46 protein-coding genes, 1 tRNA gene and 1 rRNA gene (1 of these 48 only partly in view) are annotated in these 56,883 nt (G+C 72.3%); 23 read left to right on the forward strand and 25 right to left on the reverse strand.

Translation table 11 applies throughout. The features are described from left to right. Together rrf and ACZ4XX_RS28990 are read left to right on the forward strand one after the other, a co-directional pair. Positions 1–94: ribosomal RNA gene (gene rrf, locus ACZ4XX_RS28985) — 5S ribosomal RNA — on the forward strand; the annotation flags it as partial. A gap of 4 nt (positions 95–98) precedes the next feature. Next, positions 99–171, forward strand: a tRNA-Thr gene (locus tag ACZ4XX_RS28990). 98 nt (positions 172–269) lie between these two features. On the opposite strand, the gene ACZ4XX_RS28995 is transcribed toward ACZ4XX_RS28990, so the two are convergent. Continuing rightward, positions 270–2,915, reverse strand: coding sequence for a SpoIIE family protein phosphatase (locus ACZ4XX_RS28995; RefSeq protein ID WP_468510816.1), 2,646 nt, complete (start codon positions 2,913–2,915; stop codon positions 270–272). Between the two features lie 270 nt (positions 2,916–3,185). On the opposite strand from ACZ4XX_RS28995, the gene ACZ4XX_RS29000 reads away from it, so the two are divergent. The 9 genes from ACZ4XX_RS29000 (at position 3,186) to ACZ4XX_RS29040 (ending at position 17,720) form a co-directional block, all read left to right on the forward strand. Beyond that, positions 3,186–8,663, forward strand: a complete 5,478-nt coding sequence (locus tag ACZ4XX_RS29000; protein WP_468510817.1) for a HAMP domain-containing protein — start codon at positions 3,186–3,188, stop codon at positions 8,661–8,663. 448 nt (positions 8,664–9,111) lie between these two features. Further along, positions 9,112–9,786 carry a response regulator gene (locus tag ACZ4XX_RS29005; RefSeq protein WP_017237733.1) on the forward strand — a complete coding sequence of 225 codons (675 nt, stop codon included), beginning with the start codon at positions 9,112–9,114 and terminating at the stop codon, positions 9,784–9,786. 126 nt (positions 9,787–9,912) lie between these two features. Beyond that, complete coding sequence (locus ACZ4XX_RS29010; RefSeq protein ID WP_468510818.1) at positions 9,913–12,762, forward strand: DNA translocase FtsK; 2,850 nt, start codon at positions 9,913–9,915, stop codon at positions 12,760–12,762. Between the two features lie 321 nt (positions 12,763–13,083). After that, a complete protein-coding gene (locus ACZ4XX_RS29015; protein ID WP_468510819.1) occupies positions 13,084–13,911 on the forward strand; it encodes a helix-turn-helix domain-containing protein in 828 nt (275 codons plus the stop codon). 90 nt (positions 13,912–14,001) lie between these two features. Next, on the forward strand, positions 14,002–15,522 hold the full coding sequence (gene rimO, locus ACZ4XX_RS29020) for a 30S ribosomal protein S12 methylthiotransferase RimO (protein WP_468510820.1): 1,521 nt from the start codon (positions 14,002–14,004) through the stop codon (positions 15,520–15,522). Next, entirely contained in the window at positions 15,519–16,193 is a 675-nt protein-coding gene (gene pgsA, locus ACZ4XX_RS29025) for a CDP-diacylglycerol--glycerol-3-phosphate 3-phosphatidyltransferase (protein ID WP_468510821.1), read from the forward strand. Before rimO ends, pgsA begins: the two co-directional genes overlap by 4 nt. Further along, positions 16,190–16,711 carry a CinA family protein gene (locus ACZ4XX_RS29030; protein ID WP_468510822.1) on the forward strand — a complete coding sequence of 174 codons (522 nt, stop codon included), beginning with the start codon at positions 16,190–16,192 and terminating at the stop codon, positions 16,709–16,711. Before pgsA ends, ACZ4XX_RS29030 begins: the two co-directional genes overlap by 4 nt. A 109-nt stretch (positions 16,712–16,820) precedes the next feature. After that, positions 16,821–17,204: a helix-turn-helix domain-containing protein gene (locus tag ACZ4XX_RS29035; RefSeq protein WP_030326330.1), complete on the forward strand. Its 384-nt coding sequence runs from the start codon at positions 16,821–16,823 to the stop codon at positions 17,202–17,204. Positions 17,205–17,450: 246 nt separating this feature from the next. Then, positions 17,451–17,720: a hypothetical protein gene (locus ACZ4XX_RS29040; RefSeq protein WP_468510823.1), complete on the forward strand. Its 270-nt coding sequence runs from the start codon at positions 17,451–17,453 to the stop codon at positions 17,718–17,720. On the opposite strand, the gene ACZ4XX_RS29045 is transcribed toward ACZ4XX_RS29040, so the two are convergent. The 3 genes from ACZ4XX_RS29045 to ACZ4XX_RS29055 all read right to left on the reverse strand — a co-directional run bounded on the left by ACZ4XX_RS29045 (position 17,668) and on the right by ACZ4XX_RS29055 (position 24,151). Then, positions 17,668–18,432: an SDR family NAD(P)-dependent oxidoreductase gene (locus tag ACZ4XX_RS29045; protein ID WP_468510861.1), complete on the reverse strand. Its 765-nt coding sequence runs from the start codon at positions 18,430–18,432 to the stop codon at positions 17,668–17,670. The two genes, ACZ4XX_RS29040 and ACZ4XX_RS29045, sit on opposite strands and share 53 nt — an antisense overlap. 215 nt (positions 18,433–18,647) lie before the next feature. Next, positions 18,648–19,463, reverse strand: coding sequence for a DNA-formamidopyrimidine glycosylase family protein (locus ACZ4XX_RS29050; RefSeq protein WP_468510824.1), 816 nt, complete (start codon positions 19,461–19,463; stop codon positions 18,648–18,650). A 38-nt stretch (positions 19,464–19,501) separates the two neighbouring features. Next, positions 19,502–24,151, reverse strand: a complete 4,650-nt coding sequence (locus tag ACZ4XX_RS29055; protein ID WP_468510825.1) for an Lhr family ATP-dependent helicase — start codon at positions 24,149–24,151, stop codon at positions 19,502–19,504. Between the two features lie 112 nt (positions 24,152–24,263). Here ACZ4XX_RS29055 and ACZ4XX_RS29060 point away from each other — a divergent pair, with 112 nt between their 5' ends. Genes ACZ4XX_RS29060 through ACZ4XX_RS29070 form a run of 3 tightly spaced genes read left to right on the forward strand, consistent with a single transcriptional unit; the run spans position 24,264 to position 26,189 of the window. Further along, positions 24,264–25,133: an AraC family transcriptional regulator gene (locus ACZ4XX_RS29060; protein WP_468510826.1), complete on the forward strand. Its 870-nt coding sequence runs from the start codon at positions 24,264–24,266 to the stop codon at positions 25,131–25,133. A 10-nt stretch (positions 25,134–25,143) separates the two neighbouring features. Further along, entirely contained in the window at positions 25,144–25,884 is a 741-nt protein-coding gene (locus ACZ4XX_RS29065) for an AzlC family ABC transporter permease (protein WP_468510827.1), read from the forward strand. Then, a complete protein-coding gene (locus ACZ4XX_RS29070) occupies positions 25,881–26,189 on the forward strand; it encodes an AzlD domain-containing protein (protein WP_383583208.1) in 309 nt (102 codons plus the stop codon). Before ACZ4XX_RS29065 ends, ACZ4XX_RS29070 begins: the two co-directional genes overlap by 4 nt. Positions 26,190–26,388: 199 nt before the next feature. On the opposite strand, the gene ACZ4XX_RS29075 is transcribed toward ACZ4XX_RS29070, so the two are convergent. Continuing rightward, complete coding sequence (locus tag ACZ4XX_RS29075) at positions 26,389–27,318, reverse strand: hypothetical protein (RefSeq protein ID WP_468510828.1); 930 nt, start codon at positions 27,316–27,318, stop codon at positions 26,389–26,391. A 79-nt stretch (positions 27,319–27,397) separates the two neighbouring features. On the opposite strand from ACZ4XX_RS29075, the gene ACZ4XX_RS29080 reads away from it, so the two are divergent. Beyond that, the gene (locus tag ACZ4XX_RS29080; protein WP_229314520.1) at positions 27,398–27,592 is read left to right on the forward strand and encodes a DUF3046 domain-containing protein; all 195 of its coding nucleotides are present in this window, start codon (positions 27,398–27,400) and stop codon (positions 27,590–27,592) included. Positions 27,593–28,046: 454 nt separating this feature from the next. Continuing rightward, a complete protein-coding gene (locus ACZ4XX_RS29085) occupies positions 28,047–29,270 on the forward strand; it encodes an AI-2E family transporter (RefSeq protein ID WP_468510862.1) in 1,224 nt (407 codons plus the stop codon). Between the two features lie 83 nt (positions 29,271–29,353). Here the strand turns inward: ACZ4XX_RS29085 and ACZ4XX_RS29090 are convergent, their stop codons facing one another. The 4 genes from ACZ4XX_RS29090 to ACZ4XX_RS29105 form a co-directional block, all read right to left on the reverse strand. Then, positions 29,354–30,133: a cytochrome d ubiquinol oxidase subunit II gene (locus ACZ4XX_RS29090; protein WP_468510829.1), complete on the reverse strand. Its 780-nt coding sequence runs from the start codon at positions 30,131–30,133 to the stop codon at positions 29,354–29,356. Positions 30,134–30,220: 87 nt separating this feature from the next. Then, positions 30,221–31,564, reverse strand: a complete 1,344-nt coding sequence (locus ACZ4XX_RS29095) for a cytochrome ubiquinol oxidase subunit I (protein WP_468510830.1) — start codon at positions 31,562–31,564, stop codon at positions 30,221–30,223. A 142-nt stretch (positions 31,565–31,706) separates the two neighbouring features. After that, positions 31,707–32,375 carry a response regulator gene (locus ACZ4XX_RS29100; protein WP_055604269.1) on the reverse strand — a complete coding sequence of 223 codons (669 nt, stop codon included), beginning with the start codon at positions 32,373–32,375 and terminating at the stop codon, positions 31,707–31,709. Next, positions 32,372–33,730, reverse strand: coding sequence for a sensor histidine kinase (locus tag ACZ4XX_RS29105; RefSeq protein ID WP_468510831.1), 1,359 nt, complete (start codon positions 33,728–33,730; stop codon positions 32,372–32,374). Before ACZ4XX_RS29105 ends, ACZ4XX_RS29100 begins: the two co-directional genes overlap by 4 nt. Positions 33,731–33,799: 69 nt before the next feature. Here ACZ4XX_RS29105 and ACZ4XX_RS29110 point away from each other — a divergent pair, with 69 nt between their 5' ends. Further along, a complete protein-coding gene (locus ACZ4XX_RS29110) occupies positions 33,800–34,252 on the forward strand; it encodes a hypothetical protein (protein ID WP_468510832.1) in 453 nt (150 codons plus the stop codon). Here the strand turns inward: ACZ4XX_RS29110 and ACZ4XX_RS29115 are convergent. Then, positions 34,249–35,952, reverse strand: coding sequence for an IucA/IucC family protein (locus ACZ4XX_RS29115; protein ID WP_468510833.1), 1,704 nt, complete (start codon positions 35,950–35,952; stop codon positions 34,249–34,251). The genes ACZ4XX_RS29110 and ACZ4XX_RS29115 overlap by 4 nt on opposite strands. Before the next feature lie 47 nt (positions 35,953–35,999). Here ACZ4XX_RS29115 and ACZ4XX_RS29120 point away from each other — a divergent pair, with 47 nt between their 5' ends. Beyond that, positions 36,000–37,574 (forward strand): IucA/IucC family protein, encoded by a 1,575-nt coding sequence (locus ACZ4XX_RS29120; RefSeq protein WP_468510834.1) that lies wholly within the window; start codon positions 36,000–36,002, stop codon positions 37,572–37,574. A gap of 5 nt (positions 37,575–37,579) precedes the next feature. Here ACZ4XX_RS29120 and ACZ4XX_RS29125 read toward each other — a convergent pair whose 3' ends face one another. The 3 genes from ACZ4XX_RS29125 to ACZ4XX_RS29135 form a co-directional block, all read right to left on the reverse strand. Beyond that, a complete protein-coding gene (locus ACZ4XX_RS29125) occupies positions 37,580–38,146 on the reverse strand; it encodes a DUF3291 domain-containing protein (protein ID WP_468510835.1) in 567 nt (188 codons plus the stop codon). A gap of 32 nt (positions 38,147–38,178) precedes the next feature. Beyond that, entirely contained in the window at positions 38,179–38,877 is a 699-nt protein-coding gene (locus ACZ4XX_RS29130) for a helix-turn-helix transcriptional regulator (protein ID WP_468510836.1), read from the reverse strand. A gap of 320 nt (positions 38,878–39,197) precedes the next feature. After that, a complete protein-coding gene (locus ACZ4XX_RS29135; protein WP_468510837.1) occupies positions 39,198–39,821 on the reverse strand; it encodes a GOLPH3/VPS74 family protein in 624 nt (207 codons plus the stop codon). Positions 39,822–40,311: 490 nt separating this feature from the next. On the opposite strand from ACZ4XX_RS29135, the gene recA reads away from it, so the two are divergent. Together recA and recX are read left to right on the forward strand one after the other, a co-directional pair. Continuing rightward, positions 40,312–41,448, forward strand: coding sequence for a recombinase RecA (recA, locus tag ACZ4XX_RS29140; RefSeq protein WP_468510838.1), 1,137 nt, complete (start codon positions 40,312–40,314; stop codon positions 41,446–41,448). Positions 41,449–41,452: 4 nt separating this feature from the next. Next, positions 41,453–42,019 (forward strand): recombination regulator RecX, encoded by a 567-nt coding sequence (recX, locus tag ACZ4XX_RS29145; RefSeq protein WP_468510839.1) that lies wholly within the window; start codon positions 41,453–41,455, stop codon positions 42,017–42,019. 75 nt (positions 42,020–42,094) lie between these two features. Here the strand turns inward: recX and ACZ4XX_RS29150 are convergent, their stop codons facing one another. The 8 genes from ACZ4XX_RS29150 to ACZ4XX_RS29185 all read right to left on the reverse strand — a co-directional run bounded on the left by ACZ4XX_RS29150 (position 42,095) and on the right by ACZ4XX_RS29185 (position 48,684). Further along, positions 42,095–42,505, reverse strand: a complete 411-nt coding sequence (locus ACZ4XX_RS29150) for a rhodanese-like domain-containing protein (protein WP_468510840.1) — start codon at positions 42,503–42,505, stop codon at positions 42,095–42,097. Continuing rightward, a complete protein-coding gene (locus ACZ4XX_RS29155) occupies positions 42,502–43,143 on the reverse strand; it encodes a cupin domain-containing protein (protein ID WP_468510841.1) in 642 nt (213 codons plus the stop codon). Before ACZ4XX_RS29155 ends, ACZ4XX_RS29150 begins: the two co-directional genes overlap by 4 nt. A 103-nt stretch (positions 43,144–43,246) precedes the next feature. Next, positions 43,247–43,333 (reverse strand): putative leader peptide, encoded by an 87-nt coding sequence (locus tag ACZ4XX_RS29160; protein WP_311605579.1) that lies wholly within the window; start codon positions 43,331–43,333, stop codon positions 43,247–43,249. 32 nt (positions 43,334–43,365) lie between these two features. Then, on the reverse strand, positions 43,366–45,135 hold the full coding sequence (locus ACZ4XX_RS29165) for an FAD-dependent monooxygenase (protein ID WP_468510842.1): 1,770 nt from the start codon (positions 45,133–45,135) through the stop codon (positions 43,366–43,368). Between the two features lie 193 nt (positions 45,136–45,328). Continuing rightward, positions 45,329–46,219, reverse strand: a complete 891-nt coding sequence (locus ACZ4XX_RS29170) for an amino acid ABC transporter permease (protein ID WP_468510843.1) — start codon at positions 46,217–46,219, stop codon at positions 45,329–45,331. After that, positions 46,216–46,890 (reverse strand): amino acid ABC transporter permease, encoded by a 675-nt coding sequence (locus ACZ4XX_RS29175; RefSeq protein ID WP_468510844.1) that lies wholly within the window; start codon positions 46,888–46,890, stop codon positions 46,216–46,218. Before ACZ4XX_RS29175 ends, ACZ4XX_RS29170 begins: the two co-directional genes overlap by 4 nt. A 120-nt stretch (positions 46,891–47,010) precedes the next feature. Then, positions 47,011–47,832, reverse strand: coding sequence for a glutamate ABC transporter substrate-binding protein (locus tag ACZ4XX_RS29180; protein ID WP_468510845.1), 822 nt, complete (start codon positions 47,830–47,832; stop codon positions 47,011–47,013). A 54-nt stretch (positions 47,833–47,886) separates the two neighbouring features. Further along, positions 47,887–48,684 carry an amino acid ABC transporter ATP-binding protein gene (locus ACZ4XX_RS29185; protein ID WP_468510846.1) on the reverse strand — a complete coding sequence of 266 codons (798 nt, stop codon included), beginning with the start codon at positions 48,682–48,684 and terminating at the stop codon, positions 47,887–47,889. Between the two features lie 296 nt (positions 48,685–48,980). Between ACZ4XX_RS29185 and ACZ4XX_RS29190 the strand changes: the two genes are divergently transcribed. Both ACZ4XX_RS29190 and ACZ4XX_RS29195 read left to right on the forward strand, forming a co-directional pair. Further along, on the forward strand, positions 48,981–49,688 hold the full coding sequence (locus ACZ4XX_RS29190) for a response regulator transcription factor (RefSeq protein ID WP_468510863.1): 708 nt from the start codon (positions 48,981–48,983) through the stop codon (positions 49,686–49,688). Between the two features lie 18 nt (positions 49,689–49,706). Beyond that, positions 49,707–51,158, forward strand: coding sequence for a sensor histidine kinase (locus ACZ4XX_RS29195; RefSeq protein WP_468510847.1), 1,452 nt, complete (start codon positions 49,707–49,709; stop codon positions 51,156–51,158). Between the two features lie 214 nt (positions 51,159–51,372). On the opposite strand, the gene ACZ4XX_RS29200 is transcribed toward ACZ4XX_RS29195, so the two are convergent. The 4 genes from ACZ4XX_RS29200 to ACZ4XX_RS29215 form a co-directional block, all read right to left on the reverse strand. After that, positions 51,373–52,371 (reverse strand): TAXI family TRAP transporter solute-binding subunit, encoded by a 999-nt coding sequence (locus ACZ4XX_RS29200; protein WP_468510848.1) that lies wholly within the window; start codon positions 52,369–52,371, stop codon positions 51,373–51,375. Positions 52,372–52,518: 147 nt separating this feature from the next. After that, the gene (locus tag ACZ4XX_RS29205) at positions 52,519–53,700 is read right to left on the reverse strand and encodes an RCC1 domain-containing protein (RefSeq protein WP_468510849.1); all 1,182 of its coding nucleotides are present in this window, start codon (positions 53,698–53,700) and stop codon (positions 52,519–52,521) included. 53 nt (positions 53,701–53,753) lie between these two features. Further along, entirely contained in the window at positions 53,754–54,950 is a 1,197-nt protein-coding gene (locus ACZ4XX_RS29210; RefSeq protein WP_468510864.1) for an RCC1 domain-containing protein, read from the reverse strand. A gap of 14 nt (positions 54,951–54,964) precedes the next feature. Next, on the reverse strand, positions 54,965–56,191 hold the full coding sequence (locus tag ACZ4XX_RS29215) for an RCC1-like domain-containing protein (protein ID WP_468510850.1): 1,227 nt from the start codon (positions 56,189–56,191) through the stop codon (positions 54,965–54,967). Positions 56,192–56,855: 664 nt separating this feature from the next. On the opposite strand from ACZ4XX_RS29215, the gene ACZ4XX_RS29220 reads away from it, so the two are divergent. Continuing rightward, positions 56,856–56,883: the beginning of a hypothetical protein gene (locus ACZ4XX_RS29220; RefSeq protein ID WP_468510851.1), read on the forward strand. It continues 455 nt past the right edge of the window; only the first 28 of its 483 coding nucleotides appear in the window; the start codon lies at positions 56,856–56,858; the stop codon falls past the right edge of the window.

Raw genomic sequence — 56,883 nt, forward strand, 5'->3', positions numbered from 1 at the left:
AACGCCCGGTTACATTCCGAACCCGGAAGCTAAGCCTTTCAGCGCCGATGGTACTGCAGGGGGGACCCTGTGGGAGAGTAGGACGCCGCCGAACACCCGCCCTTTTAGCTCAGTCGGTAGAGCGTCTCCATGGTAAGGAGAAGGTCAACGGTTCGATTCCGTTAAAGGGCTCAGAGTAAGAAGGCCCCCGCCTTGTGGCGGGGGCCTTTTTTCGTTCCCGGGGTGGGACGGACCTGCCGGCGATCCCCGTGCGGGGATCGCCGGCAGCGTCAGCGGTCGTCCGGCTCGCGGAGTCGCATGGCCAGGATGGCCATGTCGTCGGAGGCCGGGGCCTGGGCGAAGCGTTCCACCGCGCGGAGCACTCGGGAGGCGACCGCACCGGCCGTCAGGCCCGTGCAGGTCTTGAGGACTTCGGCGAGGCCGTCGTCGCCCAGCATGCGGGTGCCCTCGCGGCGTTCCGTCACGCCGTCCGTCACGCAGAGGAGGACGTCGCCCGGGTCGAGCGTGATGGTCTCCTCGTACAGCTCGAGGTCTTCCATCACACCCAGGAGCGGCTGGGGCTCGGCCGCGGACGTCACCGTGCCGTCCGGGCGGAGGCGCAGGGGGAGCGGGTGGCCGGCGCAGACGACCTTGAGGATCGCGGAGCCGTCCTCCTGAGGGCGCATCTCGCCGTACAGGAGCGTGAGGAAGCGGCTGCGGGCGCCCTCGTCGAGGATCGCCGCGTTCAGGCGCTCCAGGACGGCCGGACCGCCGAAGCCCTCACGGGCCAGCAGACGGAGAGCGTGGCGGGCCAGGCCGGTGACGGCGGCCGCCTCGGGGCCCGTACCGCAGACGTCGCCGATGGCGAAGCCGTAGGCGCCGTCGCGGATCGGGAAGAGGTCGTAGAAGTCGCCACCGACCTCGTTGCCCTCGCCGGCCGCGCGGTAGATGACGTCGACCTCGACACCCGGAATCTCGGGGAGGCCGGGCGGAAGGAGACTGCGCTGGAGGGACTGGCTGATCGCCACGCGCTCCGAGTACAGGCGGGCGTTGTCCAGGGCCAGGGCGGCCCGGCGCGAGAGGTCCTCGGCGAGCTCCAGGATCTCCTGGCGGAAGTGGTCCTCCGAGGGCCGGCCCAGGGTCAGCATGCCGATGACCCGGTTGCGGGCGACCAGCGGCAGGACGACCGTCTCGCCGGCGACCGCGCTCGCGGTGGCCAGGGTGGTGTCGATGCCGGAGGAGAGCGGGCTCGTGGGGTGGTCGAGGGCGCGGACCGAGGCGGTGAGGGCCGCACGGTGGGCGGCGTCGCCCGGTGCGGTCCAGACGCGGGCGCCGGGGGTCGGCACCGGGTCGGGCGGGGAGATCGAGGAGAGCAGCTCCTTGAGGCCGTCGATGCGGTCCTCGTCCTCGTGGAGCACGTACGAGAGGTACGGGTCCGAGGACTGGTCGGCGATCGTGTAGACCGCACACCAGGTCGCGAGGGTCGGGACCGTCATCTGGGCCATCAGGGCCAGGGTCTGGTCCCGGTCGAGCGTGCCCGCCAGGAGGTCGGAGGCCTCGACGAGGAAGCTGAGGGAGCCGCGGCGGAGGCGTTCCAACTCGCCGAGGCGGGCGGATTCGACGGCCAGGGCGATGCGGTCGGCGGCGAACTGGAGGCGGAGGGCCTCTTCGTTGGAGTAGCGGTTCGCGGTCTCGGCGGCCACGCCGAGGGAGCCGGTGAGCCGGCCCTCGACCTTCAGGGGCACGGTGACGACCGAGCGCATGCCGGTGCCCTCGAGGAGCGGGACGGCGCCGGGGACGGCGGCCAGGTCCTCGTGCACGGCGGGCATGCGGGCGGAGCCGTACCGGCTGGCGCCGGTCTCCACGGGGACGCGGGCGAAGCGCTGGCGGGCGGCCGGGAGGCCGGTGGTCGCCCGTACCTCGAGTTCCGTCTCGTCGTCGGTGGCGAGGAGCAGGAAGGCGGCGTCGCCGTCGAGCATGTCGCGGGCGCGTTCGACCGTGCGCTGGAGCAGGCCGTCGAGGTCGTCGGGGGCCGGGGAGCCGATGAAGACCTCGAAGGGGTCCGCGGTGCGGCTCTCGGAGCCCGGCTCGGCGGCGGGGCGCTGCGGGGTCTGGAGGATCGCCCGCTCGTGCTCGCGCACCAGGAGGCAGACGGTGGAGGGGTCGCCCTCGGCGTCGCGGACGCGGAGGTGGGCGGCGTAGACGGGGATGACGCGGCCGTCGGCGCAGCGGATGCCGTAGCTGCCCTCCCAGCGGGAGAGGCGGAGTGCCTCGGCGAGGCCGGTGCCGATGCCGGGGGTGTGGGGCCAGGCCGCGAGGTCGCCCAGGGGTTTGCCGGTCACCTGCTCGGAGGCGTATCCGAAGAGTTCCCCGGCGTCCTCGTTCCAGGCGGCGATGGCACCGCCGCGGTCGATCTGGACGACGGCGACGCGGGCGCGGCTGTCGGTGACCGGGAGGAGCGCGTCGGGGAGGACGGGGCCCGCGGAGCGGGTGCCGACCGGGCGCTGGGCGAGGTCGAGGTGGAACCAGACGTGCTTGCGGGTGGGGGTGTAGTCGACGCCCCAGCGGTGGGCGAGGGCGGCGCAGAGCAGCAGGCCGCGGCCGTTCTCGCGGTCGGGGCTGCCGAGGGTGCGGCCGCTCTGGACGGGGATCTCGCGCTCGGGGTAGCGGTCGGCGACCTCGACGCGGATGCTGTCGTCGGAGCGGAGGCAGAGGACCTCGGCGGAGGTGCCGGCGTGGATGACGGCGTTGGTGACGAGCTCGCTGGTGAGCACGACGGCGTCGTCGACGAGTTCGGGGTGGCCCCAGCCCTGGAGGGTGTCCCGGACGAAGGCGCGGGCGGCCGCGACGGACCGCCCGACGGGCTCGAAGCTGGCAGTCGCCCGCGCGGTGATCACAGCACTCCTCGTACGCGTCTCGACGCCCGGCTCTGCCATGCTCGGTCTGTCCCTCCCGCTGCCCGGTGGTCGTACGCGCGCCACACCGCCCCCGCCGGGCGGACCGGGGCGGTTGGACAGTCGGAAGCCAGGTTACTTACCTTCACCGTCCGAGCGGATGCCGGTCATCGCTGAAACCGTCCCCAGGGGGTAGGGACGGATGTGCGAAGCTGCCGAACTGTTATCGCCTGGTTCGGTGGCGGTGAAACACTGGGCAGGCTACCGGCGAAAGCCGGAGCGGTACGGTCGACCCCTTTCGGGAGGGACACGGTGGAACCTGGCACGGCGGCGCGACGCGGCGGAGGCAGCGGTACGCGCGCGAGGGGCGGGCGTTCCCGTGGGGGGACGGTCCAGGTGGACGCGGCGGCGCTGGAGCGGCTGCTGGCCGCGCTGGTGTCCATGCGGGACGGAAACCTCCGCAGGCGGCTCACGGTGTCCGGCGACGGGGTCATGGCGGAGATCTCCGCGGTGTTCAACGAGGTCGCGGACCGGCAGATGCATGTGACGGGGGAGCTGTCGCGGGTCCGCCGGGTGGTGGGGCGCGAGGGCAAGCTGTCCGAGCGTCTCGAGGCGGGGGCCGGCGAGGGGGCGTGGGCGGCGGCGATCGAGGCCGCGAACGCGCTCGTCGACGATCTTGCCCGGCCGGTGTCCGAGGTGGGTCGGGTGCTCTCGGCGGTGGCCGAGGGTGATCTGGACCAGCGGATGGACCTGCGTTCGGAGGGTGCCGACGGGGCGGTCCGGCCGCTGCGCGGGGAGTTCCTCAAGGTCGCCCGTACCGCGAACAACCTCGTCGACCAGCTGTCGGTGTTCGCCTCCGAGGTGACCAGGGTGGCCGTCGAGGTGGGTACGGACGGCAAGCTGGGCGGGCAGGCGCAGGTGCGGGGGGTGTCCGGTTCGTGGAAGGACCTCACGGACTCGGTCAACACGATGGCGAACCGGCTGACGGCCCAGGTGCGTGACATCGCGCTGGTGACGACGGCGGTCGCGGACGGTGATCTGTCACAGAAGGTCACGGCGAACGTGGCCGGCGAGATGCTCGAGCTGAAGAACACGGTCAACCGGATGGTGGACCAGCTGTCGTCGTTCTCCTCCGAGGTGACCCGGGTCGCCCGCGAGGTGGGAACGGAGGGCGAGCTCGGCGGTCAGGCCGAGGTGGCCGGGGTCGCCGGTGTGTGGAAGGACCTCACGGACTCCGTCAACACGATGGCGGGCAACCTGACCAACCAGGTGCGGGGCATCGCCGAGGTCACCACGGCGGTCGCGAACGGCGATCTGTCGCAGAAGGTGCGGGTGTCGGCGCGCGGTGAGATCGCGCAGCTGGCGGACACCATCAACCAGATGACGAAGACGCTGCGGATCTTCGCCGACGAGGTGACCCGGGTGTCGGGCGAGGTCGGCGCCGAGGGCCTGCTCGGTGGTCAGGCGCAGGTGCCGGGGGCGGCGGGGACCTGGAAGGACCTCACCGACTCGGTCAACACCGTCTTCCGGAACATCACCACGCAGGTGCGTGACATCGCGCAGGTGACGACGGCGGTCGCCAACGGCGACCTGTCGCAGAAGGTCACCGTGGACGTGGCCGGCGAGATGCTGGAGCTGAAGAACACCGTCAACACGATGGTGGACCAGCTGTCGGCCTTCGGTTCCGAGGTGACCCGGGTGGCCCGCGAGGTCGGTGTCGAGGGTCTGCTCGGTGGCCAGGCCGAGGTGAAGGGCGCGGCGGGCACGTGGAAGGACCTCACCGACTCGGTGAACACGGCCTTCCGGAACCTGACCGGTCAGGTGCGTGACATCGCGCAGGTGACGACGGCGGTCGCCAACGGCGACCTGTCGCAGAAGGTCACCGTGGACGTGGCCGGCGAGATGCTGGAGCTGAAGAACACCGTCAACACGATGGTGTCGCAGCTGTCGTCGTTCGCGGACCAGGTGACGCGGATGGCGCGGGACGTGGGCACCGAGGGCCGGCTGGGCGGTCAGGCGCGGGTGGACGGCGTGTCGGGGCGCTGGCGGGAGCTCACCGACTCGGTGAACTTCATGGCCGGCAACCTGACCTCGCAGGTGCGGCAGATCGCGCAGGTGACGACGGCCGTTGCCCGCGGTGACCTGTCGCAGAAGATCGACGTGGACGCGCGCGGCGAGATCCTGGAGCTCAAGAACACCATCAACACGATGGTCGACCAGCTCTCCGCGTTCGCCGACCAGGTGACCCGGGTGGCCCGCGAGGTGGGTACCGACGGGCGGCTCGGCGGGCAGGCGCAGGTGCCGGGTGTGGCAGGTGTGTGGCGTGACCTGACGGACTCGGTGAACGGCATGGCCGGGAACCTGACCACCCAGGTCCGCAACATCGCGCAGGTCGCCACCGCGGTGGCGCGCGGTGACCTGTCGCAGAAGATCGACGTGGACGCGCGCGGCGAGATCCTGGAGCTGAAGAACACCCTCAACACGATGGTGGACCAGCTCTCGAACTTCGCCGAGCAGGTGACGCGGGTGGCCCGCGAGGTGGGCACCGAGGGCATCCTGGGCGGTCAGGCCGAGGTGCAGGGCGTCTCGGGCACCTGGAAGGACCTCACCCAGTCCGTGAACTTCATGGCGAACAACCTCACCATCCAGGTGCGGAACATCGCCGAGGTCACGACGGCGGTCGCCAAGGGAGACCTGTCGAAGAAGATCACCGTCGACGCCCGGGGCGAGATCCTGGAGCTGGTGACGACCGTCAACACGATGGTCGACCAGCTGTCGAACTTCGCGGACGAGGTCACGCGGGTGGCCCGCGAGGTGGGTACGGAGGGCATCCTGGGCGGTCAGGCGCGGGTCCGGGGTGTCACCGGCACCTGGAAGGACCTGAGCGACAACGTCAACCTGATGGCCAACAACCTGACCAGTCAGGTGCGGAACATCTCGCGGGTCTCGGCGGCGGTCGCCAACGGCGATCTGACGAAGAAGGTGACGGTCGAGGCGCGCGGCGAGGTCGCCGAACTCGCCGACACCGTCAACACCATGGTGACGACCCTGTCGTCGTTCGCGGACGAGGTCACGCGGGTGGCCCGCGAGGTGGGTACGGAGGGCGAGCTGGGCGGCCAGGCCCGGGTGCCGGGTGTCTCGGGCACCTGGAAGGACCTGACCGAGTCGGTGAACTCGATGGCCTCCAACCTCACCGGTCAGGTGCGCCAGATCGCGGCCGTCACCACGGCCATCGCCAAGGGCGACCTCACCAAGAAGATCGACATCGACGCGCGCGGCGAGATCCAGGAGCTGAAGAGCACCATCAACACGATGGTCGACCAGCTGTCGAACTTCGCCGAGGAGGTCACGCGGGTGGCCCGCGAGGTGGGTACGGACGGGCAGCTCGGCGGTCAGGCCAGGGTGCGTGATGTGGACGGCACGTGGCGGGACCTGACGGAGTCCGTGAACGAGATGGCCGGGAACCTGACCCGGCAGGTGCGGGCGATCGCCGCCGTCGCCACGGCGGTGACCCGGGGCGACCTGAACCTCAAGATCGACGGTGTCGACGCGGCGGGCGAGATCCAGGCCCTCCAGGAGAACATCAACACCATGATCGCCAACCTGCGCGACACCACCCTCGCCAACGAGGAGCAGGACTGGCTGAAGGGCAACCTGGCACGGATCTCCGGCCTCATGCAGGGCCGACGGGACCTGGACGACGTCGCCTCGCTCATCATGAGCGAGCTGACGCCGGTGGTCTCGGCCCAGCACGGTGCCTTCTTCGTGGCGATGCCGACCGGCTCCGCCCACAGCGACGCCGAACTCGTCGGTGAGGGAGAGGGCTCGTACGAGCTTCGGATGCGCGGGAGTTACGGCTACTCCGCCGGGTCCATGCCGACCTCGTTCCGCCCCGGCGAGACGCTCATCGGGACGGCGGCCGAGGAGAAGCGGACCATCCAGGTCAACGTTCCGCCCGGCTATCTGAAGATCTCCTCCGGGCTCGGGGAGGCCGCGCCGGCGCATGTGATCGTGCTTCCGGTGCTCTTCGAGGGCAAGGTCCTCGGGGTGATCGAGCTGGCCTCCTTCCAGCCGTTCACGCAGATCCAGCGGGACTTCCTCAACCAGCTCGCCGAGCTGATCGCCACCACGGTCAACACGATCAGTGTCAACACCAAGACCGAGGTGCTGCTCCAGCAGTCGCAGGAGCTCACCGAGCAGCTCAAGGAGCGTTCGGCGGAGCTGGAGCACCGGCAGAAGGAGCTGCAGGGCTCCAACCTGGAGCTGGAGGAGAAGGCCGAGCTGCTGGCCCGGCAGAACCGCGACATCGAGGTGAAGAACACCGAGATCGAGGAGGCCCGGCAGGTCCTGGAGGAGCGGGCCGAGCAGCTCGCCGTCTCCATGCGCTACAAGTCCGAGTTCCTGGCGAACATGTCCCACGAGCTGCGCACCCCGCTCAACTCGCTGCTGATCCTTGCCAAGTTGCTCGCGGACAACGCCGAGACGAACCTGACGCCGAAGCAGGTCGAGTTCGCGGAGACCATCCACGGTGCCGGTTCCGATCTGCTCCAGCTGATCAACGACATCCTCGACCTGTCGAAGGTCGAGGCGGGCAAGATGGACGTCTCGCCGACCCGGATCGCGCTCGTCCAGCTCGTCGACTACGTGGAGGCGACCTTCCGGCCGCTCACGGCGGAGAAGGGGCTCGACTTCTCGGTGCGGGTCTCGCCCGAGCTGCCGGCCACCCTCCACACCGACGAGCAGCGGCTGCTCCAGGTGCTCCGCAACCTCCTCTCCAACGCGGTGAAGTTCACCGACACGGGGGCGGTCGAGCTGGTGATCCGGCCGGCCGGGATCGATGTGCCGCAGTCGATTCGCGAGCAGCTCCTGGAGGCCGGTTCGCTGCGCGATCCGGAGGCCGATCTGATCGCCTTCTCCGTCACGGACACCGGGATCGGGATCGCCGCGAGCAAGATGCGGGTCATCTTCGAGGCGTTCAAGCAGGCCGACGGCACGACCAGCCGGAAGTACGGCGGTACGGGTCTGGGGCTCTCGATCAGCCGGGAGATCGCGCGGCTGCTCGGCGGCGAGATCTTCGCGGCGAGCGAGCCGGGCCGCGGTTCGACGTTCACGCTCTATCTGCCGCTGAGCCCGACGGAGCTGCCGGCCGGCTACGGGCAGGGAGCGTCGGACGACCCGCAGCAGGGCGCCGAGGAGGGGGCCGCCGGGGCCGTCCACGCGTTCCCGCACTTCCCGCCCGCGCCCGTACGGACGGAGGCGCGGTCCGGGGCGGGCGCGCTGTTCCGGCACCGGCGGAAGGCGGCCGCGGAGGCGACCGGGGCGCGGACGGCGGTGCCGGGGCAGTCAGGGCAGCAGATCGCCGCCGACCGGGCGGAGCAGGAGGCGGAGGCCGAGCCGCGCCGTACCTTCGGCTTCTCCGGCGAGAAGGTGCTCATCGTCGACGACGACATCCGTAACGTCTTCGCGCTCACCAGCGTCCTCGAGCAGCACGGACTCGCGGTGCTGTACGCGGAGAACGGGCGGGAGGGCATCGAAGTCCTGGAGCAGCACGACGATGTGACGATCGTCCTGATGGACATCATGATGCCGGAGATGGACGGATACGCGACGACGACGGCGATCCGGCGCATGCCGCAGTTCGCGGGGCTGCCGATCATCGCGCTGACGGCGAAGGCGATGAAGGGCGACCGGGAGAAGGCGATCGAGTCCGGAGCCTCGGACTATGTGACCAAGCCGGTCGACCCCGATCACCTGCTGTCCGTGATGGAGCAGTGGATGCGGGGCGAGTGACTCCGGGCGGGGCCCGTGGTGTGGGGGAACCCCTCCGGACCGCGGGCTCGGCGCGGTGGGGACGCCTCCGGACCACGGGGTCGGCGCGGTGGGGACGCCTCCGGACCACGGGGTCGGCGCGGTGGGGACGCCTCCGGACCACGGGGTCGGCGCGGTGGGGACGCCTCCGCACCGCGGGCTCGCGGCGGGGTCCACGGCCTTCCCTGACGGACTGTCGCCAGGGGGGTGTGAGAGGCCGGGATACGGGGAACCTTCTGGTCTCCCACCGCGTTTCCGGTACGTGCACAGTGACATCGCGGTGACAGGGTGTGGCGACGGGCGGGGTGCGGCTACGATGACCGGCACAAGGACGGACGGCGCTAGGGAGTCGTCTTCTGGGGCGGCGCCCGGTGCTTCCCCCGGTTCCGGGAGCCGGGGAGAGACGTTGCCGGGGCGAGGAGGACGGGGCATGGTGCAGAAGGCCAAGATCCTCCTGGTCGATGACCGGCCGGAGAATCTGCTGGCGCTGGAGGCCATTCTCTCCGCGCTCGATCAGACGCTGGTGCGGGCATCGTCCGGGGAGGAAGCGCTCAAGGCGCTGTTGACGGACGACTTCGCGGTCATCCTGCTCGACGTCCAGATGCCGGGTATGGACGGCTTCGAGACCGCGGCGCACATCAAGCGGCGGGAGCGGACCCGGGACATCCCGATCATCTTCCTCACCGCCATCAACCACGGCCCCCACCACACGTTCCGTGGGTACGCGGCCGGGGCGGTCGACTACATCTCGAAGCCGTTCGACCCGTGGGTGCTGCGCGCCAAGGTCTCGGTCTTCGTCGAGCTGTACATGAAGAACTGCAAGCTGCGCGAGCAGGCCGCACTGCTGCGGCTGCAGTTGGAGGGCGGCGGCGAGGGCGGTCAGGGCAAGGAGGCCGCCGGTCTGCTCGCCGAGCTCTCGGCCCGTCTCGCGGCCGTCGAGGAGCAGGCGGAGGCGCTGTCCAAGCAGCTCGACGACGACTCCGCCGACGCGGCCGCGGTCGCCACCGCCGCGCATCTGGAGCGCAAGCTCACCGGGTTGCGCCGGGCGCTGGACGCGCTGGAGCCGGGCACCGGCGCCGCGCCGACGCTGCCGGCCCAGAGCTGACGTACCGTCACCGAGCCGTCCGACGCCCGACGTGCCGCGTGATGCGGCGTCAGCTTCGGGCCACGGCCGGAGCGACACGAACGGGTGAGGCGGACAGCCGGTCTTCACACCGGTAACCTCGGCACCATGGCTTCACGTACGTCCGGCAAGGGTTCCCAGGGCACGGCGGGCACCGCAAAGCCGCGCGCCGGCCGTACGACGGGCGCCGCGAAGAAAGCGGCACCCGCGAAGTCCCCCGCCAAACCGCCCGCCAAGAAGGCGCCGGCCAAGAAGGCCGCGCCCGCCAAGAAGGCGCCCGCGCGCAAGACCGCGGCGAAGAAGCCGGCTCCCCGGCCCGCGCCGTCCCCCACCGGGGGCATCTACCGGCTCGCACGCGGCGCCTGGCTCGGCCTCGCGCACGCCGTGGGGGCGATGTTCCGGGGGATAGGGCGCGGCGCCAAGGGCCTCGACCCGGCCCACCGCAAGGACGGGCTCGCGCTGCTGCTCCTCGGCCTCGCGCTGATCGTCGCCGCGGGCACCTGGTCCAACCTCCGAGGCCCCGTCGGCGACCTCGTCGAGATGCTGGTCACCGGTTCCTTCGGCCGGCTCGACCTGCTCGTCCCGCTGCTCCTCGGCGCGATCGGCGTGCGCCTCATCCTCTTCCCGGAGAAGCCCGAGGCCAACGGCCGGATCAGCATCGGCCTCTCCGCCCTCGTCATCGGCGTCCTCGGCCAGGTCCACATCGCCTGCGGTTCACCCGGCCGCGGCGACGGCAGCGATGCCATGCAGGACGCCGGCGGCCTCATCGGCTGGGCCGCCTCCCAGCCGCTCGTCTTCATGATGGGCGAGGTCCTCGCCGTCCCCATGCTGGTCCTGCTCACCCTCTTCGGACTGCTCGTCGTCACCGCCACCCCGGTCAACGCGATCCCGCAGCGGCTGCGCGCCCTCGGCGCCAGGCTCGGCATCGTCGAGCCCGCCTACGAGCCCGCGGAGGACCGTCCCGAGGGTCACGGGGGCGCCTCCGGGGAGTACGACGAGTACGACGAGGAGTGGCGCGAGGCCCGGCCGCAGGCCCGCACCGCCCGGCCGGCGCGACGCCGCGGCCCTGCGGACCCCTACGACGTGGAGCGGGCCGAGGCCGAGATGCTCGACCGGCGCAGCCGGCGGGCCCGCCGCCCCTCCCAGGAGCCCGCCTTCGACCACGGCCTGGACCCGGTGGACGTCGCCGCGGCCGCCGCCGCCGCGCTCGACGGCGCGGTGCTCAACGGCATGCCGCCCTCCCCGATCGTCGCCGACCTCACCAGGGACGTCACCGCCGACCGCAAGGCCGCCGTGGACGCCGCCGCCGCGAAGGCCGCGGAGGCGGCGGCCAAGGGCGCCGAGACGGGGGCCAAGGGCGCTCCCGTGCCGCCGGCCCGTGGCGGGGACCAGCGGTCCGGCGTAGGCGTACCGGATCTGACCAAGCCGGCGCCCGAGCCGACCGATCTGCCGCCCCGGGCCGAGCAGCTCCAGCTGGCCGGCGACATCACGTACTCCCTGCCCTCGCTCGACCTCCTGGAGCGGGGCGGGCCCGGCAAGACGCGCAGCGCCGCCAACGACGCCGTGGTCGACTCGCTCTCCAACGTCTTCACCGAGTTCAAGGTCGACGCCGCCGTCACCGGCTTCACCCGGGGGCCGACGGTCACGCGGTACGAGGTCGAGCTCGGCCCCGCCGTGAAGGTCGAGAAGATCACGGCCCTGACCAAGAACATCGCGTACGCCGTGGCCTCTCCGGACGTACGGATCATCTCGCCGATCCCCGGCAAGTCCGCGGTCGGCATCGAGATCCCCAACAGCGACCGGGAGATGGTCAACCTCGGCGACGTGCTGCGGCTGGCCGCCGCGGCCGAGGACGACCACCCGATGCTCGTGGCGCTCGGCAAGAACGTCGAGGGCGGCTACGAGATGGCCAACCTGGCGAAGATGCCGCACGTCCTGGTCGCCGGTGCGACGGGCTCCGGAAAGTCCTCCTGCATCAACTGCCTGATCACTTCGATCATGATAAGGGCGACCCCGGAGGACGTCCGGATGGTCCTCGTCGACCCCAAGCGGGTCGAGCTCACCGCGTACGAGGGCATCCCGCACCTGATCACCCCGATCATCACCAACCCCAAGCGGGCCGCGGAGGCCCTCCAGTGGGTGGTGAAGGAGATGGACCTCCGTTACGACGATCTGGCGGCCTTCGGCTACCGGCACATCGACGACTTCAACCAGGCGATCCGGGACGGCAAGATCAAGCTGCCCGAGGGCAGCGAGCGGGAGCTCAAGACGTACCCGTACCTGCTCGTCATCGTCGACGAGCTCGCCGACCTGATGATGGTGGCGCCCCGGGACGTCGAGGACTCGATCGTCCGCATCACGCAGCTCGCGCGCGCCGCCGGCATCCACCTCGTGCTCGCCACCCAGCGGCCGTCGGTCGATGTCGTCACGGGCCTCATCAAGGCCAACGTGCCGTCCCGGCTCGCCTTCGCGACCTCCTCGCTCGCCGACAGCCGGGTCATCCTCGACCAGCCGGGCGCCGAGAAGCTCATCGGAAAGGGTGACGGACTGTTCCTGCCGATGGGTGCCAACAAGCCCGTCCGCATGCAGGGTGCCTTCGTCACCGAGCACGAGGTCGCGGCCGTCGTGCAGCACTGCAAGGACCAGATGACCCCGGTCTTCCGGGAGGACGTCACCGTCGGGACCCGGCAGAAGAAGGAGATCGACGAGGACATCGGCGACGACCTCGATCTGCTGTGCCAGGCCGCCGAACTGGTCGTCTCCACGCAGTTCGGCTCCACCTCGATGCTCCAGCGGAAGCTGCGCGTCGGCTTCGCGAAGGCCGGGCGGCTGATGGACCTCATGGAGTCGCGGAACATCGTCGGGCCGAGCGAGGGCTCCAAGGCGCGCGACGTGCTGGTCAAGCCCGACGAGTTGGACGGGGTGCTGGACGTGATCCGGGGGCAGTCGGCGGAGTAGCCCGGGGTCCCGGCCGGAGCGGTGGTCCGGCGGGAGCAGCCCAGGTCCCGGCCGAACGCGGTGGTCCGGCCGGGGATGGGGCGAGGCCCCGCCGGAGTACGCGACCGGGGAGCGGGTACGCGATCGAGACCGGGCCGAGACTCACTCGTAAGGGAACGGAGGGCAACCGTTTCCCCTGGCCGTACGTCAAGTTGAGCGGAGGGACAGAAGGATGTCCCAGCCTCATGGCGTACAAACAGCACCCGCCCGGTTGCCCCACCCTTTCGTACCACCCATAGACTGAACGTCCAGCAGGTGGCTACACGCTCGAAAGGCGCTCTCGTGTCCATCGGCAACTCCCCCGAAGACGACCGGATCTTCCCGGCAGACGACCGGGACTCGATCGGTCGCGCTCTCCAGCAGACCCGCATCGCCGCCGGTCTCACCGTCGAAGAGGTCAGTGCCTCCACCCGTGTCCGGATTCCGATCGTTCAGGCGATCGAGGAGGACGACTTCTCGCGCTGCGGCGGCGACGTCTACGCCCGCGGTCACATCCGCACGCTCGCGCGTGCCGTCGGCCTCGATCCGGCTCCGCTGATCGAGCAGTACGACGCCGAGCACGGCGGTCGTCCCGCGCCCACCCCCGCCGCCCCGCTGTTCGAGGCGGAACGCATCCGCCCCGAGCCGCGCCGGCCCAACTGGACCGCCGCGATGGTCGCGGCCATCGTCGCCGTCGTCGGTTTCGTCGGCTTCACGATGTTCAACGGCAACGAGGCGCCCAAGGGCGCCACCGCCGCGGACGGCGGTCCGGCGCCCGCGCCGGAGAAGGCCACGTCCGCCGGTAAGCCGAAGCCGGTCAAGCCCACGCCGCCGAAGCCCACCGAGAGCGCGATCGCCGCGGTCCCGCAGGACAAGGTGACGGTGAAGATGACCGCCACCGACGGCAAGAGCTGGATCTCGGCCAAGGACGCCAACGGCAAGCTCCTCTTCGACGGCCTCCTCCTGGACGGCGAGTCCAAGACCTTCCAGGACGACGAGCGCATCGACCTGGTCCTCGGCAACGCCGGAGCGATCGAGCTCTTCGTGAACGGCAAGAAGATCGACGACAAGTTCGAATCCGGCCAGGTCGAGCGACTGACCTACACCAAGGGTGACCCCGAGGCCGGCTGAGCCGCCCCTCCGGGCCCGTGATGGGGCCCCTGTCGCGCAGGTGAACCCTGCGCGACGGGGGAACTGCCGGGACGAAGTAGTCTTGAGTCCATGCCCGAACGCCGTACCGTCGCCCTTGTCACTCTTGGCTGCGCCCGTAACGAGGTGGACTCGGAGGAGCTCGCAGGCCGCTTGGCAGCGGACGGCTGGGAGCTCGTCGAGAACGCCGAGGACGCGGATGTCGCCGTCGTCAACACCTGTGGGTTCGTCGAAGCCGCCAAGAAGGACTCCGTCGACGCCCTCCTCGAAGCCAATGATCTGAAGGACCACGGCCGCACCCAGGCCGTGGTCGCCGTCGGCTGCATGGCCGAGCGGTACGGCAAGGAGCTCGCCGAAGCCCTCCCGGAGGCCGACGGCGTCCTGGGCTTCGACGACTACTCCGACATCTCCAACCGCCTCCAGACCATCCTCAGCGGTGGCAGTGTCGAGGCACACACCCCGCGTGACCGGCGCAAGCTCCTGCCGCTCTCGCCGGTGGAGCGCCAGGCGGCCGCCGCCGCGGTCGCCCTCCCCGGCCACGGCGTCGTGGACACTCCCGCGCCCGCCGTCACGCCCGCTTCCGCTCCCGAGGACGTGCCGAGCGACCTGCCGGACGGTCTCGCGCCCGCCTCCGGGCCGCGCGCACCGCTCCGCCGGCGTCTGGACGCCAGCCCCGTCGCCTCCGTGAAGCTGGCCTCCGGCTGCGACCGCCGCTGCTCCTTCTGCGCCATCCCCTCCTTCCGCGGCTCCTTCGTCTCGCGCCGTCCCTCGGACGTGCTGAACGAGACGCGCTGGCTCGCCGAGCAGGGTGTGAAGGAGGTCATGCTGGTCTCCGAGAACAACACCTCGTACGGCAAGGACCTCGGCGACATCCGGCTCCTGGAGAGCCTGCTGCCCGAGCTCGCCGCGGTCGACGGCATCGAGCGCGTCCGCGTCAGCTACCTCCAGCCCGCCGAGATGCGCCCCGGCCTGATCGACGTCCTCACGTCGACCGACAAGGTCGTGCCGTACTTCGACCTGTCCTTCCAGCACAGCGCCCCTGACGTGCTGCGGGCCATGCGCCGCTTCGGCGACACCGACCGGTTCCTCGAGCTCCTGGAGACCATCCGGGCCAAGGCTCCGACCGCCGGTGCCCGCTCCAACTTCATCGTCGGCTTCCCCGGCGAGACCGAGGCCGACTTCGCCGAGCTGGAACGCTTCGTCACCCACGCCAGGCTCGACGCGATCGGCGTCTTCGGCTACTCCGACGAGGACGGCACCGAGGCCGCCACGTACGAGCACAAGCTCGACCAGGACGTCGTCGACGCCCGCCTCGCCCACCTCTCCCGGCTCGCCGAGGAGCTCACCGCACAGCGCGCGGAGGAGCGGATCGGAGAGACCCTTGAAGTACTGGTCGAGACCGTGGACGACGAGGACGGCGTGATCGGCCGCGCCGCCCACCAGGCGCCCGAGACCGACGGCCAGGTGGTCCTCACCACGGCCGGCGGTACGAGTCCCGACCTGACTCCGGGCCGTATGGTCATGGCGAAGGTCGTCGGCACGGAGGGCGTCGACCTGGTGGCCGAGTGTCTTTTCGAGGAGGCAGGCAGATGACCGGAGTCCCGGCATCCGCGACGGGCGGGACCGGTAGGCCGGCGCCCCGCGGCAAGCTGGGCACGGCGGCCGTCAACCAGGCCAGCCTGTGGAACATCGCCAACATCCTGACCATGATCCGGCTCGTGCTCGTGCCGGCCTTCGTGGTGCTGCTGTTCCAGGACGGCGGTCACGACCCCGCATGGCGGGCCTGGGCCTGGGCGGCGTTCGCCGTCGCCATGATCACGGACGTCTTCGACGGGCACCTCGCCCGTGCGTACAACCTGGTCACGGACTTCGGGAAGATCGCCGACCCGATCGCCGACAAGGCGATCATGGCGGCCGGACTCGTCTCGCTGTCGATGCTCGGGGACCTGCCCTGGTGGGTGACCGGCGTCATCCTGGCCCGCGAGCTGGGGATCACCCTGATGCGGTTCTGGGTGATCCGCCACGGGGTCATCCCGGCCAGCCGGGGCGGCAAGATGAAGACGCTCGCGCAGGGCACGGCGGTCGGCATGTACGTGCTGATGCTCACCGGGCCGCTCGCCACCCTGCGCTTCTGGGTGATGGCGGTGGCCGTGGTGCTGACGGTCGTCACCGGTCTGGACTACGTCCGCCAGGCGGTCGTGCTGCGCCGCAAGGGGCTCGCCGCCGAGCGGGCCGCCGCGCGGTCGGAGGCGGCGACGCGATGACCGAGGCCGCCCGGGTGCTGGCACTGCTCGCGGAGCGTGGTCACACGCTCGCCGCGGCGGAGTCGCTCACGGGGGGACTGGTGGCCGCGGAGCTCACCGGAGTGCCCGGTGCCTCGGCCTCCTTCCGGGGGTCCGTCACGGCCTACGCCACGACCCTCAAGCAGGAGCTGCTCGGTGTCGACGCGGCCCTGCTCGCCGAGCGCGGAGCGGTGGATCCCGAGGTCGCGCTGCAGATGGCGGCCGGTGTGCGGACCCGGCTCGGCGCCGACTGGGGGATCTCGACGACCGGGGTGGCCGGGCCCGATCCGCAGGACGGACAGCCGGTCGGAACCGTCTACGTGGCGGTCGCGGGACCTGCCGCGACGGGCGCCCGCGCCGGGAAAGTGGTCTCGTTGAGGTTGAACGGCGACCGCGCGGACATCCGTAGAGAGAGCGTACGGAGCGTGCTGGCACTGCTCCATGAGGAACTCTCGGGAAATGCGCGGGCACAGGATACGGAACACTACGGGGGGAATTGATGTTTGCAGCCCTGAGTGAACACGACATCGCTCCCCGCACGGCCGCAGCGCGAGGCGGTACGGTGGGGCGTGAAGGATGCGGCTACGCGGTCCGAGGAGGGAGCCACCGATGATTCTGCTCCGTCGCCTGTTGGGTGACGTGCTGCGTCGGCAGCGCCAGCGCCAAGGCCGTACTCTGCGCGAAGTCTCCTCGTCCGCCCGAGTCTCGCTCGGCTATCTCTCCGAGGTGGAGCGGGGGCAGAAGGAGGCTTCCTCCGAGCTGCTCTCCGCGATCTGCGACGCGTTGGACGTACGGATGTCCGAGCTCATGCGTGAAGTGAGCGACGAGCTGTCACTGGCCGAACTGGCCGAGTCGGCAGCGGCGAGCGAACCGGTGCCGACGCCGGTACGCCCGATGCTCAATTCGGTGTCGGTGACGTCGGTGGGCCGTGTGCCCACCGAGCGGGTGACCATCAAGGCGCCCGCGGAAGCGGTGGACGTCGTCGCCGCCTAGTCGTCGCCGTACGAAGCGTGCGAAGCGATACGGGGTCGAGCCTCGGTCGGTGTCCCTTTCGGGGGCTCCGGCCGGGGCTCTTCTCTTGCCGCAGCACCGCGGGGTCGTTTGTCTGAGATGCCGGGTACCGGTGCCTCGTGCATGGTGGGGGGAACGTACGACTGGGCCGTGTGCGCCGGGTTTGCCTCCGGTGCGCCCTCCCGCAGGGTGATCCTGCCGGTCTAGCGTCGACGGCAGGAGGCGGCCATGGTACGGCGACGGATGCCGCCGGCGACGCTCGCGCTGGTCGCGATCGGGCTGGCGGTCGGGGGGCTCTGGTGGTGGGCGGTGCTGCGCCTGCTCCTGGTGCCGGGGGAGTCCGGCGCGGTCGAGGGCGCGGTGGCCGCGGGCGGCTGGGGGCTGAGTCTGCTGCCGGTGCACGTGGCCGCCTCTTCGGGGCGGCCGGGGGTCCTCGCCCGGCAGGTCACCAGGGCATCGCGACGCCGCCGTTGGGGCGCAGGATCTGGCCTGTCGTGAACGAGGACGCGTCGGACGCGAGGTGCAGGACGGCGTGGGCGATGTCCTCGGCCTCACCGACCCGGCCCAGCGGTGAATGACGGATCATCGTCGCTTCCGCCTGCTCCTGGGCGGCCGGCTGGTGCCGGGCCGTCATCGGGGTGCGGATCCAGCCCGGTGCGACCGCGTTGACCCGGATGCCGTGTCGGCCTGCTTCCGTCGCCAGTGTCTTCGTCAGCTGGACGACGGCCGCCTTGGTGACGCTGTAGCAGAGCAGGCCGGGGCCGGCGGTGTCCATCGCGCCCGAGGCCATCGTGACGATCGAGCCGGGGACGCCGGCTGCGATCATCGAGCGGGCCGCCTCCTGGCAGGCGTACAGCACACCCTTGAAATTGACGGCGATGACCCGGTCCAGGTCCTCGTCACGGGTCTCCAGGACCGAGCTCGTGTGCATGATCCCGGCGACGGCGGCCATGACGTGGAGGGGGCCGGCCGCGCGGACGGCGGCGGAGAGGGCGGCCCGGTCGGTGACGTCCAGGGGGTGCGTGTGCGCGGTGCCGCCCGCGCGGGCGATGAGGGCGACCGTCTCCTTGAGGCCGGGTTCGTCGCAGTCCGCGCAGTGCACGGTGGCGCCGGCCTGGGCGAGGAGGACGGCGGTGGCGCGGCCGATGCCGCTTGCGGCGCCGGTGACGAAGGCGGTGCGGTGGGTGAGGTCGTAGGCGGGGAGGGGTATCGGTCGTGCCTTCTCGGCCTCCTGCGCTTCCCTTGTCGCTGTCGTCCCTGTCGTTGCGCTCGCAGCGGCCGTCGCGGTCGCCCCGGTCGCCCCGGTCGTCCCTGTTGTTCCTGTTGTTCCTGTTGTTCCGGGCGTTGCGCTCGTCGCGGCCGTCACTGTCGTCGTGTGCGCCTTGTCCGTCATGGTCGGACCGTACGACTGGATCTGACGGATCGTCAATTATCGGGTGAGGTCTCGTTCTCGGGACCGCGTTGGCAGCCGGGGCACCAGAACGTGACCCGGTCGCCGAGTTCCGCCTTGCGGATCGGGGTGCCACAGCGGAGGCAGGAGTGGCCGGCGCGGCCGTAGACGTGCAGTGGGGTGCCCGGGCGGCGCGTGGTCGTCGTGCGGCGGTCGGGGCGGTCCCTGTTCGCGTCAAGGAGACGGTGGGCGGTCGCGACCAGCCGGGCGGGGACGTCGGGGTCGAGGTCGCCGACCGGAAGCCATGGGGTCACGCCGGCCAGGAAGGCCAGCTCCGACTTGTACACGTTGCCGATGCCGGCCAGGTTCCGCTGGTCGAGCAGGGCCTCGCCGAGCGTGCGCGTGGGGTCCGCCGTCAGCCGGCGGGTCGCCTCCTCGGCGGCCGTCGCACCCCAGTCGGGGCCCAGCAGGTCCGGGCCCAGGTGGCCCACCGCCGTCGGCTCGTCCGCGGTGCGGATGAGTTCCAGGACCGGGAGGCGGTAGCCGTACGCGGTGTTCTCCTCGTTCCCGAGGATCGCGCGGATCTGGTGGTCCGGGCCGCCGTGCGGGCGCGCCCCGGTGGCGTACACACGCCAGGCGCCGTCCATCCGCAGATGGGAGTGGAGGGTGAGGCCGCCCTCGATGCGGGTCAGGAGGTGTTTGCCGCGGGGGGTGACGTCGAGGAGCGTGCGGCCGGTGAGGTCGGCGGTGGCGAACCGGGGGACCCGGAGGTCCGCGCGCGTCAGCAGCCGGCCGGCCAGGGCGGTGTGGAGGCGGTGGGCGGTCTGCCAGACGGTGTCTCCTTCGGGCACGGTTCCATGATGCCGGGTGGATGGGGTGGTCGTGCTGCCTACGCGCGGAGGCGGAGGCCTCTCGGGGTGGCGACGAAGCCCGCCTTCTCCATAGGGGCGGCCAAGGGCGATGTCAGGGACGTCGCTCCGTTGATCCGCTCCACCGTCACCGTGCCCAGCGTGCCCGCCTTCGCGGATGTCGCCAGGGCTTCCGCCGCCGCCTTCAGGGCCGGGTCGTCCGGGTCCGTCTGCCAGGACAGGAGCGTCTTGCCACCGCGCTCCATGTAGAGCGTGAGCTCGCCGTCGACCAGGACCACCAGAGCGCCCGCCTTGCGCCCCGGCTTGTGGCCGGCGCCCGTCGGCGGCTCGGGCCAGGACAGCGCCGCCCCGTAGGCGTTCGCCGGGTCCGCCGCAGCGAGGACCAGCGCGCGGGGGCCCGCCGCGGCCTCCGCTCCGCGGTCGCGGGCGGTCGCGGCGGCCCGCAGGCGGTCCACCGCCCCGTCCATCGCGAACTGGGCCGCGCCGAGACCCTCGACCACATAACCGCGCCGGGCCTGCCCGCTGTCCTCGAAAGCGGCCAGGATCCGGTACGTGGCGGAGAAACCGCCCTCCACGCCCTCGGCCGCCACCGCGCCCCGGGTGACCACGCCGTGCCGGTCGAGGAGGGTGCGGGCGAGGGCGTGCGCCCGGTGGGTCGGTTCCGGCTCCGGCGGGGGGAGCAGGGACCAGCGGCCGGAGACCGTGGGCGGACCGGTGCGGGAGGCGGTGCGGGCGGCCGCGGTCAGCGTGCCGTACCGGCCGCGCGGGACCGTGCGGCGCGCACGGTGGGCGGTGGAGCCGGCCGTGCGGCCCGAACCGAGGAGCGCGCGCAGCGGGGCCAGGGTGTCGTTGGTCAGGCGGCCGGACCAGGCCAGGTCCCAGAGGGCGTCCGCCAGCTGCGGGTCGGTGGCGTCCGGGTGGGTGGTGGCCCGGATCTGGTCGGCGATCTGCCGGAAGAACAGGCCGTACCCGCCGGAGAGGGCCGTGAGCGCCGACTCGTGCAGCGCGGACAGCTCCAGTGGGTGCGGCTGCGGGAGGAGCAGCGGTGCCGCGTCCGCCAGGTAGAGCGAGACCCAGCCGTCCTTGCCCGGCAACGCCCCCGCTCCCGCCCAGACGACCTCGCCGGTGGTCGTCAGCTCGTCGAGGAGGGCCGGGGAGTAGTCGCGGACCCGGGACGGCAAGATCAGCTTCTCCAGGGCCGATGCGGGCACCGGGGCGCCCTGGAGCTGTTCGATCGCGCGGGCGAGGCCGTCGATGCCGCGCAGGCTGTTGCTCCCCAGGTGCTGCCACTGCGGCAGGAAGGTGGCGAGCGCCGCGGGGGGCACCGGCTCCAGTTCGTGGCGCAGGGCGGCGAGGGAGCGGCGGCGCAGCCGGCGCAGGACGGTGGCGTCGCACCACTCCTGGCCGATGCCGGAGGGGTGGAACTCGCCCTGGACGACACGGCCCGAGGCGGCGAGCCGCTGGAGGGCGCCGTCGGTGACGGCCGCGCCCAGGCCGAAGCGGGTGGCGGCCTGGGAGGAGGTGAACGGGCCGTGCGTCCGGGCGTACCGCGCGAGGAGGTCGCCCAGCGGGTCCTTGACCGGCTCGGTGAAGGCCTCCGGTACGCCGACCGGCAGGGCTGTGCCCAGGGCGTCCCGCAGCCTGCCGGCGTCCTCGACGGCCGCCCAGTGCTCCCGGCCGCCGATCCGCACCCGGATCGCCCGGCGTGCCGCCTCCAGCTCGGCCCCCCAGCCCGCCTCGGCGCCGCGCTCCGTCAGCTCGGCGTCGGTCAGCGGGCCCAGGACCCGCAGCAGGTCGGCGACGCCCTCCACGTCCTTGATGCGGCGGTCGTCGGCCAGCCACTGGAGCTCCTGCTCCAGCTCCGTCAGGACGTCGGCGTCGAGCAGCTCGCGCAGCTCCGCCTGGCCGAGGAGCTCGGCGAGCAGCCGGGAGTCGAGGGAGAGCGCAGCGGCCCGCCGCTCGGCGAGCGGGGAGTCGCCCTCGTACAGGAACTGCGCCACGTAGCCGAAGAGGAGCGAGCGGGCGAACGGGGAGGGTTCGGGGGTGGTGACCTCGACCAGGCGGACCCGGCGGGCCTCGATGTCCCCCATCAGCTCCGTCAGGCCGGGGAGGTCGAAGACGTCCTGGAGGCACTCGCGGACGGCTTCGAGGACGATCGGGAACGAGCCGAACTCGCTCGCCACCTGGAGGAGCTGGGCGGCGCGCTGACGCTGCTGCCAGAGCGGGGTGCGCTTGCCGGGGTTGCGCTTGGGCAGCAGCAGGGCGCGCGCGGCGCACTCGCGGAACCGGGACGCGAACAGCGCGGAGCCGCCCACCTGGTCGGTGACGATCTGACCGATCTCGCCCTTGTCGAAGAGGGCGTCGGCCGCGCCGACGGGCGCCTTGTCGGCGTCGAACGTCGTGTCGAGGTGCCGTCCGGGGTCGACCGGTTCGTGGTCGAGGAGGTCCAGGCCCATGTCCAGGCCCATCAGGTCGGCGTCCGGGAGCCGCAGCACGATGCCGTCGTCCGCGTGCATCACCTGCGCGTCCATGCCGTACCGCTCGGCGAGCCGCGCGCCGAGCGCCAGCGCCCACGGGGCGTGCACCTGCGCGCCGAACGGGGAGTGGATGACGACCCGCCAGTCACCGAGCTCGTCCCGGAAGCGCTCGACCAGGATCGTCCGGTCGTCGGGCACGTGGCCGCAGGCCTCGCGCTGTTCCTTGAGGTACGCCAGGACGTTCTCCGCGGCCCAGGCGTCCAGGCCGGCGGCGAGCAGCCGCAGTCGTGCGTCGTCGTCCGAGAGGGCCCCGACCTCGCGGAGGAACGCGCCCACGGCCCGGCCCAGTTCGAGCGGGCGGCCCAGCTGGTCGCCCTTCCAGAACGGCAGTCTGCCCGGCACCCCGGGCGCCGGAGTGACCAGTACCCGGTCCCGGGTGATGTCCTGGATCCGCCACGAGGTGGTGCCGAGGGTGAACACGTCGCCGACCCGGGACTCGTACACCATCTCCTCGTCGAGCTCGCCGACCCTGCCCCCGCCCTTCTTGGGGTCCGAGCCGACGAGGAACACACCGAAGAGGCCCCGGTCGGGGATCGTGCCGCCCGAGGTGACGGCGAGCCGCTGAGCGCCCGGCCGCCCCGTGACCGTGCCGGCGACCCGGTCCCAGACCACGCGCGGGCGCAGCTCGGCGAAGGCGTCCGACGGGTAGCGGCCGGCGAGCATGTCGAGCACGCCCGTGAACGCCGATTCGGGCAGCGAGGCGAACGGCGCCGCCCGACGCACCAGGGCGAGCAGGTCGTCCACCTGCCAGGTGTCGAGCGCGACGATGGCCACCAGCTGCTGGGCCAGGACGTCCAGGGGGTTGGCGGGAATCCGCATCGACTCGATCGCGCCCGTGCGCATCCGCTCGGTGACCACGGCCGCCTGCACCAGGTCGCCCCGGTACTTGGGGAAGACCACACCCGTCGACACCGCGCCGACCTGGTGCCCGGCGCGGCCCACGCGCTGGAGCCCGGAGGCCACCGACGGCGGCGACTCGACCTGCACGACCAGGTCGACCGCACCCATGTCGATGCCCAGCTCCAGGCTGGAGGTGGCCACCACGGCGGGCAGCCGGCCCGCCTTCAGGTCCTCCTCCACCTGCGCCCGCTGCTCCTTCGACACCGAGCCGTGGTGGGCGCGGGCGAGCAGCGGCGGGGCGCCCTGGGCCGCACCGGACTGGGCCATGATCTCCGCCGGGGGAGCCCCCTCGGGGAGGGGTTCGCCCGTCGCCCGCTCGTACGCGATCTCGTTGAGCCGGTTGCACAGCCGCTCCGCGAGCCGGCGGGAGTTGGCGAAGACGATCGTGGACCGGTGGGCCTGGACGAGGTCGGCGATCCGTTCCTCGACCTGTGGCCAGATCGACGGCTTGTCGCCGCCGTCCTTGCCCTCTGAGGCGGGGGAGCCCCCCAGCTCGCCCATGTCCTCGACGGGGACGACGACGGAGAGGTCGAACTCCTTGCCCGAACGCGGCTGCACGATCTCCACGGCACGCCCCGGCGACAGGTACCGGGCGACCTCGTCCACCGGGCGGACCGTGGCCGACAGGCCGATCCGGCGCGCGGGGCGGGGCAGCAGCTCGTCCAGCCGCTCCAGGGAGAGGGCCAGGTGCGCGCCCCGCTTGGTGCCCGCGACCGCGTGGACCTCGTCCAGGATGACCGTCTCCACGCCCGCGAGTGCCTCACGGGTGGCAGAGGTCAGCATCAGGAACAGCGACTCGGGCGTGGTGATCAGGATGTCCGGCGGCCGGCTCGCGAGCGACCGGCGCTCGGCGGGCGGGGTGTCGCCGGAGCGGATGCCGACCCGGATGTCCGGCTCGGGATGGCCGAGCCGCACCGACTCCTGCCGGATTCCGGTCAGCGGCGAGCGCAGGTTCCGCTCGACGTCCACGGCGAGGGCCTTGAGCGGTGACACGTACAGCACGCGGCAGCGCTTCTTCGGCTCGGCCGGCGGCGGCGCGGAGGCGAGCCGGTCGAGGGAGGCGAGAAAGGCCGCCAGGGTCTTGCCCGAGCCGGTCGGAGCGACGACGAGGACGTCGGACCCCGCCCCGATGGCGGTCCAGGCGCCCTCCTGCGCCGCGGTGGGCGCGGTGAAGGCCCCGGTGAACCAACTGCGGGTCGCGGGGGAGAACGAGTCGAGCGCGGACCTGGCCATGTCCCCCATCGTGCACCCCTGCACTGACAACGGCCCGGACCTGGGGATATCCGGACCGGGCATGTCCGCGGGCACGACGGCGGTCCCCTCGGCCCTGCCGCAGAATGGAGACATGGCGAGCGGGGAGCGGGCACGGTACTGGCAGTACTCCGAGCTGCCCGGGGTCGACCTGCTGCACGCCCACTACATCCACAAGGCCTTCGCCCGGCACACACACGAGACCTTCGTCTTCGCCGCGATCACCGAGGGCGTCGAGGCCTTCCACTACCGCGACGATCTCGTTCATGCGGGCCCCGGGCAGATCGCCCTGGTGAACCCCGACACCCCGCACACCGGGCACGCGGGCGTGCCCGAGGGCTGGACCTACCGGACGATCTACCCCGACGCGGAGATCGTGCGGTCCATCGCCGCCGACACCCTCGCCCTGCGCGGCTCGGTCGGCTTCACCACGCCCGTCGTGGACGACCCGTACGCCGCCCGGCTCGTCGTCGGTGTCCACCGGGCCGCGGAGGAGGGCGACGCGCTCGCCGCCGACAGCCTGCTCCGGCTGGTCACCGCCCGGATGCTGCGCAGCCACGGCGGGATCGTCACCCCGCTCCCGCCCCGCTCGGCGGGCGCCAGGAACGCGGCACGCGCGCGTGCGGTCCTGGAGGACCGCATGATCGAGCCGCCGACCCTGGAGCGGCTCGCCACGGACCTCGGCACCAGCCCCTTCGCCCTCCTCCGGGCCTTCCGGGACGCGTACGGGATGCCGCCGCACACCTGGCTGACCGACGCGCGCGTGCGCCGGGCCAGACAGCTGCTCGACACGGGGACGCGCCCGGCGGAGGCGGCCGCGGCCGTCGGTTTCACCGACCAGTCCCACCTCAACCGGCATTTCACCCGCAGCGTCGGGGTGCCGCCGGGGGCGTACCAGCGCGCGCGGGGCATCGCGGGCCCCGCCGCAAGAACGTACAAGACCGGGCCGCCGGGGCTCCCGTAACGTCCCTGACGTGGCAGAACAGACAGCACCTCCCGTCATACGCGACGGCACACCGGCCAAACCCGACGCGGCCGTCGTCCGCGACGCCCTCGGGGTCGGCGTCGCCGTCGGCCTCTCCGGCTTCGCCTTCGGCGTGACGTCGGCGGGCTCCGGCCTCAGCGTCCTCCAGACCTGCGTCCTCAGCCTGCTCGTCTTCACCGGCGCCTCGCAGTTCGCCCTTGTCGGAGCGCTCGCCGCCGGCGGCAACCCCTTCACGGCCGCCGCCGGGGCCTTCTTCCTCGGCACCCGGAACGCCTTCTACGGGCTGCGACTCTCCCAGCTCCTCGCCGTGCCGAGGGCCGTCAGGCCGTTCGCCGCGCACTGGGTGATCGACGAGACCACGGCCGTCTCCCTGGCCCAGCCGACCCGCCGGGCCGCCCGCATCGGCTTCACCGTCACCGGACTCACGCTCTACGTCCTGTGGAACGCCACCACCCTCCTCGGGGCACTCGGCGCCGAGGCGATCGGCGACACCGCCGCCTGGGGGCTCGACGCGGCCGGACCCGCCGTCTTCCTGGCCCTGCTCGCCCCCATGCTGAAGTCCGCGACCGAGCGGGCCACCGCCGGGATCGCCGTCCTGCTCGGTCTCGGTCTGCTGCCCGTGCTGCCCGCCGGCGTCCCGGTCCTCGCGGCGGCCCTCGCCGCGCCCCTGGTGCTCTGGCTCCAGGGCCGCCGGATCGGCCCCACCGGACGAGAGAAGGACTCACGATGAACGTCTGGATCGCGATCGCGCTGACCGCCGCCGGGTGCTACCTGGTGAAGCTGGCCGGCCTGCTCGTCCCCGCAGGCGCGCTGGAGCGCCCGCTCGTACAGCGGCTCGCCGCCCTGCTCCCCGTGGCGCTGCTCGCCGCGCTCACCGCGCAGCAGACGTTCAGCACGGGCGGCGCCGTCGTCCTGGACGCCCGCGCCGCCGGCCTCGCCGCGGCGGCGGTCGCCCTCGTCCTGCGGGCACCGTTCCTGGTCGTGGTGGGCGCGGCCGTCGCCGTCACGGCGGGGGTACGGGCGCTGGGCTGGTGACCTGCGGCGGAGCGGCTTCGTGGCGGTGACCAGCGGCAGAGGTGCTCCGCGGGGGTGACCTGTGTCGGAGGGTTCCGGGGTGGTGACCTGTGTCGGAGGGGTTCCGGGGTGGTGACCTGCGGCGAAGGAGGCTTCGCCGAAGCGACCTGCGGGCGAGGGGCCTCTGCTCCCGAGGGGCCCTGCTCGCACCGCCCCGAGGTCATTCGAGCGGGCGGCCGTGGGCGCGGAGGGTGCGGAGGGCTTCGACCGTGACCATCGGACGGCATTCCAGAGCCGTGCCGGGGGCCCAGGTGCGCCAGCGGATCGGCCAGCCGCCGTCCTCCCGCTGATCGGCGGCGAGCCGGTCGAGCGAGCGGCCCATCTCCTCCTCCGTGAACCAGCGGGTCGCCAGGGAGTCCGGCACGCGCGCGTAGTCGTGCGGGAAGTGCAGCTCCCCGGGCGCGTACCCGTCCGCCACCGGGTAGTCCTCCTCCCGGTCCGGGTCCAGTACGGCGAGCCGCTGCTCCCGGACCATGCGCCCCAGCCGGTCGGCGGCCGCTTCCGCACGCGCGCGGTCCGGGGCCCCGTCGAGGAAGGCGACGGCCGCCTGCACCTCGTACGGATGCGACTTCTCGAGGGACTCGACCGCCGACCAGCAGAACTCGGTCGCCCGGAACAGCCACGCGTGCCAGACCTGGTTGCGGTGCAGCACCCCGACCACCGGACCGGTGCTGAGCAGCGCGCTCGGCGGTGAGTCGACGACCGGGACGAACGGCGCGGACGGGTAGGGGCGCTGCGACGGGTGGATCGCCGGGAGCGCGCCCTCGTGGGTGGAGACGTCCGTGAGGTAGCGGCAGATCCGCTCCACGCGCAGCCCGCCGCAACGGCCGATGGAGTCCAGCACCCGCAGCGCGTGCGCGGTGTGGAGGGGCTGGCTGACGGGCCCGCGGAGATCGGGTTCGAGGGCGTGTCCGTAGCCGCCGTCCTCGTTGAGGTACGCCGAGAGGGCGGTCTCCACCTGATCCGCGCCACCGCGCAGGAAGTGGTAGGCGAACCGGCGCTGTTCCAGGACACGGGCCGTCAGCCAGATGAAACGCTCGGCGCGGGCCAGGGGGGTCGCTGTGGGGGAGGAGAGTGGTTTTTCGGCCATGCTCCGACCGTAGGGCGGAAAGTCGCGGTGACAAGGGCTATGGAGCGGGCTGCACTCTTGGGAGCGTGATACTGGGGTCATGCGGTTGACGATTTTCTGGGAACGGATGGCGGACCACTTCGGTGCGTCCTACGCCGAGTCCTTCGCGCGTGACCATGTGATGGCCGAGCTCGGAGGCCGGACGGTGCACGAGGCGCTGGATTCCGGCTGGGAGACGAAGGACGTGTGGCGGGCCGTCTGCGCGGCCGTCGGCGTACCCGCCGACAAGCAGTGACCGGACGTCGACGGGCGGTCCGGTCCGCCGCGCCGCCGGAGAGCACTCCCCACCGCCACCGGGCCGGTCACGGCAGGTGACCGAAGGGGATGTGGGGGGTCCGGGGTGGAATGTCCGTGCGGTGCGCGAGACTGGCGGGGTGGCTCCTCCGACTGACGACACCGACGGCTCCGACGACATCGATGACACTGACGGCTCCCACGACACCGAGCACACCGACGGCTCCGACCTGACGGCATCGACGGGTTCGACCGGATCGACGAGCGGTTCGACCGGACCAGATGGATCGACCGGTTCGACCGGACCCGCTGGATCGACCGGGCCCGCTGGACCGGCTGCGTCGGCCGGGGCGGTCGCCTCGACCGGACCGTCCGGCTCCGCCGTCTCCACGGCGCCGGGTGGCAGCGGCGACGGCGGCGGTCCAGCCTCCGTGTCCGCCGCCCGGGCGGCCCAGATGCCGCGGTGGCTGCCGCGCGCGCTCGTCCTGGCCCTCGCGCTCTACTCCGTCTTCCTCCTCGGCAACTGGGCCTTCCACCAGCTCGTAGGCCTCCTCGTCAACATCCTGCTCGCCTTCTTCCTCGCCCTCGCCATAGAACCGGCGGTCGGGCGCATGGCGGCGCGCGGAATGCGCCGGGGGCTCGCCACCTTCCTCGTCTTCTTCGCCGTCCTGATCTTCGGCGTCGGCTTCGTCGTCCTCCTGGGGTCGATGCTCGCCGGCCAGATCGTGGACATGGTCGAGAACGTCCCCAAGTACCTCGACTCGCTGATCAACTGGATCAACCAGACCTTCCACACGGACCTGTCGAGGGTCGAGGTCCAGGACAGCGTCCTGAGCTCCGACTGGCTCCAGAAGTACGTCCAGAACAGCGCGTCCGGTGTCCTCGACGTCTCCGCCACCGTCCTCGGCGGCCTGTTCCGGCTGCTGACGATCTTCCTGTTCTCGTTCTACTTCGCGGCCGACGGGCCCCGGCTGCGGCGCGCGCTCTGCTCCGTCCTGCCGCCCGCCCGGCAGACCGAGGTGCTGCGGGCCTGGGAGATCGCGGTCGACAAGACCGGCGGCTATCTGTACTCGCGCGGACTGATGGCCCTCATCTCCGGTGTCGCGCACTTCGTGCTCTTCGAGATCCTCGACGTGCCGTACGCACCCGCGCTCGCCGTGTGGGTCGGCCTGGTCTCGCAGTTCATCCCGACCATCGGCACCTATCTGGCCGGCGCGCTGCCGATGCTGATCGCCTTCACCGTGAACCCCTGGTACGCGCTGTGGGTGCTCGGCTTCGTCGTGATCTACCAGCAGTTCGAGAACTACCTGCTCCAGCCGAAGCTCACGTCGAAGACGGTGGACATCCACCCGGCGGTCGCCTTCGGCTCGGTCATCGCGGGGACGGCGCTGCTCGGGGTCGTCGGCGCGCTGATCGCCATCCCGGCCGTCGCCACCCTCCAGGCCTTCCTCGGTGCCTACGTGAAGCGGTACGACGTGACGGACGACCCGCGCGTCCACGGGCACCGGCGGTACGGGGAGGCCGTGGTCGCGCGGCTGCAGAAGGCCCTCCACCACAAGAAGGAGAAGGAGCTCGCCCGGGAGGCCCGGTCGGCGTCCAAGGAGGGCCCGTCGTCGCGGTCCGAAGGTCCGTCGGCGGAGGAGCCCGGGGCCGGGCCGTCCCGGCCCGAGGACTCCTGAGCCTGTCCGTTCGGAGGATTCCCGAGCCCGCTCCTTCGAGGCATTCCCGAGCCTTGCCTCGGAGGAGGTCCTGAGCCTGCCCCTCAGAGGTACGACGGGCCGGTGACCCGGTGCCGGAAGGTGTGCCAGATCCACGCCTGGACGGCCACGAGCAGCGGTGTGACGACCAGCAGGGTGGGCACGAGCAGGCCGAGCGTGACGGGGGACGCCGCCCGCTCGGCCAGGGGCAGCGCACTGCCCGCCCAGAGGGGCAGCCCGCCCATCAGGGGCGCGGTGAGCGCGAAGGACTGCCAGGGGCGCCCTGCGTGTCCGACGAGCCTGCGGGCGCGCTCGTACGGCAGTCCCGTGAGCCGGAGCGTGGCGAAACCGAGCCCGTGCGCGGCGAACAGCGCGGCCACGGCGAACGCGGTGAGGAGGGCCGTCGCGCCGGTCGCGGGCGTGTACGGCCGCCCGGTGAGCAGGGCCGCGAGCAGCCACCCCCAGGACAGTGCGAGGGACCAGCTCCCGCAGGTCACCGCCGTGTCGCAGGCGGCGCGCCAGCGCGGACCCGGACCGCGGCCGCGGGACCAGAGGCCCGCGTCGCGGACGATCCAGCCGGTCAGCAGGGCCACGAGCACCGGGAACTGGCCGCTCAGGAGCTCGCCTTCGAGAGCGGGGAAGCAGCCGACGAGGACGCCCACGGTGGCCACCAGCCAGACCTCGTTGCCCAGGAAGAACGGGGCGAACGAGGCGAGGACCAGCCGCCGCTCGCGGTCGTTCCGGCCGAGCCAGGGTGTGAGCATGCCGGTGCCGATGTCCGCCCCGGCGAGGACGAACCAGCCCGCCGCGAAGAAGGCGAGCAGGGCGATGGCCAGGGTCTCCACGGGGGCTCCTCGGGCATTTCTGGGGGCAGGGACGGGGACGGTCGCTGGGGCTGGGGCTGGGGGTAGGGGCAGGGGGAAGCGGGCCGTTCAGTAGCGGGGGGCCGGGAGGGCGTCGGCCGGGTCGGGTGTTCCGTTCTCACCGTTGTTCCCGTCTCCGTCTCCGCCTCCATTCCCGCTCCTGCCGCCCCCGGTGGGACGTTCGTCGTGGCCGAGGCCGGCGTCGACCGGGCCCCGGCGCGCGTGGCGGGTGAGGAGCCAGGCGTTGAGCAGGGCGAGCAGGACGAAGACCGTGGTGAAGACGGTGAGGGAGAGACGCATGGTGCCGGGGGAGAGGTCCGAGACCGCATCCTCCGTCTTCAGCAGTCCGTAGACCACCCAGGGCTGCCGCCCGGACTCCCGGAACACCCAGCCGCTGATCATCGCGATGTACGGCAGCGGGACGGACGCCATCAGCACGAGATGCCACGGACGGAACCGGAAGACGACCTTCCTGAAGGCGGCCAAGATCACCCCGGCGAAGCACAGGTACATCATCAGCGCGAAGCAGATCAGCATCACCAGCGCGCCGCCCCTGGTCCATGCCTCCGAGGGCACGTAGTCACCGGGCCCGAAACGTTCCGTCAGCTCTGCCTGGACCCGTGCGATCTCCGCGGTCTTTCCGCTGAACACGGCTGACTTCATCGGCTGGAAGGCGTCGAGGACGGCGAACTGCACCCCTCCGAAGACGGCGGTCACCATCAGCGCGGGGGCCGAGAGGAACACTCCGATCCGCAGGCTGCGGCCGAAGAACTCCCACTCCGGGCTGCGCCGGAACAGGTGGTACGCGCTCACCCCGGCCATGAAGAACCCCGCAGTGAGCAGGGCGCCCGCCACGATGTGACCGAAGGCGAGCAGCGCGGAGGGGTTGGTCAGCACCGCGACCGGGTCGTCGAGGACGAGCTCGCCGTTCTCGGAGCCGTAGCCCACGGGGTGGTTGAGGAAGCCGTTGGAGACGAGGATCCAGTACGCCGAGACGTAGGCGGTCAGGACGACGATCCAGATCGCCGCCAGGTGGGCCCAGCGGTTGAGCCGGTTCCAGCCGAAGATCCACAGGCCGAGGAAGGTCGACTCGACGAAGAACGCCACGATCGTCTCGACGGCGAGCGAGGCCCCGAGGATGTTGCCCGCCTCGTGGGTGAGCCCGCTCCACGCCATGCCGAACTGGAACTCCATCACCAGACCGGTGACGATGCCGACCGCGTAGTTGATCACGTACAGCTGGCCCCAGAACCGCACCATGCGCGCGTCCAGCGGCTTCCGGCTGAACGTGGCCCGCGTCTGCAGCACGGCCACGACGGTCGCGAGCCCCAGGGTGAGGGCGACGAAGAGGAAGTGGCCGCCCGCCGTGAGGGCGAACTGCAGCCGCGCAAGATCGAGTACGTCCTGATTCACCCGATCAGCGTCGGCGTACGGTCAGGGGCCTGGCGTCACCCCCGGGTGGACAGTGGCCGTACCCCAGCGGTTGTGTCGGCCCACGCGCGCGTACCCCGTGAGTTGTGCCGAGGGTCCCGCCACTCAGGGGACCGGCTCCCGGTCAGGCCAGCCAGCCGGGCGTGATCATCCCCGACTCGTACGCCAGGATCACCAGCTGCGCCCGGTCCCGTACGGCCAGCTTGGTCATGATCCTGCTGACATGGGTCTTCGCGGTCGCGGGGGACAGGACGAGGCGGCCGGCGATCTCGTCGTTCGACAGCCCGGCGCCCACCAGGCCGAGGACCTCGCGCTCCCGCTCGGTGAGGGCGTTGAGCCGGGGGCTCGGGTCCGGCTGCCGGTCGGCCCGGCCCGCGAACTCGGCGATCAGGCGCCGGGTCACGGCCGGGGCGATCAGCGCGTCACCGCGCGCCACGACCCGTACCGCGTGCAGCAGTTCCATCGGCTCGGTGTCCTTCACGAGGAAGCCCGACGCGCCCGCGCGGAGCGCCCCGTACACGTGGTCGTCCGCGTCGAAGGTGGTCAGGATGACCACCCGTACCCCTTCGAGCCGCTCGTCGGCGGTGATGCGGCGGGTGGCCTCCAGGCCGTCGAGGACGGGCATGCGGATGTCCATCAGGACCACGTCCGGGCGCAGTTCGCGGGCGAGCGCGATCGCCTGCTCACCGTCCCCGGCCTCGCCGACGACCTGGAGGTCCTCCTCGTCGGAGAGGATCGACCGGAAGCCGGCCCGGACCAGGGTCTGGTCGTCGGCGAGCACGACACGGATCATCGGGAGTCCCTCTCGGACGCGTCGCGGTCGGACGCGGTGGTGTCAGGCGTGGTGGGTTCGGGCGTGGTCGGTTCGGGGGTGGTCGGTTCGGGGGTGGCGGGGTCTGACGGGCCGGGTTCGGACCCGGTGGGTTCGGGCGTGCCGGGGTCGGACGTGCCTGGCTCCGAGAATGGCAGTCGCGCGTCCACCCGGAAACCGCCGTCGTCCCCGTTCTCGGCGCTCAGCTCGCCGCCGAACGCACGGGCCCGCTCGGCCATGCCCCGGATCCCGCTGCCGAGCGGACGACCCTCCGGCGCGCCCTCGCCGTCGTCCGCGATCCGCAGCCGCACCGCGTCCGCGCCCCAGTCGAGAGTGATGCGGACGCTCCTCGCGCCCGCGTGGCGGGTGACGTTCGTCAGCGATTCCTGCACGATCCGGTACGCGGCCAGGTCGATGGGCGGCGGAAGGGGCACGGGCGTGCCCGTGACGTCCGTACGGACATCGAGACCGGCGCTACGCGCGCGTGCGGCAAGATCGCCGAGAAGCGCGAGACCGGAGGAGGACGGGGCCGTAGGCGTCGGATCGTCGGCGCGGCGCAGCACCCCGAGGGTGGCCCGCAGCTCGCGCAGCGCGTCCTTGCTGGTGGACTTCACCGCCTCCAGGGCCTCGGTGGCGGTGGCGAGCCCGGCTTCCGGGGCCGGCCCCTTGCCGAGGCGGTGGAGCGCGGCACCCGACTGGACGTTGATCAGCGAGATGCTGTGGCCGAGCACGTCGTGCACCTCCCGGGCGATCCGCAGCCGCTCCTCCGTGGCGCTCTGCCGGGCCCGGGCCTCGTGCTCCCGCTCGGCGGCCAGCGCCCGCTGTTCCACCTCGTGCAGATAGGCGATCCGGGTGCGTTGGGCCCGGCCCACCGCGACGAGGCTGATCAGCCAGCCGGCCAGCATGACGAGCGAGGTGTCGTCGATCTGCCGGTGCCCCGGCCGCTGCCGGATCTCGCCGAGCCCGACCGCGAGGAGGGTGACGGCGGCCAGCGCGACGGCGGCGGCGAAGCGGCCCTCCGCGGCGGTCGTGTACAGCGCGATCGCGAAGGCGATCATCAGCGGGCCGTCCTGGGCGGACAGCGGGTAGTAGACGACACAGGCGAGCAGCGTGACGACGGAGACGGCGACCGGCTGCCGACGCCGGAAGTACAGGGCTCCGCATCCGATCAGGATCAGCAGCCAGCCGAGCACCGTACGGACGGCGGGCTCGCTCGCGTACCGCGCGGAGACGAGCGTCCAGACGGCGACGACGAGCAGGACGGCACCCGCCACGACGGCATCTGCGGCCCGTGGCGAAAGACGCCCGCCGCCCGGGGAACGGAGGGGGAGGGACATGCGTCGAAGGATAGGCGGGACGGTTCGTGGGGGCGGCAGTGTGCGGGCCGACGGGCTTGGGGGGCTCCGATGATGTTCGGGTACTCGGACGAGTGGTGGGTGCTGCTGTTCGTGCCCGTGGTGCTGTGGGTGCCGTTCGGGCCCTTCGTCATGGGGGCCGTGGGGGTGTGGTGCGCCCGGCGGCCCGGGTGGTGGCCGCGGCTGTGGTCGGTGCTGCTGCCGCTGGTGCCGGTCGCGGTCTCGGCGTCCGTGATCATCCTGCCCGCGGACAGGTGGGACGACCCCACCTGGCATGAGGACGTGCTCGGTTACGTCCTGGTGTACGTCCTGGGGATCACCGTGCTGCCCTGGGTGCTGGGGTACGGGATCACTCGGGTGGTGCGGGGAGCGCGGGCGCGTCGGATGCGGGACCGTGACTGGGAGCGGGAGCGGGAGCGGGAGCAGGAGCAGGACAGGGGCGAGGGCGAGGGCCGGGGCCTGGAGCGGGTCAGGGGCGACAGTCAGGGGCGTACGGAGTCCTAGGCGGTCGTGAGCGGGTTGGGCACCGGGAGGTAGTGGGGCGCGGTGCCCTCCGCGCGGAGCCAGCGGGAGAGCAGGTTGGCCTTGCCGGGGACGGTGGGGGAGTCCAGCAGCGCCTTGACGTCGGGGAGCGCCGACAGCCCACCGCCCCGCTCGAACTCGGCGCGGGCCATCGCCCACAGCACGGGGGCCGACCCCGGGAATCGGTGGGTGAGGGCACCGGCGATCTCGGAGAGGTTGTTGACGACGAGGCAGTACACGAGCCTCCGCCAGGCCGCCGCGCGGGGCGTCTCGGGGATCGTCTTGGCGCCCTCGGCGTCGCGGAAGACGGACTGGACGGGGATTCCGTGGGCGTCCACCGAGATCAGGGTGTTCTGCAGGTGGCACTCCACGACGACACCGAAGCGGGCGAACGCCTCCAGGACCGGCGTCACGACGCATCGCAGATACGCCGCCCACCAGGGCCGGGGGTCGGCGATCCGGTCGAGGGGGTTCCCGGGGAAGCCCTCCGCGAGCGCGGCGGTCAGCACCGCGGTCGAGCCGGGGGTCAGGTGCCGGTCGAGGCCGTCCCGGACGAGGACGGCGCAGGTCTCGAAGAGGCCGTCCACCGTGCGGTAGCCGCGGTCGCTGAGCCAGGACGCCGGGCCGTCCATGGCGGCGAAGGCGGCGGTCACGGCGGGGTCGGTGCGGCGGACCTCGAGCAGTTCGTGGCGTCGCATCCGGCGGATGTCGTTGGTGATCCGCACGTCGAGGCTGAACTTGAGGAACATGTCCCCGGTCCCGGTGGTCCGCGCAGCGTCCTCGGGAAGGTGCAGGGTGCGGACCGAGGCGGTCGGCCGCGCTGCCCCGGGCGTGACGCCCAGCCGGACGATGCGTCCCTCGGCGAAGGCGGCACGCACGCGCGTGGCGCGGTCGGAGAGTGCGAGCTGCCAGGGGTGGGCCGGCAGCAGGCGGTAGCCCGGGGGCGCTTCTCCGAGGGTGTCCAGGGCCCGGGTGTCACCGTCCTCGACCACCGCGTCCTCGCGGACGCCGAGCAGGACGAGCGGGAATCGGGCGTACGCCTCGGGCGCGTAGCGCAGCCAGTCGGCGGTCGGGCCCTCGCCCAGGCGCGCCTTGGGGGCCGGGTGGTACGGGTGGCCCATGACCAGAGCCTGTTCGGAGCGCAGCCAGGGGTCCTCGGGCGGCGCCACGCGGGCGCGTGCGGCGAGCACGGCCTGGACGGCGGTGCGGCTGGCGGCCATCTCGGCAACCAGAGCGGGGTTGGCGCGGCCGGTGGAGGCGTACATCTCCTGGACGGCGAGGTCGACGAGCTCCGCGTGACCGAGGATGCGCCAGGCGCGGCCCGTCCAGAGTTCGGGGGCGGAGGGACGGTGGCCGGGGCGGACGCGCAGGAGGCGGCCGCTGACGCGCAGGCGGTGGACGGCGTACGGGGTGGTGCCACCGCTTCCGGATGGGCCAGGTGGGCCGGATGGGTCGGGTGGTCCGGGGGGCGTCTCCGTGGCCGGGCCTGAGGGCAGGCCCGTGGGCGGGTGGGTGGGCGGGTCCGTCGGCAGTCCTGCGGACGGACCCGCGGACGGATCCGCGGAGGGGTGCAGGGACGGATCCGCGGGGGCCTCCACCGCCGGGTCCGCCGCCTCTCGGAGCAGGCAGTTGAGCAGGGGCGTCACCGCCAGTGCGTCGGCGGTCCGCGCGAGTGTGTTCATCGCCTTCAGTATGTGTGGATCGCGTTCGACCGCGATAGAACAACCGTATGTGCCGAACCGTGTGCCGAACCGCCGCGGAGCGGACTCTGGCCGCCGAGCTGGACGTCGTACGCCCGGAGCTCACGGCGGCGTACGCGGCGGAGCTCCCGGGAGCCCGGGAGGCCGTGCTGACCCGGCTGTGGCGCGGGCTCGTGCACGAGCCGCTTCCCTGGGTCGCCGCGCGGGCGCCCGACCGCGAGGGCGTCACCCTGTACCTGGCGGACGGGCGTCGCCTGCGGGGGCCGCACTCGGATCCCTGGGCGACGAGGGCGTCGGTGTCCGCACTCGACCTGGCCGGCGCCCGGTACGACCATCCGGCTGACCTGGTGGCGGCCCTGACCGTTCCGCGGGGCGCGCGCCTGGCGGCCGAGCTCGACCACAGTGTCGCGTCGCTCGCCCTTTCCCGTACGGCCCCTCGGCGAACGGTGCCGCCCGTCCATCCGTGGGAGTGGGAGCAGGGCGAGACCGACGGGCATCCGTACCATCCGGGCTGCCGTTCCCGGCCCGGTTTCTCCGCCGCCGAGCAGCTCGCGTACGCCCCCGAACACCGGCCGCTGGTGTCCCTGCGGCTCGCCCCGGTCGCCGGCGCGGCGGTGTCGTTGTCGGGGGAGTGGCCGCGCGAACTCCGCGACGGCTCCTCCGTGCTGATCCCCGTACACCCGTGGCAGGCCCGGCACGTGCTGACCGGCCTGGCGCTGCGGCCCGGCCCCGACGCCCACCCGCTGCTGTCGCTGCGGACGCTCGACCTGGGCGGCGACCGGCACGTCAAGACCTCGCTGACCACGCAACTCACCTCCACCGTGCGGGACATCTCGGCGTACACCGTGACCCACTCCCTCGCGACGTCCGAGTTCGTCGAGGGGCTCGCCCGCCGGCTCGACGGCCGGCTGCGCATCGCCCGTACGATCGCGGCGGCGGGGGCGGGAACGGCCGATCTGGCGGCGCTTCTGCGCGAGTCGCCGCAGGTGTACGCGGACCCGGCGGCCGGGGAGCGTGTCGTTCCGGTGGCCGCCCTGCCCGCCCTGCTTGCGGCCCGTCCGGTGGGTGAACGGCTCGACCGCGTCGTCGAGTTCGCGCGCCTCGCGCTCGGCGTCTGCCTGGAGCTGCTCGACCTCGGGGTGGCCCTGGAGGCGCACGGCCAGAACCTGCTCGCCGTGGTCGACGCCGACGACCGGACCCGGCGCCTCGTCTACCGGGACCTCGCCGACATCCGCATCAGCCCCGCCCGCCTCGCCCGGCACGGCGTCCCGGCCCCGCCCGTCAGCGGCCGCCTTCTGAACGACGACCCGGCCGTGCTCCGCCGCAAGGTCCTCGGCAGCCTCGTCACCGGCGCGCTCGGCCCGCTGGCCGGTGACGCGCCGACCCTCGGCGCGGTCCTGGAGGCGGCCACCCGTGACCTCACCGCCACCCCGGACCTGCACGCCCTGCGGACGGAACCGCTGCCGGCGAAGGCGCTCACGCTGATGCGGCTGGTCGTGGGAGGCGGCGGGGGCGGGGACCTGTGGGCGGCGCTTCCGAATCCCTCGGCGGACGGGCGCAGCCGCGACCGGCGTGCCGGTGACGGGCATCGGAGCGCAGAGTAGCCGCCTCAGCCGACGCGTGACTCCTCGGCGGGCGCCGCATCGACGTGCTGTGCGGCCTCGGCGTGCTGTGCGGCCTCGGCGTGCCGTGTGGCCTCGACGTGCTGTGCCGTCTCGGTGGCGCTGTACGAGGAGGCGAAGGTGAACGCGCGCGGGGAGGGGCCGTTCGTCCGGAGCTCCGCCAGCCGCTCCAGGGCCTCCTCGACGCTCGGGACGTGCCCTGCGGGGACCCACCACAGCACCAGGTGCGACTCGACGTGCCGTGCGAACCAATCGCGGCGCCGCCGCATCACCTCCAGGTGGCCGCTGCGGTAGGCGAAGTCCCACAGGGCCTCCTGGGTCTCCCAGACCGACAGGTTGACGATCACGTCCTCGCCCGCCGGGCGCAGGGCGGTGGCGTCGGCCGCGCCGTCCTCCACCAGCCGCCACACGAAGCCGGGTGTGCCGTCCGCGGCGGCGTTGACCGGGTCGAGGAGCTCGACGAACCCCGCCAGGCGCGGGTCGTCGAGGGGGTGGAGGAGCGTGGCGACGTTGAGTTGGGCGAGGTGGGCGGCGGCGTGCGGGGATGCGGTCATGGCCTCATCCCAGCACGGCGCGGTTTTCTATGTCAATGAATGTTGGTTTTAGAAGTCTCGACCACGACGCAGCACTCGCCCGGCCGGGCGTCCATGCGCGCGCGTACGGCGCCGTCCGTGCCGAGGAGGCCTTCCAGGAGCGCGAGGTTCATGCCGCAGACGAGGGGCGGGAAGCGTTCGGCGACGGCGTGGAAGGGGCAGTTGCGCATGCGGACGACCGCGGCGGCGGCGCCTTCGGTGTGCGCGGTGTCCCCGGCGCCCTCCAGGTGCGGTTCGTAGCCGCGCGCCGCCAGCGCCCTCATCGCCTCCTCCAGGCCGCCGCAGGGCGCCGCCGAGCCGCGCAGCTCCTCGCCCCGGCGGCGTGCGGCCGCGCACAGTCCGACGTCGAGCCCGGCCTGCTCGGCCGCCTCGGCGAGCAGCTCGGCGGCTGTGCGGTAGTCGCGGGCCGGCAGGGACACCGACCGCTCGGCACGCGCCCGCGTGTAGACCTTGGCGGGGCGGCCCGCCCCCGGCCCCGAGCGGCCCGTCAGGCGGCGGCTGCCGCTCTCCAGGAGCCCGGCGCCGGTGAGCTTGTCCAGGTGGTGCGCGGCGAGCGTGCGCGTCACCCCGGCGGCCTCGGCGGCCTCGTTGCGCCCGACCTCACGGCCCTGTGCCGCCACGTACTCGTACAGGCGGCGCCGTACCGGGTCCTGCAGCATGGCGATCGCGTCGATGTCCTGCGTGTCCTCCATCCCGCCAGTCTAGGAACAACGCAGGTTGGACTTAGAAGGCCTCCACGCTGTGATCTTCGAAAGTGCCGGACCAGGGGGGCAGGGACGCCCGGGCCGTCCGTGCCGTCGGTGCCGTCCGTGCCCTGGGCCTGCGTACCGGCACACCGCGCTGGACGGCCGCCGTGCCCGGGGGCTGCGCCCCGGTCCGGGTGGCCGTCGCACTCACCGACGGCGACCGGGGCACCGACGGCGACCGGGGCGTCGACGTTCTCCTCGCCTGGACCGGTATGAACCCGGCATGTGAACCGTGGCCGGGGCCCGGTCCGGGCCCCGGCCCGGGCTCACGGTCCGCGCCAGATGTTGGCGAAGGCGGTGTTCTCGATGGTCCGCCTCTGGCGTACGGCCTCGAGTTCCATCACCGCGTCGTGGACGACGGCGACCACGGTCGTCACCGCCTCGTCGCCGAGGCCGGGCGCGTCGTCGAGGTCGGACTCGTCGTCGGACCGTCCGCTGCCGATGCCCACGGCCGAGGCGAGGGCGGCCAGGACGGGTTCGTGCTCCTCCCAGCGGTCGGTGGCCCGGCGGCTCGCGGGCGTGTCGGCCGGTTCCACGCGTTCCGGACCGAAGGGCAGCAGGCCGTTCCGCTTCCGCGTCAGCTCGCCGGCGCTCTCCAGCGCGGTCCGGTACGCGGCCGAGAGGTCGCGGCCCCGGCGCCACAGCCAGTCCTCGACGAGTTCGTGCGGCTCCTGGCGGGAGAGTTCCGCCGCGGCCTCGCCGAGGAGCCGGTCGTCCGGCGCCGACGGCTCGCCCGGCACGATGCGGTCGTCGTCCACGGTGACGGCCCCGGCGCCGAGGAGATCGATCAGCTCGGCTCCCGCGAGTGCGAGCGACAGGTCCCCCTGACCCACGGAATGGTCCGACCTCGGGTCCATGGCGATGATGAACAGGTCTTTCGCCGTGGTCATGAAGGCTCCCCTCGGAGACATCGACAAAGATGCGTTCCCGCCCCCACCCGACCGGTCCTGTCCGGGACCGATCGGGTACGAGGCGACGGTCACGATCAGTATCGCCCCCTGCCCGGATGTACGAAGCCCCGTCGTAGGAAAGGGAGTTCCGGCCGGCGGTCAGGGGTGCGGGCCTCTGGCCGCCGCGGAGGAGAGTGCCGCCCCGCGCACGGACCGTGATCCGAGCGCCGCCCTGCGCACCGATCGCGATCAGGTCGCGCGCCGCCGGGTCGCGACGGCGCCTGGCCGTCGCGACACGTCGGCGTGTCGTCCGGCGGGTGTGCTTGACACTGAAATCGAACATCCATTCTCATGGAAGCCCGGCCCTTGGAATCTCGGGCTTGTCGCCGAGTTGTCCACAGGCTGGAGGGGACGTCGGGGCCCATTGTCAGTGGCAGGGGTTAGCGTCTTTCACATGAAGCGATCGACTCAAGCAAACCGGGTGGAACCCATGGCAGGAACCGACCGCGAGAAGGCGCTCGACGCCGCGCTCGCACAGATTGAACGCCAATTCGGCAAGGGCGCCGTGATGCGCATGGGCGACCGCACCCAGGAGCCGATCGAGGTGATCCCGACCGGATCGACCGCCCTCGACATCGCCCTCGGCGTCGGCGGCCTGCCGCGCGGCCGTGTCGTGGAGGTCTACGGCCCGGAGTCCTCCGGCAAGACGACCCTGACCCTGCACGCGGTGGCGAACGCCCAGAAGGCCGGCGGCCAGGTGGCGTTCGTGGACGCCGAGCACGCCCTCGACCCCGAGTACGCCAAGAAGCTCGGCGTCGACATCGACAACCTCATCCTGTCCCAGCCGGACAACGGCGAGCAGGCCCTCGAGATCGTCGACATGCTGGTCCGCTCCGGCGCCCTCGACCTGATCGTCATCGACTCCGTCGCCGCGCTCGTCCCGCGCGCGGAGATCGAGGGCGAGATGGGCGACTCCCACGTCGGTCTCCAGGCCCGACTGATGAGCCAGGCGCTCCGGAAGATCACCAGCGCGCTCAACCAGTCCAAGACCACCGCGATCTTCATCAACCAGCTCCGCGAGAAGATCGGCGTGATGTTCGGCTCGCCGGAGACCACGACCGGTGGCCGCGCCCTGAAGTTCTACGCCTCGGTGCGCCTCGACATCCGCCGTATCGAGACCCTCAAGGACGGCACGGACGCGGTCGGCAACCGCACCCGCGTCAAGGTCGTCAAGAACAAGGTCGCGCCCCCCTTCAAGCAGGCCGAGTTCGACATCCTCTACGGCCAGGGCATCAGCCGCGAGGGCGGTCTGATCGACATGGGCGTGGAGCACGGCTTCGTCCGCAAGGCCGGTGCCTGGTACACGTACGAGGGCGACCAGCTCGGCCAGGGCAAGGAGAACGCCCGCAACTTCCTGAAGGACAACCCCGACCTCGCCGACGAGATCGAGAGGAAGATCAAGGAGAAGCTGGGCGTCGGCGTCCGGCCCGAGGCCGCCAAGACCGAGGCGGCGACGGACGCGGCGGCCGCCGCGGACACCGCCGGCACGGACGACGCCGCCAAGAGCGTCCCGGCACCCGCGAGCAAGACCGCGAAGGCGACCAAGGCCACCGCGGTCAAGAGCTGAACCGGTGACCGGTCGCACCGAATGGCCGGGTGACAGCCCCGACTCGTCGAGGGCCGAGAAGGAGCTGTCACCCCAGGACCCGGCCGAGCGGGCGCGGGCGATCTGCCTGCGCCTGCTCACCGGGAACCCCCGCACGCGCAAGCAGCTCGCCGACGCACTGCGCAAGCGGGAGATCCCCGACGAGGTGGCCGAGGAGGTCCTCTCCCGCTTCGAGGACGTCGGGCTCATCGACGACGCCGCCTTCGCGGGAGCCTGGGTGGAGTCCCGCCACCACGGCCGGGGCCTCGCCCGCCGGGCCCTCGCCCGCGAGCTGCGGACCAAGGGCGTCGAGCCGACTCTCATCCAGGAGGCGGTGGAGCAGCTCGACTCCGACCAGGAGGAGGCCACCGCGCGGGAGCTCGTCGCCCGCAAGCTGCGCGCCACCCGCGGTCTCGACCGCGACCGGCGCCTGAGACGACTCGCCGGGATGCTCGCCCGCAAGGGGTATCCCGAGGGCATGGCCCTCCGCGTCGTCCGCCAGGCGCTGGAGGCCGAGGGCGAGGACACGGACGGGCTCGACGAGTCCTTCTGATCCCCGGGGGAGATCAGAAGGACGCGTCCGGTTCCGTCCGGGTTCAGCCTTGTCCCGTCCGGGCTCCGTCCGGGCTCAGCCCCGTGTCGTCGGCAGCAGGACCGGGAGGCCCGCCGCCTTCCAGGCCTGGAAGCCGCCGATCAGGTCGGTCGCCCGCCGCAGGCCCAGACGGCGCAGGGACTCCGCCGCGAGGGAGGAGGCGTACCCCTCGTTGCAGAGGACCACCACCAGCAGGTCGTGGCCGGTCGCCTCCGGCGCGCGGTGGCTGCCCAGCGGGTCCAGCCGCCATTCCAGTTCGTTGCGCTCCACGACCAGCGCGCCCGGGATCAGGCCGTCCCGTTCACGCAGGGCCGCATAGCGCGTGTCCACCAGGAGCGCTTCACCCGTCTCGTACGCCTCGTAGGCGGCCCGCGGCTCGATGCGGTCGAGGCCGGACCTGACCTGCTCCAGGAGCTCGTCGATACCGACGTTGTCGCTGTCGCTCACTGCCAGTCCTCCGGGCGTTCGACCTGCTCGAGACGGAGCACCGCGCCCGTCCGGCTGAAGCGCCGGATCAGCGGGAGCGGCGGATAGTAGGCGTGCACCGAGACCGCGTGGGTGTCGGGGGACTCGTTGAGCACCTCGTGCACATGGTGACGGCCGAAGGCGCGGCCGCCGCCCTCCCCGAGCCGGCGGGAGCGGTCGAGGCCGTCGGCCAGCTCCAGGGTCTTCCAGCCGCTCGCCGGCAGCCGGACCGCCAGCGCGTTCTCGGTGAGGGTGCCGCGCGCGGTGGCGAAGGCGCCCAGAGACTCGGCGTGGTCGTGCCAGCCCGTGCCCGTGCCGGGCGGCCAGCCGATGAGCCAGGCTTCGCTGCCGCCGGGGCCTTCGAGCCGTACCCAGGTACGGCCCTCGGGGTCGAGCGGCAGGGAGTCGACCAGTTCCCGGTCCGCCGCCGTGCGCCGGACGAAGTCGAGAAGGTCGGCCGCCGTCGGGGTGCCGGGCGCCGGGGCGGCAGCAGCGGTGCGGGAGTCGGTGGAGGCATCGCGGGAGACGCCGGGAGAGGTGCCGACGGAGGTGCCGACGGAGGTGCCGACGGAGGTGCCGACGGCTGAGCTCAGGGAGCGTGCGGGGGCGGGTCGAGACACGGATGACCGTCCTGGGTTCGCTGAGAGCGCGCGGCGGCAGCACGGCACACGGGCGTACCTGGACGTACGGCGGTGGCGGGGCGCGCGCGGGGAAGGGGCGAGATCAGCAGGACGGGCGACACACGCAGCCCGCATAGCGGACGAGGTCCATATGGACCCTCCGCCACAGGCGCACATCGGTGTCGGTCACGCTCCGGAGTACACCATGCGCGCCGAGGGGAATCAATGCATGTCCGCTGTGCGGTCACTCCCCGTGGACACTCCGGCGGCCCCCACCTCCGCCGCGGCCTTCGCTCCGGCCTTCGTCCCGGACTTCGCTCCGGACGTCGTCGCCGCCTTCGAACCGGGCTCCGTCCCGGTCTCCGGCCCGTCCTCGGGCTCGTCGGTCGGCGAGCCGCCGCGGGCCGCGTCCGCCGCCGCGTGCAGCTCCTCGGGGTGGACCCCGGCGAAGGCCGCGACGAGATGCCCGTCGGGCCGTACCAGCAGGACGGCGTGGGCGGGGGCGCCCGGATAGGCCTCCGTGACCAGGACCTCGGCCTTCGCCGGGAGGGCGGCGACCGCCTCTTCGAGCCGGGGCATCACCCCGGCGCCGCGCCAGTGCCGCCGGTCCCACACCCCGGTGCCGGGGGCGACCAGGACCACCAGGAGGCGGCCCTGACCCAGCCGGTCCCGGAGCCGTACGGTCGTGCCGTCGGGGGCGGTCACGCGGACGTCCTCGACCGGGGCGCCTTCCGGGGTGCCGACCGGGGTCCGGCCCTCGGTGTACGGAGGTGCGAGGGGGGAGTGGGGGTACGCCGGGGGCGCGCCGAGCGGGCCGCGCCCCACATGGCCGTCGGTGAGGAGTGCGTCGTGGCCGCGCGCGGCGCCCGGAAGGTACGTCCGCAGGCCGCCGCCGCCCCGTAGGACCGGCAGCGACTGGTCGGCGGCGCGCAGCCGGTGGGCGACGGCCGAGCGCCGCTCGCTCTGGTAGCTGTCGAGCAGCCGCTCGGAGGCTCCGTGGTGCCAGGTGTGGGCGAGTTTCCAGGCGAGGTTGTCGACGTCCCTCAACCCCTCGTCGAGGCCCTGGGTGCCGACCGCGCCGAGCAGGTGCGCCGCGTCCCCGGCGAGGAGGACGCGGTCGACCCGCCAGCGCCGGGCGAGCCGGTGGTGGAGCGTGTGGACGCCGGTGTCGATGAGCTCGTACGGGGGCGTCACGCCGTCGCACCAGCCGGCCAGGGTCTCGCGGATCCGGGCGACCAGCGCGTCGGGCGTGACGAGATCGCCCCGGGGCGGCAGCAGCCAGTCGATCCGCCACACCCCGTCGGGCAGTGGGCGGGCGGTGATCTCGTCGGATGCGCCGCGCCACGGCGGCTGACGGTGCAACAGGGCCTCGCCGGGCCAGGGGAGTTCGGTGCGCAGCGCGGCGACCGCGTGCCGTTCCACGGCCGTACGGCCCGGGAAACGGATGCCGAGCAGTTTGCGCACGGTCGAGCGGGCGCCGTCGCAGCCGACGAGGTGGCTGCCGCGCCACCAGGTGCCCGCCGGGCCTCGGGTGTGGGCGACGACGCCGTCGCGGTCCTGCTCGATGGTGTCGAGCCGGGCCTCGGTGACGAGCCGGATCAGTTTCTGGTGGGCGATGGCGGCCCGGAGCCCGCGTGCGAGGGCGTGCTGCGGGATGTGCAGCGGCGCGGCCGGGGCCGAGGGTGCGGCGGGGTCCTCGGACCACTCCTCCGTACCGCCGAGTCCCAGGTCGAGGGTGAGATGGCGGACCACCTGACGGCGGCGCATGCCGCGCCAGCCGACCCAGCGGACACCCTCGTCACGGAGGGTGGTGCAGCCGAGCCGCTCGACCATCGCGGCCATGTCGGCGCGCAGCACGACGCTGCGGGCGGGGCGTGGTTCGTCCTTGCCCGAGCTCTCGTCGAGGACGACGCTCGGCACGCCCTGCGCGGCGAGCGCGAGGGAGAGCGCGAGGCCGACCGGCCCCGCGCCCACGATGATCACCGGGTCCACGGCGCGGCTCCTGAAGGCCGGACGGTCATGGGGGCAGCACATCTGAGTGTGGCACGAGCCCGGTGCTTGATCACAGACCGTATGCAACCCACTGAGGGTGCTTGCGTCAAGCGACAGGGTGGGCGCGGTGCGGCTGACCTGAAGTCAGTACCGCTCCGGCCCACCCCTGTTGTCCCACGGACCCCTGGAGGGGTCAGGCGCCGCTGACGGCGTCGCTCTTCACATCGGCCGGTCCGCCCTGGGCGGGGATGGCCGCCGCGGCGGACTTCTTGCCCTTGCGCAGGCGCTTCTCCAGACGTCCCGCGAGGGCGGTGACGATCGCGTTGAGGGCGATGTAGATCAGCGCGATGACGGTGAAGGTGGCGATCGTGTTGGCGCCGTAGTTGGCCGTGATCTGCCGGTTCTGGCTGAGGAGCTCCGTGAAGCCGAGCAGCGCGCCGCCGAGTGCCGTGTCCTTGACGATCACGACGAGCTGGCTGACCAGGGCGGGGAGCATGACGGTGACGGCCTGCGGGAGCAGGACGTGCATCATGGTCTGGCCCTTGCGCATGCCGAGCGCCTCGGCCGCGTCGCCCTGGCCGCGCGGCAGCGAGAGCACACCGGCGCGGACGATCTCGGCGATCACCGAGGCGTTGTAGAGCACCAGACCGGTGACGACCGCGTAGAGCGGGCGGAAGTCGGAGCTGATGGTCGTGAACTCCCGGTAGAGGGCGTTCGCGAAGACCATGAGCAGCAGCACCGGGATGGCGCGGAAGAACTCCACGACCGCGCCGACGGGGACCCGCACCCAGCGGTGGTCGGAGAGCCGGCCGATGCCGAGGAGGGCTCCGAGCGGCAGTGCGATCAGGATCGCGAGGCCGGCGGCCTTGAGGGTCTCCGTCAGGCCGGGCAGCAGATAGGTCGTCCAGACCCGGGAGTCGGTGACGAACGGACTCCACTTGTCGGCGGCCAGCTGGTTCTTGTCGTTGAGGGCCGCCAGGACCCACCACGCCACCAGAGCGAGCGCCGCGAGGAACCCGATCGTGAAGAGGAGGTTGCGCCGCTTGGCACGCGGCCCGGGGGTGTCGTACAGGACGGAACTCATCGCTTCACCGCCAGTCGCTTGGCCGCCCAGCCGAAGAACAGGCCGGTCGGAAGGGTGAGAACGATGAAACCGAAGGCGAAGACGGCGAAGACGGCGAAGAGCGCGTCGGCCTCGTTCTCGATCATCTCCCTCATCAGGAGAGCCGCCTCGGCGGCGCCGATGGCCGCGGCCACGGTGGTGTTCTTCGTGAGGGCGATGAGGACGTTGGCGAGCGGGGTCACGGCCGCGCGGAACGCCTGGGGGAGGACCACGAGCGTCAGGACCTGGACGAAGCTCAGTCCCAGCGCACGGGCGGCCTCGGCCTGACCGGCCGGCACCGTGTTGATGCCGGAGCGCAGTGCCTCGCAGACGAAGGTGCCGGTGTACGCGATGAGTCCGAGGATCGCGAGCCGGAAGCCGATGTCCTCGGAGCGGTCCGCGCCGAGTGTGATCCCGAGCGTCTGGTCGAGGCCGAACGAGCAGGCCACGATGACGACGGTCAACGGGGTGTTCCGGACGAGGTTGACGTATGTGGTGCCGAAGCCCCGCATGAGGGGTACCGGGCTGACTCGCATGGCGGCGAGGGCGGTGCCCCAGATCAGGGAGCCGATCGCCGAGTAGAGGGCGAGCTTCGCCGTCACCCAGAAGGCGCCGAGCAGGTCGTACTGCCCGGAATCAAGAAAGTCGAACACGATGCCCCGCGCTCTCCCCTGGTGGTCGGTCGGTGTGGAGGCCGGTGCGTGGGCAGCGGCCGGTGCCGGTGTGACGGCCGCCGTCGAGCGGGGCGGCCGTCACGGACCGGGCGGGGTGGGTCAGCCGGCGATCTTCGGCGCGGGGTCGTTCTTGTAGCCCGAGGGACCGAAGTGCTGCTTGACGAGCTTGTCCCAGGTGCCGTCGGACACCATCTTCTCCAGGGCCTTGTTGATCTTGCCCTTGAGCTCGGTGTCGCCCTTCTTGAGGCCGATGCCGTAGTTCTCGTCGCTCAGGGAGAGACCGGCGAGCTTGAACTTGCCCTGGTGCTCCTTCTGCGAGGCGTAGCCCGCGAGGATGGAGGCGTCCGTGGTCAGGGCGTCGACCCGCTTGTTCTCCAGGCCGGTCAGGCACTCGGAGTAACCGCCGAGCTGCTGGAGGTCGGCCTTGGGGGCGAGCTTCTCCTTGACGTTCTGCGCGGAGGTCGAGCCGGTGACCGAGCAGAGCTTCTTGGTGTTGAGGTCGTCGGCCTTGGTGATCGACGAGTCGTCGGCGCGCACCAGCAGGTCCTGGTGGGTCACGAAGTACGGGCCCGCGAAGTCGACCTCCTTGAGGCGCTTCTCGTTGATCGAGTAGCTGGCGACGACGAACTTCACGTCACCGTTCTTGATCAGGTTCTCGCGGTCGGCGCTCGGCGCCTGCTTCCAGTTGATCTTGTCCTCGGCGAAGCCGAGCTCCTTGGCGACGTACTTGGCGACGTCGACGTCGAAGCCGGCGTACGTGCCGTCCGGGGTCTTCAGGCCGAGGCCCGGCTGGTCGAACTTGATGCCGACGGTGATCTTGTCACCGTTGCTGCCCGAGTCGGAGCCGGTGCCACAGGCGGTGGCGGTCAGCGCGAGGACGACGGCGGCCGCGGCGGCGGCAGGGGTGCGGCGAAGCTTCATCGAGGAATGTCCCTTGATCTAGAAGTGAGTTGGGAAGAATAGGCCCGAACTCGCTCAGTGGTGAAGGATCTTGGAGAGGAAGTCCTTGGCCCGGTCGCTGCGCGGGTTGCTGAAGAACTCCTCGGGCGTCGCCTGCTCGACGATGCGACCGTCCGCCATGAAGACGACCCGGTTGGCCGCGGAGCGTGCGAATCCCATCTCGTGGGTCACGACGACCATGGTCATGCCGTCCCGCGCCAGCTGCTGCATGACCTCGAGGACCTCGTTGATCATCTCGGGGTCGAGCGCGGAGGTCGGCTCGTCGAACAGCATGACCTTCGGGCCCATGGCGAGCGCGCGGGCGATCGCCACACGCTGCTGCTGGCCGCCGGACAGCTGCGCCGGGTACTTGTCCGCCTGGGTGCCGACGCCGACCCTGTCGAGCAGGGCGCGGGCCTTCTCTTCGGCGGCCTTCTTCTCCGTCTTCCGGACCTTGATCTGGCCCAGCATCACGTTCTCGAGCACCGTCTTGTGCGCGAAGAGGTTGAACGACTGGAAGACCATGCCGACGTCGGAACGCAGGCGGGCGAGCTCCCTGCCCTCCGCCGGCAGCGGCTTGCCGTCGATGGTGATGGTGCCGGAGTCGACGCTCTCCAGCCGGTTGATCGTGCGGCACAGCGTCGACTTGCCGGACCCGGAGGGTCCGATGACGACCACGACTTCGCCGCGGCTGATCGTCAGATCGATGTCCTGGAGGACATGCAGTGCGCCGAAGTGCTTGTTCACGCCGGACAGTACGACCAGGTCGTCCGTGGCGTGCGGGGTGTCCTCGGGACCCTTGTGCAGGGGCTTGGACACTGACTCTCCGCTCATCGGGCTCTAGCTCCGTCCTCCTCGGTTGGGGAGGACACTAGAGACCCGATGTGACGACCGTCATCACATCTGAGCGGAAATTGAGGATAACGATCCGGCCGCAACCGGACACAGTGTGTGAACGGGACACCCCGGGCCGTACCGGCTGCATAACGGAAACGCCGCCGTCACAGGGGGACACTTGACTGTGACACCGATGTTCGGTGTTCATGCCTTGGTACCACCTGGTACACAGAGAGCCGCTCGGCACCACGACCACGAAGATCCCCATGAAGATCCCCACGGAGGAGGTACGTATGCGACTGCTGCTCGTCGAGGACGACGACCATGTCGCCGCCGCCCTCTCCGCGATCCTCGCGAAGCACGGGTTCACGGTGACCCACGCCCGCAACGGCGAGGAGGCGCTCCAGGCCGTGCTGCCCACGGCGCAGGGCGAGCGTCCCTCGTTCGGGGTGATCCTGCTGGACCTCGGCCTGCCCGACCAGGACGGCTACCAGGTCTGCGGCCGCATCCGAAAGCTCACCACCACCCCGGTGATCATGGTGACCGCGCGCGGCGACGTACGCTCCCGGATCCACGGGCTCAACCTCGGCGCCGACGATTACGTGGTCAAGCCCTACGACCCCGGCGAGCTCCTCGCCCGGATCCACGCCGTCAGCCGGCGCAACGCCGGCACGGAGGAGGCGGCGGGCGGCGGCACCGACGGAACCCAGCTGCGGCTCGGCTCCGTCACCATCGAGCTGCCCACCCGCCGCGTCAGCGTCGACGGCGAGAGCGTGCCCCTCACCCGCAAGGAGTTCGACCTGCTCGCCCTCCTCGCCCAGCGCCCCGGAGTCGTCTTCCGCCGCGAACAGATCATCAGCGAGGTCTGGCGCACCAGTTGGGAGGGGACCGGCCGCACCCTCGAGGTGCACGTCGCCTCCCTGCGCTCCAAGCTCCGGATGCCCGCCCTGATCGAGACCGTGCGGGGCGTCGGCTACCGCCTGGTCGCCCCCGCCGCCTGACCGCCGGACGGCCCCTTCGTGCGCACCCGCCTCCTTCCGCTGCTCATCGTGCTGATGGCCGGCGTCCTGCTCGCCCTCGGCTTCCCGCTCGCCGCCAGCCTCGCAGCCTCCGAGCAGCAGCGCGTCGTCGTCGACCGGCTCGACGACGCCGCGCGCTTCGCCGCGCTCGCCCAGTTCGTCAGCGAGACCAGCCCCGGCACCGACGAGCGGCGCACCACCCTCGGCGGCGAACTCGCCAGCTACCACGACGTGTACGGCATCCGGGCCGGCATCTTCTACCGCAACAACCGGGCCATGGCCGCCGCCCCCGAGGACTGGGCCGTCCCCTACGACGGGGAGGGCCGCCGCGCCTTCAACGAGTCGCTGCTCGGCCGCCGCAGCCACGACCCGCCCCAGGTGTGGCCCTGGCAGGCCCACGCCCGGCTCATCATCGCCTCACCGGTCGTCAGCGACGGCGACGTCATCGCGGTCGTCGTCACCGACTCGCCCACCGGCCAGCTCCGCCTCCGCATCCTGCGCGGCTGGCTGCTGATCTTCGCGGGCGAGTCCCTGGCGATGCTCGTCGCCGTCGCCGCCGCCTTCCGGCTCACCGGCTGGGTCCTGCGGCCCGTCCGCGTCCTCGACTCCGTGACCCACGACATCGCCACCGGCCGGATGAACTCCCGGGTCGCCGCCACCGGCGGACCGCCCGAACTCCGTCGTCTCGCGCTCTCGTTCAACGAGATGGCCGACAACGTCGAAGAGGCGCTCGAACAGCAGCGGGCGTTCGTCGCCGACGCCTCCCACCAGCTGCGCAACCCGCTGGCCGCGCTGCTCCTGCGGATCGAGCTGCTCGCCATGGAGCTCCCCGAGGGGAACGAGGAGATCGCCTCCGTACGGACCGAGGGCAAGCGCCTCTCGCAGGTCCTCGACGACCTCCTCGACCTGGCGCTCGCCGAGCACGCGGCGGCCGAGCTGCGGCTCACCGACGTCGGCGCGCTCACCGCCGAGCGGGTCGCGTCCTGGCGGCCGGTCGCCGACGACAAGGGCGTCGTGCTCACCGGGGAGTGTGGGGCGGTGACGGCCTGGGCGGACCCGGTGGCGCTCTCCAGCGCGCTGGACGCGGTGATCGACAACGCGCTGAAGTTCACCCCGGCCGGGGAGGAGGTCACCGTCACGGTCAAGGCGCCGCCCGGAGGGGAGTGCGTCGACGTCGTCGTGGCCGACCACGGGCCCGGCCTCACGGACGAGGAGCTGAGCCGGGTCGGCGACCGCTTCTGGCGCGCCGGCCGGCACCAGAACATCAAGGGATCGGGCCTCGGTCTCTCGATCACCCGCGTCCTGCTCACGGCGGGCGGCGGCGGCATCGCGTTCGGGCCGAACGAGCCCCACGGGCTGCGCGTCACGGTCACCGTGCCCCGGAACCCTCCGGTGGCGCAGCAGGGGGAGCGGTGGACGCCGGAGGAGCGGCAGGGGCGGTCGGGGCGTTAGACGGGCGGCCGGAGCGTGGGACAGGGCGGGCGGGGCCGTCAGGCAGGGCGGCCGGGGTCTGGGCGTCTCCGAGAGGCACGGCCCCGGGGCCTGGGCGCCTCCGTGAGGCTCGGGTCCGTGAGGCTCAGGTCTGTCAGGCTCGGGTCCGTGAGGCTCAGGTCTGTCAGGCTCGGGTCCGTGAGGCTCAGGTCTGTCAGGCTCGGATCCGTGAGGATCAGGGCTTCACCGAGCGGTAGTAGCGGCGGGCCCCGTCGTGGAGGGTCAGCGGCTCGGTGTAGACGGCGGTCCGCAGGTCCACCAGCTGGGCCGGGTGGACCTGGCGGCCGATCCGGTCCCTGCTCCCGATCACCGTGCGTGTGAAGCCCTCGACCAGGTCGTCGTCGGCCTCCTCGGTCGTGACCAGCAGGTTCGCGACCGCGAGGGTCTCCACGGGCAGGCCGTCCTGCGCCTTGGCGTACGCGTCGGCCGGGATCACCGCGGACCGGTAGTGACGGGTCGAGTCGCCGACGTCGTGGAGGCGGTCGACCAGCGCAGCGTCCAGCGGCAGCAGCCGGACCTGGAAGCGCTCGGACAGCGTCTGCACCGGCTGGGTGGGCAGGCCGCCCGACCAGAAGAAGGCGTCGAGCTCGCCCCGCTCCAGCAGTTCGGGCATGGTGTCGATGCCCGCCGGGACCGGCACGATGTCCCGGTCCGGGGTGAGGCCCGCGGCGGCGAGGACCCGGTCGGCGATCAGCCGTACGCCGGATCTGTCCTGGCCGACGCCGACCCGGAGGCCGCGCAGGTCCTGCACCTTCTGCAGTGTGGAGCCCTTGCGCACCACGATCTGCACGTAGTCGTCGTAGAGCCGGGCGCAGCCGCGCAGCCGCTCCCAGCCGGGCCTGCGCTCCCGCAGGTACTGGGCGACCGCGTCCGCCGTCGCGACGGTGAAGTCGGCCTCGCCGGTGGCCACCCGCTGCACGTTCTGCTGGGAGCCCTCGCTCTCCTTCAGCGTTATCGACACCTCGGGGAGGTCCTCGACGAGGTCCTGCTTGAGGAGGGCCCCGTAGCGCTGGTAGACGCCGGTGGAGACTCCCGTGCTGAAGGTGACCGAGCCGCTGGGGGTGGGGGAACCGAAGGGCATCAGCCACCATGCCAGCACCCCGCACACCGCGAGCAGCGCGGCGGCGCCCACCAGGACACGGCGGCGGGCGGCACGGGAGAGGGAGGCGAACATGCCCGCGATCCTGCCAGGCCGTGGGCGTGTCTGGCCAGGTTCGATCGCGTGAGGGGGCGGGGGCCGGGGCGGGGCAGAGGCCGGAGCCCCGAGCGGTCCACATGAGGCCGCGCGGGCCCGGCGAGGGGTCCGCGCGGCCGTACCGGGTCAGTAGGCGAAGGCGGACTTGCCCGTCACGGTGGTGGCGACGTGAGTGATGCCACTGCCGGGCGGCAGCGCCGTCACCGTCGAGGTCCCGGTCGTTCCGGTCGTCGTGCCGTCGCCGAGCTGGGCGGCCGCGTTGGCGCCCCAGCCGATGACCGAGCCGTCGTCCAGTGCGGCCACGGTGAAGTCGGCGCCGCCCGAGATGCTCTGGACCCCCTTGAGGTGGTCCAGGACGACGGGGGTGGTGCGGTTGGCGTTCGTGCCGTCGCCGAGCTGCCGGTCGGTGTTCTTGCCCCAGCCGGCCAGGCTGCCGTCGTCGAGGACGGCGAAGCCGGACGCGGAGGTGGCGAAGATCCTGGCCACGGCGTCGAGGTAGGCGACGTCCACCGGCTTGTTGCTGTCGGTGGTGGAGTCGTTGCCGAGCTGGCCCTCGGCGCCCTTGCCCCAGGCCTTGACCACGCCGTCGGCGGTGAGCGCGAGGACGTGGTCGCAGCCCACGGCGACGGACTCGACGTCGACGAGGTCGGGGACCTTCTGCGGGGTCTCGCGCGTGGTGTTGGCGCCTGTGCCGAGGCGCCCGTTGTCGCCCTTGCCCCAGGTCCAGACCGTGCCGTCCTGCCGGAGCGCCACGCTGAAGTCGCAGCCCGCGCCGACGTCCTTGACCTTGTCCAGGCTCTGCACGGGGATCGGGACTCTGTACGGGTTGGTGGTGTCCTGGCCGGTGCCCAGCTGCTTCGAGGCGTTGCTGCCCCAGGCGAGGATCCGGCCGCCCTTGACGGCGAGGACGTGGTTGAGACCCGCGGAGACTTCGCTCACGCCGGAGAGCCCGGCGACGGTCGCGGGGAAGGACTGGCTGACGAGGGTGCCGTTGCCGAGTTGGCCGGTGGCGTTGGAGCCCCAGCTCTTGACGGTGCCGTCCTTGAGGAGGGCGACGGCGAAGGCGTTGGCGGCTGCGGCGGCGCCGCCACCGCCTCCGGAGAGCTCGCGGACGTCGTCACGGGTGATGCCGACGACGGCGGCGGGGGTCTGCTGGGCGAGGACGCTGCCGTTGCCGAGCTGCCCCTGGGCGTTCTCGCCCCAGGCCCGCACCCAGGGGTCGGTGCCGGCGGAGGCGGGGAGGGCGGAGGCGGTGAGGGCCGCGAGGGACAGCGCGGCGAGGAGGGTGAGACGCAGGGGTGGGGTCATCTGCGTGCCTTTCGCTTCATGAGGGTCGTGGGGTTCTTGGAGCTCGGTGGGGGTCAGTAGGCGTAGCTGGACTTGTTCGCGACCGAGGCGGCGACGCGGGTGATGCCGCTGCCGGCCGGCAGGGCCGTGACCGGGGTGGGGGACGGGTCGGTCGTGCCGTTGCCGAGCTGGCCGTTGCTGTTGTTGCCCCAGGCGACGACGGACTGGTCGGAGAGGAGGGCGAGGGTGTGCTGCCAGCCGCCGGCCATCTCCTGGACGTCGCTCAGGCCGGGGAGGGGGACGGGAGTGGTCCGGTCGACGGTGGTGCCGTCGCCGAGCTGGCCCTGACCGTTCCAGCCCCAGGCGCGGACGGTGCCGTCGTCCAGCACCGCGTAGCTCTGGTAGGCGCCCGCGAAGACCTTGGTGACGCCGTCCAGATGCTGTACGTCGACGGGCACATTGCGGTGCTCGGTGCTGTCGTCGCCGAGCTGGCCGTTGGCATTGTGACCCCAGGCCTTCACCGTGCCCCCGGCCGTGAGGGCGAGGGTGTGGCGGCAGCCTGTGGTGACGGCCACCACGTCGTCGAGGCCGGGCACCTTCTGGGGTGTGTTCCGGTCGACGGCGGTGCCGTTGCCGAGCTGCCCGAGGTCGTTCCTGCCCCAGGTCCAGACGGTGCCGTCCTCCCTGAGGGCGACGGAGTGCTCGCAGCTGCCCGCCACGGCCTTGACCCTGTTCAGGCCCTGGACGGCGACGGGCCGGGTCGCGGGGCCGGACGCGTCGGGGGTGGTGAGACCGTTCCCGAGCTGCCCGTAGGCGTTGGTCCCCCAGGCCAGGACGCGTCCGCCGCGTACCGCGAGGGCGAACGGGCCGCCGGCGGCGGCGATCGAGGACACGCCGGAGAGTCCGGCGACCGTCGTGGGGAAGCCCCGCTGGGTGGTGGTGCCGTCGCCGAGCTGCCCCGAGGTGTTGCCGCCCCAGGACAGGACCGTGCCGTCGTCGAGGAGGGCGAGGGCGAAGGAGAGGTTGCTGTTGAAGCCTCCGGCGGAGAGCTTCCGTACGGTGCCGCGGGACACTCCGACGACGGAGCCCGGGGTGGTCTGGTCGAGCGTGGTGCCGTTGCCGAGCTGGCCGCCGATGTTCAGCCCCCAGGCCCTTACCCACGGATCACTCGGTTCGGCCTGCGCGTGCGCGGGTGTCGGCGCGGTTGCCAGGGCGGTCAGGGCGACGGCCGCGGCGATCACGGCCCGTACGTACGAGGAGCGGTACGACATGCCGTTCACCGGCCTCAGTACGCGTACGTCGTGTTGCCGCCCAGGGAGACGGCCACCGCCTTGATCGCCGAGCCCTCGTTGAGGATCTTCACCGACTCGTAGCGCGAGACCGTCGTGCCGTTGCCGAGCTGGCCCTCGCCGTTGTGGCCCCAGGCGAAGACGTCGTCCGCGGTGACCGCGACACCGTGCCGGGCGCCCGCCGCGAGGTGCTGGACGCCCTCCAGGCGCGGGATCTCGACGGGGGCGGTGCGGTTGGTGCGGGAGACGTTGGAGTCGAAGGCCTCGTCGGACTCCAGGAGCTGGCCGTACTGGTTGTTGCCCCAGCCCCAGACGTGGCTGTCGCTCGTCTTGACGTAGTTGTGGAAGGCACCCGCCTCGATGTCGGAGACGCCCTCGATCCAGTCGACGTCGACGGGGAGCGTGGCGGACTTGGTGGAGGAGTTGCCGAGCTGGCCGTAGAGGTTGTAGCCCCAGGACTTGACCGTGTCGTCGGCGGTCAGCGCGAGGGCGTGGTGGCAGCCGGCGTCGATCTCGACGATGTTCTCCAGGCCCAGGACCTGCCGGGGTACGGAGCTGGTGGCGCGGGTGCCGTTGCCGAGCTGGCCGTGGATGCCGCGGCCCCAGGCGTACACCTTGCCGTTCTCCAGGAGCGCGAGGCTGAAGTCGCAGCCTGCCGAGATCTGCTTGACCTTGGGCATGCCCTGGACGCGGTCGGGGACCGTACGGCTGTCACCGGTGCGGTTGTTGCCGAGCTGGCCGTACGCGTTGTCGCCCCAGGAGTAGACCTGGCCGCTCATGTCGAGGGCGAGGCCGTGCTTCCCGCCCGCGGCGACGTCCTTGATGTTGGTGAGGCGGGGGACGGTCGTGGGCACGGCCTGGTTGGTGTTGCCGCCGTTGCCGAGCTGCCCCGAGGAGTTGTGGCCCCAGGACTTGACCGTCTTGTCGGTACGGGCGAGGGCGAACGAGTCGGCGGACGAGGTGCCGCCGGCCGACATCTGGTCGACGTCTCCGCGGAAGAGGCTGGTGACCGAGGACGGGCTGAGGCTGTCGGCGAGGGTGCCGTTGCCGAGCTGGCCGGTGCGGCCCGCGCCCCAGCTCAGGACGGTCGGGTTGCCTTCGTTGGCGTGCGCCGCGGGGGCGAGGGCGGGGAGGGCGGTGAGGGCCGCCGCGGTGAGGGCGGCGGCGGCGAACCGCCGGGCGCGCGGTGTCGTGCGCGAGGGACTGCGTCGTGAACGGGACATGGCTCTGCTCTCCTTCGACGGGGACATACGGGAGCGCGGCGTCCGGCCGGTGGCGTCCGCAGGGAGGGCGGAGGCGGGCACGGGCCGGTCGCGGGTCATGCGAACACGTCGTGCCGGGCCCGTGGACATGGGGCGCCCACGGCCGGGTGCGACGGCCGGGACGGGCCGCCGGGCACATCTGCAGACTGTCCGAGAATGATCACCGGGGCGAGCCGGAATCGCTGAAACACCCGTTTGTCGGACCTCCGTTCGGGGCGCCCTCGCGGGGGCGCATTCGCCTCCGCAGGGGCCCCGGGGGCGGGCGGTGGGAGCCGGCCGGGGCGGGCCGCCGAACGGCGGCGGCCGGGGGAGTGAAGGGACCGGCGGGACAGGGTCGACGGCCGTCTCCTCCGCCCGCCGGATTCCATGCCCACGGGTGTACGGGAGGACCGCGCGCCCGGACTCGCGAGGCCCTGGGCGCGGCCCGTTCCGGCGGTCCCCAGTGCGCTCCGCCGAAGTGGTGAGCGGCCGCCGGGGAGCACGCCGCGCCGTGTGTCCTGCCGGAGTGCCGAGGCCTCGACGGCTAGCGTCTGGATGCGCTCGGTGATCTTGAGGGCAGTCCCCTGTCCGCCCCTGGCGTCCCCGCCCGAGCCCACCAATTCACCCCTGTCCCAAGGGAGTTCGCATGTCCCCATGGAAGACGTCGGCACGCC

The organism is Streptomyces sp. NPDC029956, from assembly GCF_055574655.1.

What these genes read in the sequence shown, in the direction of transcription:
- ACZ4XX_RS28995 (WP_468510816.1), bottom strand. Translation starts at nt 2,915, where the DNA reads ATGGCAGAGCCGGGCGTCGAGACGCGTACGAGGAGTGCTGTGATCACC.
- ACZ4XX_RS29005 (WP_017237733.1), top strand. Translation starts at nt 9,112, where the DNA reads ATGGTGCAGAAGGCCAAGATCCTCCTGGTCGATGACCGGCCGGAGAAT.
- ACZ4XX_RS29010 (WP_468510818.1), top strand. Translation starts at nt 9,913, where the DNA reads ATGGCTTCACGTACGTCCGGCAAGGGTTCCCAGGGCACGGCGGGCACC.
- rimO (WP_468510820.1), top strand. Translation starts at nt 14,002, where the DNA reads ATGCCCGAACGCCGTACCGTCGCCCTTGTCACTCTTGGCTGCGCCCGT.
- pgsA (WP_468510821.1), top strand. Translation starts at nt 15,519, where the DNA reads ATGACCGGAGTCCCGGCATCCGCGACGGGCGGGACCGGTAGGCCGGCG.
- ACZ4XX_RS29030 (WP_468510822.1), top strand. Translation starts at nt 16,190, where the DNA reads ATGACCGAGGCCGCCCGGGTGCTGGCACTGCTCGCGGAGCGTGGTCAC.
- ACZ4XX_RS29035 (WP_030326330.1), top strand. Translation starts at nt 16,821, where the DNA reads ATGATTCTGCTCCGTCGCCTGTTGGGTGACGTGCTGCGTCGGCAGCGC.
- ACZ4XX_RS29040 (WP_468510823.1), top strand. Translation starts at nt 17,451, where the DNA reads ATGGTACGGCGACGGATGCCGCCGGCGACGCTCGCGCTGGTCGCGATC.
- ACZ4XX_RS29055 (WP_468510825.1), bottom strand. Translation starts at nt 24,151, where the DNA reads ATGGCCAGGTCCGCGCTCGACTCGTTCTCCCCCGCGACCCGCAGTTGG.
- ACZ4XX_RS29060 (WP_468510826.1), top strand. Translation starts at nt 24,264, where the DNA reads ATGGCGAGCGGGGAGCGGGCACGGTACTGGCAGTACTCCGAGCTGCCC.
- ACZ4XX_RS29070 (WP_383583208.1), top strand. Translation starts at nt 25,881, where the DNA reads ATGAACGTCTGGATCGCGATCGCGCTGACCGCCGCCGGGTGCTACCTG.
- ACZ4XX_RS29075 (WP_468510828.1), bottom strand. Translation starts at nt 27,318, where the DNA reads ATGGCCGAAAAACCACTCTCCTCCCCCACAGCGACCCCCCTGGCCCGC.
- ACZ4XX_RS29080 (WP_229314520.1), top strand. Translation starts at nt 27,398, where the DNA reads ATGCGGTTGACGATTTTCTGGGAACGGATGGCGGACCACTTCGGTGCG.
- ACZ4XX_RS29085 (WP_468510862.1), top strand. Translation starts at nt 28,047, where the DNA reads ATGCCGCGGTGGCTGCCGCGCGCGCTCGTCCTGGCCCTCGCGCTCTAC.
- ACZ4XX_RS29100 (WP_055604269.1), bottom strand. Translation starts at nt 32,375, where the DNA reads ATGATCCGTGTCGTGCTCGCCGACGACCAGACCCTGGTCCGGGCCGGC.
- ACZ4XX_RS29105 (WP_468510831.1), bottom strand. Translation starts at nt 33,730, where the DNA reads ATGTCCCTCCCCCTCCGTTCCCCGGGCGGCGGGCGTCTTTCGCCACGG.
- ACZ4XX_RS29110 (WP_468510832.1), top strand. Translation starts at nt 33,800, where the DNA reads ATGATGTTCGGGTACTCGGACGAGTGGTGGGTGCTGCTGTTCGTGCCC.
- ACZ4XX_RS29115 (WP_468510833.1), bottom strand. Translation starts at nt 35,952, where the DNA reads ATGAACACACTCGCGCGGACCGCCGACGCACTGGCGGTGACGCCCCTG.
- ACZ4XX_RS29120 (WP_468510834.1), top strand. Translation starts at nt 36,000, where the DNA reads ATGTGCCGAACCGTGTGCCGAACCGCCGCGGAGCGGACTCTGGCCGCC.
- ACZ4XX_RS29125 (WP_468510835.1), bottom strand. Translation starts at nt 38,146, where the DNA reads ATGACCGCATCCCCGCACGCCGCCGCCCACCTCGCCCAACTCAACGTC.
- ACZ4XX_RS29130 (WP_468510836.1), bottom strand. Translation starts at nt 38,877, where the DNA reads ATGGAGGACACGCAGGACATCGACGCGATCGCCATGCTGCAGGACCCG.
- ACZ4XX_RS29135 (WP_468510837.1), bottom strand. Translation starts at nt 39,821, where the DNA reads ATGACCACGGCGAAAGACCTGTTCATCATCGCCATGGACCCGAGGTCG.
- recA (WP_468510838.1), top strand. Translation starts at nt 40,312, where the DNA reads ATGGCAGGAACCGACCGCGAGAAGGCGCTCGACGCCGCGCTCGCACAG.
- ACZ4XX_RS29170 (WP_468510843.1), bottom strand. Translation starts at nt 46,219, where the DNA reads ATGAGTTCCGTCCTGTACGACACCCCCGGGCCGCGTGCCAAGCGGCGC.
- ACZ4XX_RS29180 (WP_468510845.1), bottom strand. Translation starts at nt 47,832, where the DNA reads ATGAAGCTTCGCCGCACCCCTGCCGCCGCCGCGGCCGCCGTCGTCCTC.
- ACZ4XX_RS29185 (WP_468510846.1), bottom strand. Translation starts at nt 48,684, where the DNA reads ATGAGCGGAGAGTCAGTGTCCAAGCCCCTGCACAAGGGTCCCGAGGAC.
- ACZ4XX_RS29190 (WP_468510863.1), top strand. Translation starts at nt 48,981, where the DNA reads ATGCGACTGCTGCTCGTCGAGGACGACGACCATGTCGCCGCCGCCCTC.
- ACZ4XX_RS29200 (WP_468510848.1), bottom strand. Translation starts at nt 52,371, where the DNA reads ATGTTCGCCTCCCTCTCCCGTGCCGCCCGCCGCCGTGTCCTGGTGGGC.
- ACZ4XX_RS29205 (WP_468510849.1), bottom strand. Translation starts at nt 53,700, where the DNA reads ATGACCCCACCCCTGCGTCTCACCCTCCTCGCCGCGCTGTCCCTCGCG.
- ACZ4XX_RS29210 (WP_468510864.1), bottom strand. Translation starts at nt 54,950, where the DNA reads ATGTCGTACCGCTCCTCGTACGTACGGGCCGTGATCGCCGCGGCCGTC.
- ACZ4XX_RS29215 (WP_468510850.1), bottom strand. Translation starts at nt 56,191, where the DNA reads ATGTCCCGTTCACGACGCAGTCCCTCGCGCACGACACCGCGCGCCCGG.